Annotated in this window: 47 protein-coding genes, 1 pseudogene and 1 riboswitch (2 of these 49 only partly in view); of the genes and pseudogenes, 32 read left to right on the top strand and 16 right to left on the bottom strand. The window is 69.5% G+C overall.

Translation table 11 applies throughout. The features are described from left to right. Positions 1-327, bottom strand: the 5' portion of a protein-coding gene (locus ACFVXE_RS04385) for a TetR/AcrR family transcriptional regulator C-terminal domain-containing protein (RefSeq protein WP_389669070.1). The gene continues 222 nt to the left of window position 1, outside the view; 327 of the gene's 549 nt are visible here — the first part of the coding sequence; its start codon is at positions 325-327; its stop codon lies beyond the left edge, outside the window. A gap of 519 nt (positions 328-846) precedes the next feature. Between ACFVXE_RS04385 and ACFVXE_RS04380 the strand changes: the two genes are divergently transcribed. Beyond that, positions 847-1656: an alpha/beta fold hydrolase gene (locus ACFVXE_RS04380; protein ID WP_389669068.1), complete on the top strand. Its 810-nt coding sequence runs from the start codon at positions 847-849 to the stop codon at positions 1654-1656. 252 nt (positions 1657-1908) lie between these two features. On the opposite strand, the gene ACFVXE_RS04375 is transcribed toward ACFVXE_RS04380, so the two are convergent. After that, positions 1909-2325: a hypothetical protein gene (locus ACFVXE_RS04375; RefSeq protein ID WP_389669067.1), complete on the bottom strand. Its 417-nt coding sequence runs from the start codon at positions 2323-2325 to the stop codon at positions 1909-1911. 169 nt (positions 2326-2494) lie between these two features. On the opposite strand from ACFVXE_RS04375, the gene ACFVXE_RS04370 reads away from it, so the two are divergent. Continuing rightward, a complete protein-coding gene (locus ACFVXE_RS04370) occupies positions 2495-3076 on the top strand; it encodes an AAA family ATPase (protein WP_389669066.1) in 582 nt (193 codons plus the stop codon). Between the two features lie 290 nt (positions 3077-3366). On the opposite strand, the gene ACFVXE_RS04365 is transcribed toward ACFVXE_RS04370, so the two are convergent. Continuing rightward, a complete protein-coding gene (locus tag ACFVXE_RS04365; protein WP_389669065.1) occupies positions 3367-4017 on the bottom strand; it encodes an HAD family hydrolase in 651 nt (216 codons plus the stop codon). Between the two features lie 147 nt (positions 4018-4164). After that, on the bottom strand, positions 4165-5103 hold the full coding sequence (sigJ, locus tag ACFVXE_RS04360; RefSeq protein WP_389669064.1) for an RNA polymerase sigma factor SigJ: 939 nt from the start codon (positions 5101-5103) through the stop codon (positions 4165-4167). 156 nt (positions 5104-5259) lie between these two features. Between sigJ and ACFVXE_RS04355 the strand changes: the two genes are divergently transcribed. The 3 genes from ACFVXE_RS04355 to ACFVXE_RS04345 all read left to right on the top strand — a co-directional run bounded on the left by ACFVXE_RS04355 (position 5260) and on the right by ACFVXE_RS04345 (position 7293). Then, positions 5260-5889 (top strand): LUD domain-containing protein, encoded by a 630-nt coding sequence (locus tag ACFVXE_RS04355; RefSeq protein ID WP_389669063.1) that lies wholly within the window; start codon positions 5260-5262, stop codon positions 5887-5889. Between the two features lie 149 nt (positions 5890-6038). Next, positions 6039-6491 (top strand): nitroreductase family deazaflavin-dependent oxidoreductase, encoded by a 453-nt coding sequence (locus ACFVXE_RS04350; protein ID WP_389669061.1) that lies wholly within the window; start codon positions 6039-6041, stop codon positions 6489-6491. Between the two features lie 385 nt (positions 6492-6876). Beyond that, positions 6877-7293 carry a GFA family protein gene (locus ACFVXE_RS04345; protein ID WP_389669059.1) on the top strand — a complete coding sequence of 139 codons (417 nt, stop codon included), beginning with the start codon at positions 6877-6879 and terminating at the stop codon, positions 7291-7293. Positions 7294-7422: 129 nt separating this feature from the next. Here ACFVXE_RS04345 and ACFVXE_RS04340 read toward each other — a convergent pair whose 3' ends face one another. The 3 genes from ACFVXE_RS04340 to ACFVXE_RS04330 all read right to left on the bottom strand — a co-directional run bounded on the left by ACFVXE_RS04340 (position 7423) and on the right by ACFVXE_RS04330 (position 9147). Beyond that, positions 7423-8004: a YbhB/YbcL family Raf kinase inhibitor-like protein gene (locus tag ACFVXE_RS04340; protein ID WP_389669058.1), complete on the bottom strand. Its 582-nt coding sequence runs from the start codon at positions 8002-8004 to the stop codon at positions 7423-7425. Beyond that, a complete protein-coding gene (locus tag ACFVXE_RS04335) occupies positions 8001-8564 on the bottom strand; it encodes an isochorismatase family protein (protein WP_389669056.1) in 564 nt (187 codons plus the stop codon). The genes ACFVXE_RS04340 and ACFVXE_RS04335 overlap by 4 nt, the downstream gene beginning before the upstream one ends. Positions 8565-8643: 79 nt before the next feature. Continuing rightward, complete coding sequence (locus ACFVXE_RS04330) at positions 8644-9147, bottom strand: MarR family winged helix-turn-helix transcriptional regulator (protein ID WP_389669054.1); 504 nt, start codon at positions 9145-9147, stop codon at positions 8644-8646. A gap of 829 nt (positions 9148-9976) precedes the next feature. Between ACFVXE_RS04330 and ACFVXE_RS04325 the strand changes: the two genes are divergently transcribed. Both ACFVXE_RS04325 and ACFVXE_RS04320 read left to right on the top strand, forming a co-directional pair. Continuing rightward, on the top strand, positions 9977-11041 hold the full coding sequence (locus ACFVXE_RS04325; protein ID WP_389669052.1) for a glycoside hydrolase family 43 protein: 1065 nt from the start codon (positions 9977-9979) through the stop codon (positions 11039-11041). A gap of 191 nt (positions 11042-11232) precedes the next feature. After that, positions 11233-11574 (top strand): TetR/AcrR family transcriptional regulator C-terminal domain-containing protein, encoded by a 342-nt coding sequence (locus ACFVXE_RS04320; RefSeq protein ID WP_389669050.1) that lies wholly within the window; start codon positions 11233-11235, stop codon positions 11572-11574. Here the strand turns inward: ACFVXE_RS04320 and ACFVXE_RS04315 are convergent. Then, positions 11498-12004 (bottom strand): cupin domain-containing protein, encoded by a 507-nt coding sequence (locus ACFVXE_RS04315; RefSeq protein WP_389669048.1) that lies wholly within the window; start codon positions 12002-12004, stop codon positions 11498-11500. The genes ACFVXE_RS04320 and ACFVXE_RS04315 overlap by 77 nt on opposite strands. 137 nt (positions 12005-12141) lie before the next feature. On the opposite strand from ACFVXE_RS04315, the gene ACFVXE_RS04310 reads away from it, so the two are divergent. The 13 genes from ACFVXE_RS04310 (at position 12142) to metE (ending at position 26919) form a co-directional block, all read left to right on the top strand. After that, a complete protein-coding gene (locus ACFVXE_RS04310) occupies positions 12142-12576 on the top strand; it encodes an RrF2 family transcriptional regulator (RefSeq protein ID WP_389669047.1) in 435 nt (144 codons plus the stop codon). Further along, positions 12573-13490 carry a DsbA family protein gene (locus tag ACFVXE_RS04305; protein ID WP_389669045.1) on the top strand — a complete coding sequence of 306 codons (918 nt, stop codon included), beginning with the start codon at positions 12573-12575 and terminating at the stop codon, positions 13488-13490. The genes ACFVXE_RS04310 and ACFVXE_RS04305 overlap by 4 nt, the downstream gene beginning before the upstream one ends. Before the next feature lie 521 nt (positions 13491-14011). After that, complete coding sequence (locus tag ACFVXE_RS04300) at positions 14012-15589, top strand: ABC transporter substrate-binding protein (RefSeq protein WP_389669043.1); 1578 nt, start codon at positions 14012-14014, stop codon at positions 15587-15589. Positions 15590-15637: 48 nt separating this feature from the next. Then, on the top strand, positions 15638-16666 hold the full coding sequence (locus tag ACFVXE_RS04295; protein WP_389669041.1) for an ABC transporter permease: 1029 nt from the start codon (positions 15638-15640) through the stop codon (positions 16664-16666). Between the two features lie 3 nt (positions 16667-16669). Next, positions 16670-17560: an ABC transporter permease gene (locus tag ACFVXE_RS04290; protein WP_389669039.1), complete on the top strand. Its 891-nt coding sequence runs from the start codon at positions 16670-16672 to the stop codon at positions 17558-17560. Beyond that, the gene (locus tag ACFVXE_RS04285) at positions 17557-18435 is read left to right on the top strand and encodes an ABC transporter ATP-binding protein (protein ID WP_389669037.1); all 879 of its coding nucleotides are present in this window, start codon (positions 17557-17559) and stop codon (positions 18433-18435) included. The genes ACFVXE_RS04290 and ACFVXE_RS04285 overlap by 4 nt, the downstream gene beginning before the upstream one ends. Beyond that, a complete protein-coding gene (locus tag ACFVXE_RS04280) occupies positions 18432-19301 on the top strand; it encodes an ABC transporter ATP-binding protein (RefSeq protein WP_389669035.1) in 870 nt (289 codons plus the stop codon). The genes ACFVXE_RS04285 and ACFVXE_RS04280 overlap by 4 nt, the downstream gene beginning before the upstream one ends. A gap of 28 nt (positions 19302-19329) precedes the next feature. After that, a complete protein-coding gene (locus ACFVXE_RS04275; RefSeq protein ID WP_389669033.1) occupies positions 19330-20670 on the top strand; it encodes an NtaA/DmoA family FMN-dependent monooxygenase in 1341 nt (446 codons plus the stop codon). 10 nt (positions 20671-20680) lie between these two features. Further along, complete coding sequence (locus ACFVXE_RS04270; RefSeq protein WP_389669032.1) at positions 20681-21019, top strand: hypothetical protein; 339 nt, start codon at positions 20681-20683, stop codon at positions 21017-21019. Continuing rightward, complete coding sequence (locus ACFVXE_RS04265) at positions 21016-22068, top strand: LLM class flavin-dependent oxidoreductase (RefSeq protein ID WP_389669030.1); 1053 nt, start codon at positions 21016-21018, stop codon at positions 22066-22068. The genes ACFVXE_RS04270 and ACFVXE_RS04265 overlap by 4 nt, the downstream gene beginning before the upstream one ends. 1 nt (position 22069) lies before the next feature. Next, positions 22070-22837, top strand: a complete 768-nt coding sequence (locus ACFVXE_RS04260; protein ID WP_389669028.1) for an alpha/beta hydrolase — start codon at positions 22070-22072, stop codon at positions 22835-22837. Between the two features lie 164 nt (positions 22838-23001). Further along, positions 23002-23559 carry an NADPH-dependent FMN reductase gene (gene ssuE / locus ACFVXE_RS04255; protein WP_389669026.1) on the top strand — a complete coding sequence of 186 codons (558 nt, stop codon included), beginning with the start codon at positions 23002-23004 and terminating at the stop codon, positions 23557-23559. Positions 23560-24220: 661 nt separating this feature from the next. Next, positions 24221-24438, top strand: a riboswitch (cobalamin riboswitch). Positions 24439-24552: 114 nt separating this feature from the next. Continuing rightward, complete coding sequence (gene metE / locus ACFVXE_RS04250; protein ID WP_389669024.1) at positions 24553-26919, top strand: 5-methyltetrahydropteroyltriglutamate--homocysteine S-methyltransferase; 2367 nt, start codon at positions 24553-24555, stop codon at positions 26917-26919. Between the two features lie 1002 nt (positions 26920-27921). Here the strand turns inward: metE and ACFVXE_RS04245 are convergent. Both ACFVXE_RS04245 and ACFVXE_RS04240 read right to left on the bottom strand, forming a co-directional pair. After that, positions 27922-28173: a hypothetical protein gene (locus ACFVXE_RS04245; protein ID WP_389669022.1), complete on the bottom strand. Its 252-nt coding sequence runs from the start codon at positions 28171-28173 to the stop codon at positions 27922-27924. Positions 28174-28383: 210 nt separating this feature from the next. After that, complete coding sequence (locus tag ACFVXE_RS04240; protein ID WP_389669021.1) at positions 28384-29280, bottom strand: aminoglycoside phosphotransferase family protein; 897 nt, start codon at positions 29278-29280, stop codon at positions 28384-28386. A 515-nt stretch (positions 29281-29795) separates the two neighbouring features. On the opposite strand from ACFVXE_RS04240, the gene ACFVXE_RS04235 reads away from it, so the two are divergent. After that, entirely contained in the window at positions 29796-30461 is a 666-nt protein-coding gene (locus tag ACFVXE_RS04235) for a class I SAM-dependent methyltransferase family protein (RefSeq protein ID WP_389669019.1), read from the top strand. A gap of 420 nt (positions 30462-30881) precedes the next feature. Then, positions 30882-31763, top strand: coding sequence for an aminoglycoside phosphotransferase family protein (locus ACFVXE_RS04230; protein WP_389669017.1), 882 nt, complete (start codon positions 30882-30884; stop codon positions 31761-31763). A 483-nt stretch (positions 31764-32246) separates the two neighbouring features. On the opposite strand, the gene ACFVXE_RS04225 is transcribed toward ACFVXE_RS04230, so the two are convergent. The 3 genes from ACFVXE_RS04225 to ACFVXE_RS04215 all read right to left on the bottom strand — a co-directional run bounded on the left by ACFVXE_RS04225 (position 32247) and on the right by ACFVXE_RS04215 (position 34705). Further along, entirely contained in the window at positions 32247-32807 is a 561-nt protein-coding gene (locus tag ACFVXE_RS04225) for a hypothetical protein (RefSeq protein WP_389669015.1), read from the bottom strand. A gap of 556 nt (positions 32808-33363) precedes the next feature. Continuing rightward, positions 33364-33795, bottom strand: coding sequence for a hypothetical protein (locus ACFVXE_RS04220; protein ID WP_389669014.1), 432 nt, complete (start codon positions 33793-33795; stop codon positions 33364-33366). Between the two features lie 514 nt (positions 33796-34309). Continuing rightward, on the bottom strand, positions 34310-34705 hold the full coding sequence (locus ACFVXE_RS04215; RefSeq protein ID WP_389669012.1) for a hypothetical protein: 396 nt from the start codon (positions 34703-34705) through the stop codon (positions 34310-34312). Positions 34706-35270: 565 nt separating this feature from the next. Here ACFVXE_RS04215 and ACFVXE_RS04210 point away from each other — a divergent pair. The 8 genes and pseudogenes from ACFVXE_RS04210 to ACFVXE_RS04175 all read left to right on the top strand — a co-directional run. Then, a pseudogene (locus tag ACFVXE_RS04210) lies at positions 35271-35929 on the top strand (zinc-binding dehydrogenase); the annotation flags it as partial. 173 nt (positions 35930-36102) lie between these two features. Next, positions 36103-37218: a methyltransferase domain-containing protein gene (locus ACFVXE_RS04205; protein ID WP_389669011.1), complete on the top strand. Its 1116-nt coding sequence runs from the start codon at positions 36103-36105 to the stop codon at positions 37216-37218. A gap of 223 nt (positions 37219-37441) precedes the next feature. Next, positions 37442-38194, top strand: a complete 753-nt coding sequence (locus ACFVXE_RS04200; RefSeq protein ID WP_389669009.1) for an NAD-dependent epimerase/dehydratase family protein — start codon at positions 37442-37444, stop codon at positions 38192-38194. Further along, entirely contained in the window at positions 38191-39228 is a 1038-nt protein-coding gene (locus tag ACFVXE_RS04195; protein ID WP_389669007.1) for a glycosyltransferase family 2 protein, read from the top strand. Before ACFVXE_RS04200 ends, ACFVXE_RS04195 begins: the two co-directional genes overlap by 4 nt. Next, the gene (locus ACFVXE_RS04190; RefSeq protein ID WP_389669005.1) at positions 39225-40046 is read left to right on the top strand and encodes a hypothetical protein; all 822 of its coding nucleotides are present in this window, start codon (positions 39225-39227) and stop codon (positions 40044-40046) included. The genes ACFVXE_RS04195 and ACFVXE_RS04190 overlap by 4 nt, the downstream gene beginning before the upstream one ends. Continuing rightward, positions 40043-41323, top strand: coding sequence for a hypothetical protein (locus ACFVXE_RS04185; protein ID WP_389669004.1), 1281 nt, complete (start codon positions 40043-40045; stop codon positions 41321-41323). The genes ACFVXE_RS04190 and ACFVXE_RS04185 overlap by 4 nt, the downstream gene beginning before the upstream one ends. After that, on the top strand, positions 41320-42600 hold the full coding sequence (locus ACFVXE_RS04180; RefSeq protein ID WP_389669002.1) for an NDP-hexose 2,3-dehydratase family protein: 1281 nt from the start codon (positions 41320-41322) through the stop codon (positions 42598-42600). The genes ACFVXE_RS04185 and ACFVXE_RS04180 overlap by 4 nt, the downstream gene beginning before the upstream one ends. Further along, positions 42597-43562, top strand: a complete 966-nt coding sequence (locus tag ACFVXE_RS04175) for a Gfo/Idh/MocA family protein (protein WP_389669000.1) — start codon at positions 42597-42599, stop codon at positions 43560-43562. Before ACFVXE_RS04180 ends, ACFVXE_RS04175 begins: the two co-directional genes overlap by 4 nt. Here the strand turns inward: ACFVXE_RS04175 and ACFVXE_RS04170 are convergent. Genes ACFVXE_RS04170 through ACFVXE_RS04160 form a run of 3 tightly spaced genes read right to left on the bottom strand, consistent with a single transcriptional unit; the run spans position 43534 to position 56278 of the window. Next, entirely contained in the window at positions 43534-51669 is an 8136-nt protein-coding gene (locus ACFVXE_RS04170; RefSeq protein ID WP_389668998.1) for an amino acid adenylation domain-containing protein, read from the bottom strand. The two genes, ACFVXE_RS04175 and ACFVXE_RS04170, sit on opposite strands and share 29 nt — an antisense overlap. After that, the gene (locus ACFVXE_RS04165) at positions 51663-54572 is read right to left on the bottom strand and encodes an amino acid adenylation domain-containing protein (protein WP_389668996.1); all 2910 of its coding nucleotides are present in this window, start codon (positions 54570-54572) and stop codon (positions 51663-51665) included. The genes ACFVXE_RS04170 and ACFVXE_RS04165 overlap by 7 nt, the downstream gene beginning before the upstream one ends. Continuing rightward, on the bottom strand, positions 54572-56278 hold the full coding sequence (locus tag ACFVXE_RS04160; protein WP_389668994.1) for an AMP-binding protein: 1707 nt from the start codon (positions 56276-56278) through the stop codon (positions 54572-54574). The genes ACFVXE_RS04165 and ACFVXE_RS04160 overlap by 1 nt, the downstream gene beginning before the upstream one ends. A gap of 228 nt (positions 56279-56506) precedes the next feature. Here ACFVXE_RS04160 and ACFVXE_RS04155 point away from each other — a divergent pair, with 228 nt between their 5' ends. Both ACFVXE_RS04155 and ACFVXE_RS04150 read left to right on the top strand, forming a co-directional pair. Next, the gene (locus tag ACFVXE_RS04155) at positions 56507-56668 is read left to right on the top strand and encodes a hypothetical protein (RefSeq protein WP_389668992.1); all 162 of its coding nucleotides are present in this window, start codon (positions 56507-56509) and stop codon (positions 56666-56668) included. 306 nt (positions 56669-56974) lie between these two features. Continuing rightward, positions 56975-57671, top strand: partial view of a CocE/NonD family hydrolase gene (locus tag ACFVXE_RS04150; protein WP_389668990.1) — the 5' portion only. Its footprint extends 1178 nt past the window's final position; the window shows 697 of its 1875 coding nt (coding positions 1-697); it begins with the start codon at positions 56975-56977; its stop codon lies beyond the right edge, outside the window.

Genomic DNA, 57671 nt, shown 5'->3' with positions numbered 1-57671 from the left:
GGCCGCCTCGGGTCCGGGGGTGTGGAAGGTGGACATGAGGCGGGCGCCGTCGCGGTGTGCCAGCATCACCTCACGCAGGCTGCTCGCGGTGTGCCGCAACTGCTCGTCCCAAGGTGCACCGGCCGGTGCTTGCGCATCGGCGAGGGGCAGGGCCAGATGTGCGACCATCGCGTCGAGCATGGCCTGCTTGCTCGGGTAGTGCCGATAGAGCGCGCTCGCCCTCACCCCGATGCGGGCTGCCAGGAGCCGCATGGTGAGGCCGTCCATGCCAACCTCGTCCAGCAGGTCGATCGCGGCCTGCAGGACCTCGGTGCGCCGCTGCCCCATTCCATCCTCCAGTCGCGCTTGACAACTCCGCCTCGCGCGAGTGAACAATGTACACGTGAACGATGTTCACCTCGATGCGGGGGTGTGAAGGTGCGGCAGGACGCAGGTAGTTCCTGGTGCCCGCAGAGTCTCCTGCCCGGCCTCAGCCGCCTGGGATCCGACAGCAAGGCGCGGGGGTCGAGATGGTGACGCCGAGTCAGGGGACTCGTGTGGACCGCCGGGAGGGCGTTGGGAACGCAAGGGGGAACGAGCCCTCGCTGAGCGTTCCGGATGGCCTGGAACTGTGGTGCGGCGGCGTGGCCGACGGCGCCGAGGGATCGTGCTTCAGCGGCGCGAGTGATCACCGAGCCGACCGGCCGAACGGGACCGAAAGTGCCCATGTCCGAGTCCCGGTAAGCAGTTCGGTGGACAGGGTGCTGGTGGCTGCTCTGCCGAGCCCATGATCACACCCGGAGGGGGAATGCGGTGAGACGTACAGAGCCATACACGAAAGCGAGCGTCGTCTCCAGGGACGGAACGGTGATCGGCTACCGGAAAATGGGTCGTGGTCCGGGTCTTGTCCTGTTGCACGGCGGCATGAAGTCGTCGCAGGATTTCATGAGACTTGGGCGGCTCATGTCGGATGCCTTCACGGTCTATATTCCTGACCGGCGCGGTCGCGGGTTGAGCGGTCCGTTCGGAGATCGGTTCAGCGTGATGCGCGAAGTCGAGGACATGCAGGCGGTCATTTCCGGTACTCGAGCTCGGTACATGTTCGGACTGAGCGCAGGAGCGTTGGTCACGCTGAGGACGGCGCTCGAAGTGCCTGCTATAGAAATGGCAGCCCTCTACGAGGCGCCCTTTTCCATCGATGATTCCGTGCCGACGGAGTGGGTGCCTTCCTACGAGAGGAGGCTTTCGGAGGGGCGCATCGCCGCTGCGGTCATCAGCATCATGAAGGGCCTTGGCACCGAGCCTCTCTTCCAGCGGATGCCACGCCGGCTGCTCGTTCCGACGATGGCGCTCATCATGCGGCTCCAGGGCGACGGAAGCGACAGCGACGTCACAATCCGTGACCTTGCGCCGACGATGCGCTACGACATGAAAATAATCGGCGAGATGAGCGATACGCTTTCCGACTACGCGAACCTCGGCACATCCGTCCTCCTCATGCGCGGGACGAAAGGGCCATCCTATTTCGAGGTCGCAGTCGAAGGTCTCGCCGATGCCTTGCCGCAGCGCCGGGTCACGGTGCTGGCCGGCCTCGGGCACGACGGTCCGGAGAACGACGGCGGGCCCGACCGGGTGGCCAAGGAGTTGCACGATTTCTTTCGCCGCAGCGGCTCCTGATTCTTCTTTGAGCGAGACCTGGACGGTTGCGCACCGGGACTGTCCCTGCCCAGCCGGCCGGGCCCGTGTTGCCGGACGGCACCCGTGGCGCCGAAGACTTCGGCGAGAGGCCTGGTCCGCCACCACGGGAGGATCGCCTGCTTCCCTCCTCGAAGGGAGGAAGTTCCTGGCTCAACTGACCGCCGGAAGGGCGCCCCTGGTTCGGGTGGGGCACCGCTCCGGAGTCAGGAGACGAGCGGGGGCGAGGGACGGTCAGGCCGTCGCGGTCACCGAAAGGCAGTTGTACAGTCCGCCGTTGTCTGTCTGGCATACCTTGAGGGTGATCTTGGCGCCCTCGGGGAACGACAGGTTCACCGACTTGGTGCCGCCCGAACCGCCGGTGGCCCGCACCTCTCCGGACTGTCCGCCGGCGGCCCAGGTCGCCTGGGCGTAGACGCCGAACCCGTCCGCGTGCGAGTCCTTGGCGGTCAACTGCTCACCGTAGGCGGTGAAATACCCGATTCCGGCTTCCTCGAGGTAGCTGTTGTCGGTGTAGAACCGGACGTGACAGTCCACACCGCCCGCGTCGTCCGCCGAACCGTCGCAGAGCGACAGCGGCTGGGTCCAGGCGTACGACACCCCGGACATGGCACCGAACAGTGCTACTGCACTGGCCGTCACAACGCTCAAACGCGCAAGCTGGCGCATGTGACCTCCCCTTGTTCCACTCAAGCAATCCTATGAAACGGAAAGTGAGTTGAGGAGCGCGATGGTTGTCACAAGGGCTGCCTTGATGTCGACGCGGGCCCGTCTCGGGTCGCCCTTGACCTCGAGAGCGCTGCTGAAGAGTATTTCTTCGATGAAACGAGTCCTGGTCGCCGGGAGCACGGGTGCAGGCAAGACCACCCTGGCCCGCGCGATCGCCGAGCGCGTCGCGATCCCCTTTCACGAGATGGACGCGCTGGCCATCGCCGGCCCCCAGTGGGAGGAGAACCCACGCCTGCTCGAGGACGTGTCGCAGATCAGCTCCGGCCCCTCCTGGATCTTCGACTCCTTCGGCTACCCGCAGGTCCGAGACCTGTTGTGGTCCCGAGCCGACACCATCGTCTGGCTTGACTACTCCCGCCCGGTGGTCATGCGTCGCGTATTGCGCCGGTCGGCGGCCCGTACCCTGCTCCGCCGCCGGATCTTCGGCGGGAACGTCGAAACCGCGGGCGACTGGTTCAAGGCCGACCACCCCGCTTGGTGGGCCTGGTCGCAACACGCGAAGCGCAGGGTTGACATCGCCACTCGCTGCGTTGACCCTCGGTTCGCGCCCCTCGATGTCATCCACCTCGCCACCCCGCGGGCAGCGCGGGCGTGGCTCGACGGCACCACGACGACTGGTGACAGGACGATGGATGATTCCGCGACTGTGACTGAGCGGTTGCCACGTCGGTGACAGTCAGAATTCTTCAGGGGAGGTGAACATGTACGCGAACGCGCCGTCGCCCCGGGGCCCACCGCGGCCCAGGCGACTGCGCTGGGTTCGGTCGCCAGGACCGGCAGGCGACTTGCGGTGCGGTCGCGAGGCGCCCGGCCTGGCCGGCGGACTGCCGACGTCTTCACCGTCGATACGAACGCAACGTCGACCACATCTGGCCTTCATCGGCATGGCCGCATCCCTCATCGCTACCGTCGATTGACAGCCCTGAACACGATCAGTGGTGTCCGATGATCAACAACTGAGGATCATGCCTTGGCGAGGAGAGTCGGTAGCTCACGCATGTCGTCAAAGACCACTGTGCCCGGTCCGTGCAGCCACTCTGCGGGCGTGAGCCCGCCGCAGTAGCCGAACGCACGCATGCCGGCGGCACGGGCAGCCTGTACACCGTAGCGGCTGTCCTCGACCACGGCGCAGACCTCAGGGGTGAAACCCATTTGCCGTGCAGCGTGGAGGAAGAGGTCCGGTGCAGGCTTGCCGTTGACCACTTCCGACGCGCTGTAGATGCGTCCTTCGAAACGCGAGTACAGCCCGGTCAGACCCAGGGTGTGGCGAAGGCCGTTGTGGCCGCTGCTGGAGGCTACACAGGCCGGCAGCTGGATCTGGTCGAGGGCCTCCACCACGCCGTCGACGGCGCTGAGTTCGGCCTCCATGGCCTTGTGGTACAGCTGGTGCTGCTCCGCCTCCCACCCGTCCGGAAGCCTGTGGCCGAGATGCTTCTCGACGTCGGTGATCATGTCGGCGTGCGAACGACCTACAAAGCGTTCGACGATTTCGGCCTCGCTGAGTGGCCAGCCGAGCGATGCCAGACTCATCGCATCCACGCGTACCGCGATCCGCTCGCTGTCCACCAGAACGCCGTCACAGTCGAATATCACGAGTTCAATGGGCTTGATCACACCTGCATGCTACGGGAATCGACGAGTTGGTTCGTGACTGCGGGTGAAGTCGTGGTGGCTTGCTCGGGGCCTGCGGTCGAAGAACCATCAGGGTGTCCCGGTGCCGGGTGGCGGCTGTGAGCGGACCGGTGGCAGGGGAAGGGCGCGTCAGCCCGTCGTCCAGTGACGGAGTTTCTCAGGGTTGCGCACTACCCAGATGCGCTTGATCCGGTCGCCCGCGATGTCGAACGCGAACACCGTGACGGTGAGGCCGTCCTGCTGAGCCGTCAGGCCGGGATGACCGTTGACCGTACGCTCCAGGAACGTCATGTTGCCGGGCCTCCGGCGGGCGATTTCGATCCAGGCGTGCGCGATCTGCTCGCCGCCTTCGATGGGGTGCAGGAAGGTCGTTGCGAGGCCGCCGCCGTCGGCGATCGCCGTGGCGTCGGGATCGAGCAGGCCGATGAGGGCGTCGATGTCCTTGGCTTCCCATGCCAGCTTGAAGTCCCTGACGATGTCGGCGCGCTGGGCTGCCGGAGTCGCGGAAGGCTGCGAGGCCCGGATGCGGCGGCGGGCCGAGGCGGCCAACTGGCGGCATGCCGCCGGGGTACGGCCGACGATCCCGGCCACTTCGGCGAAGGAGTGGCAGAAGACATCGTGGAGGATGAACGCGACGCGTTCGGCCGGGGTCATCGATTCGAGGACGACCAGGAAGGCCAGGTTGACCGACTCATCCAGGGTGACCCGGTCGGCCGGGTCGACGGTGGTGCCGCCGAGCCGCCCGGTGCTCCACTCCGTACGTTCGGGTAGCGGCTCGGGGATCCATTCGCCCACGTAAGTCTCCCGCCGGGCCCGGGCGGAGCCGAGCACGTTGAGGCAGATGCGGCTGGTGACCGTCGTCAGCCAGGCGCCGGGGAGTTCGATGGCGTCCTGCTCCTGCGGGGACATGGCGTACCAGCGGGCGTAGGTCTCCTGGACGGCATCTTCGGCCTCGGCCAGTGAGCCCAGGAGGCGGTAGGCGATATTGATCAGCTGACGCCGCTCGCTCATGATCGCGTCCTGGCCTGGATCGGGCCGGTCGTGTCCCGGCATGGATCGGGTGGTCATGGTTCCAACGGCTCCCTTGGTCGCTAGCCCTCACCAGTTCGACAAGACAGCGCACCGGAATGTGAGGCTGCGCACCGGCCTCACATTCCGGAGGGCTGTCTTGTCGAACTGCTGAGACGAACACATCATCCGGCGAACAGGAAGCTCAGGGACATCATGACCACCCCGATACCGGCAACACCCTTCGCCGACCCGGCGCCCGCACAGCGCCTGGAGCGGGCGGCCACTGCACTGACCGCACACGGTTTCACCGTGGAGATCCTCGACGACGCCGCCGCCGCGCGTGCCCGGATCGAAGATCTGATACCGGAGGGCGCCAGCGTGTTCACCGGGGCCAGCGAGACCCTCCGCCTGTCCGGGATCGATGAGGACATCAACGCCGGTGGACGGTACCAGGCCATCAAGCCACTCGTCCTGGCCATGGACCGAGTCACCGGCGCCGACGACATCCGGCGGCTGCTCGCCAGCCCCGACGTCATCGTGGGCAGCGTCGCCGCGCTCACCGAAACCGGCTCCCTCGTGCTCGCCTCGGGCAGCGGAAGCCAGTTGCCCGGCTACGCCGGTGGCGCCGCCCGCGCGATCTGGATCGTCGGGGCGCAGAAGGTGGTACCCGACCTCGACACCGCGCTGCGGCGCGTCGAAGACCACTGCCTCCCGCTGGAAAGCGCCCGCACCCAGGAAGCCTACGGGTGGCCCAGCGCCATCAACCGCCTTCTCGTCCTCAACGCAGAACACCACCCTGGACGCGGCACCGTCCTGCTGCTCCGTGAAGCCATCGGATTCTGAACCATCAGGAGTCATCTGGCCTAGGCTGATCCAGAACGGCAGCAGGATGAACCACCATGGCCACTCATCGGACCTCGGTCGGTCGCAGTGCCTTGACGACTGACGGTCCGTCCCGCTGGACCTTGATCGAGCCCGAGCGGGAGGGTGACATGACCGCAGACCCTCAGGAGGGATCGACGTCGATGTCGGAGCGTTTACAGCAGAACCAATTGGTGATCAACGAGTTCCGGTACGCCGACGGAATCGTCGGCGGTGACTTCGAGGGGGTGCCCCTCCTCCTGCTCACCACCATCGGTGCCCGCAGCGGGCAACCACGCACGATGCCCGTGACCTATCTACGGGACGGAGCCCGACTCGTGGTCTTCGCCGCCAACGGCGGCAGAGAGAATCACCCCGGCTGGTATCACAATCTGTTGGCCGAACCGACTGCCAGCATCGAGGTAGGCAGCGAGACGTACGGTGTGACGGCGACCGAGATCGAAGGCGTGGAGCGTGAGCGGCTCTGGGCCCAGCAACTGGAGCACACGCCCTACTTCGCCGGTTTTCAGGAGCGGTCCGGACGTCGCGTACCCGTTGTCGCTTTGGCGCGTACGGCCGACTGATCCGCCCCGTGTCAGGAGCCCCCGCCAAGCGGGGGGTGTCCGGACTCACCCAACCTGTGCTGCTGCGACCGCGTTCTTCCAAGGACAGACAGGGCGTTCCCCCGGGGAACGCCCCGTCGCGCCGAATCGAGTTGACGCAGACGGGCGGCCGGGAGCCGATGGGCCACGTGGTGCGACTTGACGAACTTTGCCCTTGCCGGTCAGCGCCTCGCGGTCGACCTGCTTCGTCGCGGACAGACAAGTTCGCCACGTTCTGGGCTGCTGTTCACCGCCAGGGGTGATTTACCTGTCCACGTGGGGCGCGGAATCCCGAACGCCGGCGTGGGTTGCTTCGGGGCAGCAGACTGGCACTGCATCTGCACGTTGCGTCGAAGGAGATGTCGCAGTGACCGAATCGACCACAGCTCCCTGCCTGCGCACAGGCCGCTGCCAGTGCGCTCACATCGCGTACGAGGTGACAGGCGTTCCGGACGATCCGCACCTGTGTTCCTGTGACCACTGCACTCTGCTGTCCGGCTCACCGGCGATGTCGTGGGCCGGGTTCCGCCGGGAGACGCTGATCTGGACCGGCCCCGGCGGGGAGCCGACGTGGTACTCGACCTGGCCGACCCTGCACCGAGGATTCTGCCCGCGCTGCGGCACCCACCTCGTCTCCGTGGCGGACGACTCGGACATGGTCATGGTGACGACGTTCAGCCTCGCCGAGCAGGGCAGCGGCTTGGCGCCCGTGGGGCACAGCTTCCGTCAGCGTGCCGTCCCGTGGATGACCATCGCCCTTGCTCCCGACCCGCTCCACCTGTAGCAACAACCGGAGTGGGCGCCGTGGAGCATCGCAGGGACCACATGCGTCGACGCCCTCGACCGCGACGGTGGGATCGCCGGTGTTCCATGTGGCTGGATGCCGGCGGCCTGCTGTGGCCTGGGTTCGGGGTCAGCGTTCGAAGACACCGGTCAGCCGGCCGCGGTCGAGGACAGGCCCGGTGATGGTGGGCAGGAGGGTGCGGGGTCGTGCCCGGTCCACGGGCGTTGTGCCGGGTGTGCCGGGGGTGCTGTCCACGGGGGTTGAGAGAGCGAACAACTGGAAGACGTAGCGGTGTGGTCCGTGGCCTCTGACGGGTGCGGGACCGTGGTAGCCGCGTCCGATGGTGGACCGCAGCACCTGCACCCCGGGGCCGGGCCGTTTCGCGGCCAGGGCGCCGGGCTCCAGGTGTCCGGCTGCCGGGTCGATCAGGGCGAGGCAGTGCACGGCGGGCTTGGCCATGGGGACGTCGATGTCCTCCACGACCAGGAGGAGCTGTGCGGTGTCGGGTGGGAGCGGGGTCCAGGCCAGGTGGGGAGACAGGTCGTCGCCGCCGATGGTCTTCGCGCAGTGCTCCCTCGGCATGGAGCCGCCGTTGCCGAAGTTTCGACTGGTGAGGGTCAGCAGCTCGGGGCCATGCAGATTGGGCAGGTTCCAGGCCGTGTGGGTATCGCCTGCCCTGCGGTTGTTCAGGAGTCGGCCGAGCAGAGTCATCGTGTGACCTCGATCCTGCCGAGGATCTCGTCGGTGGCGGCGGTCTCGCCGAGGCGCGGGAAGATCCGTGTGAGGCTGTTGTTGTGGGACTCTGCGTTGGAGTCGGTCATGGCGTCTGTCGCGAGCACCACGTGCAGCCCGTGCTCATGGGCGGAGCGGGCCGTGGATTCGACGCCGATGCTGGTGGCGATCCCGGTGATGACCACCTGGGTGACGCCGCGCCCGGCGAGCTCCTCCGCCAGGCCGGTGCCGTGGAAGGCGCCCCAGGTGCGCTTGGTGATGCGGATGTCGCTGTCCTGCGGGTCGAGCTCGTCGAGCAGTTCGGTCCAGCCGTCCGGCCGGGCGGTTCGCGCCCGGTTTCGGCAGGTGTCGGTGCGGCCGGGCGCACCGCCGGCGACGTTGACGAGGACGACCGGGAAGCCATGGGCGCGGAACCCGTCTGCCAGGCGTCGGGAGTTGTCCACGACCGTGCCGAAGGAGGGGACATGCGGGCCGCCGATTCCCTTCTGCAGGTCGACGACGATCAGCGCGGGTGTCCGGTCGAGAGTGGTCAGTGGCATGTCGCGGCCTTCGTGTTTCGGGGGGTCGAGTCCGTCGGTGGATGCGTCGGGCCGGTGGCCCCGCTGTGGTGAGGTCGAGTCACTGCTTGCCCTCGGCCGCCGTGCGCGAGTCGTCGACCGGTGCGATGCGGGCCGGTGTGACGTCGGGTGGTCCCTCGGGGGCGAAGTGGGACAGCCGCTCCATCAGGTCCCCTGCGCGCGCGAGGCAGGCGGACTCCTCGGCAGTCAGCTGCGTGGTGATCGCCCGCCCGAGCCAGGTGTCGCGTTCGCTGCGGAAGGCGGCGACAAGCCCGGCGCCCCGCTGGGTCAGCGAGAGCTTCACTCGACGACCGTCCTGGGGATCGCGCTCCCGCGTCACCAGCCCATCGGCCTCCAGCTCCCGCAACGCGGCGGCTACGTTCGAGCTGGTCATCCGCAGTTCGTCGGCCACACTGCGCGGCGTGACGGCATCGGTACGGACGATCACAGCCAGCACCTGCACCTCGCTGTGCGAGAGGCCGCCCACCGGCAGCACTTCTCGGCGCAGACGCCGCTGCAGCAGCTTCATCTGGCGGCGAAATCGCCGTACGTCCTCGTCCTCCATGATTTCCTATGCTAGATAGCTATGTGAAATAGGGCAAGCGGGTGTCGGGCCCTCACGGGGCTGCGCCAGGGTGTGCGATCCGGTGCTCTGTCCGGGCATCGCCTGCGGGCACGGCTTCGGGCTGCAAAGCGGGGAGACGCTCGCACCATCGATGGCTGCGTGTGCGTGGCCGCGTGGCTCCGGTCGACGCCGAGCGGGGTGGGTAAGGGTTGGTTCCGCCTTACGCGGCAGGACGTCGCCCACCACGGTGGGCGAGTAACCGTCTCCGACGGTGAGGCCGGGCGTCCCAGCCATGACGCCACGACCGCCGATGACACCGCCAAGGTAGGCGTGGCAGTCTGGCCGGGCCCCTCCTGGGCCCCTCCTGGGTCCCTCCTGGGCCACTCCCGGCCACTACGTGGCGGCGGCGATCGTCCTCGCGATACTCGTCCTCGCCGCGGCCCTGGGCGCGTGGCGCTGGAAGCGCTCGCGCTGAGACGGCAGCTGCACTTCGTGATCCGTGGCGCGTCGTTGCCGGTCAGCGGGGGAGGGGGTGCGGATTCGAACCGAGCGCCGCCGGGAGGTCCTGCTGAGAATCACTGTGCCGACCACGCCGTGGGACAGCAGCTTGTTGTGTTGTGTGTGTTTTGGACGACTCCTCGACGTGATGCCAGAGCAGGAAACCCTGGTGGGTCTGTGTATCGATCGGATCATGACCGAATTCGCGCAAGCCCGTGCAACATATTGACATGTCCAGGACTGGTCAGGATGCTGTGAGAGCGCGCTTCCATCGATGTAAATCCCCCCGCCGGCTCGGCGTCGCAGCGGAGGCCAACCTTGGAGCGGGACCATGAAGCTCTCTCGCCTTCTTTCCGGCGCCGCCGTTGCGTTGTCCGGTGTCCTCGTTGCCGTCATGTCCCTGTCGTCCGCCGAGCCCGCTCAGGCGGAACAGACCATCAGGGCCGCGGACCCGAGCGTGATCCGGGTCGGCGGCACCTACATATCTGTTCAGTCGACCGGTGGGGGCATCGCCGTGCGGCAGGCGTCGTCGCCCGCCGCACTGGCGTCGTCGCCCGCCCGGCAGGTGTGGTCGGACACCGCCGGCCGCGGTGAGGTCTGGGCTCCGGAGATCGTGACGGACGGCGGTCGTTACTACATCTACTTCTCGGCCGGCCGTGGGTCGGCCCACCGGATGTACGTCATCAGCTCGGCCGGCCCGGACAGCGGATACACCGGCGAGACCCAGTTGGCTCTGCCGGACGACAAGTGGGCCATCGACGGGACCCTGTTCACCTTCAACGGGCAGCGCTGGTTCGTCTGGTCCGGCTGGGCCGGCGACACCAACGTCGAGCAGAACCTCTACATCGTGCGAATGAGCAGTCCCACCACGCCGACCGGCGCGCGGTACGTCATCTCGCAGCCGCGGGAGAGTTGGGAACGGGTGGTCGGCGACCCGTTCATCAACGAGGGTCCCGAAGCCATCAAGGACCCGAACGGGCAGTTGCACGTCGTGTACTCCGCCAACGGCAGCTGGAGCGACCAGTACTGCCTGGCAGACCTGCGGCTGCGGGCCGGCGGCGACCCGACGTACGTCTGGGACTGGTACAAGTCGAACGGCTGCCTGTTCGGCTCCAACCGCGCGACGATGATGTCCGGCTGGGACCCGACGCTCTACGTCAACGGTCCAGGCCACCACAGCTTCGTCCTGCTCAACGGCGACATCGGCACCAGCCCGCCCGCCGGCTCGAATTTTCCCCTGATGTTCCACGCGGTTCCGAAGGGAACGCCGTACGCGTGGGAGAACCGGTACTGGTACACCGGCACGTTCACCTGGTGGGGTAACACCACCTACAGCCGTGCCAACGTCCCCGGCCCGACCGCCGACACCGGGTGGAGCCTCAAGTTCTTCGAGTAGGGCGGCAGGCGCGGCGGAGGCCCTTTGGGATCGGGGCAGGTCGGAGGAGGTGTGGGGATCCCATCCCGTCTCCGGTCCTCGAACAGGGGGCCGTTGACATGTCTTGCTGAGCAGACAGAGCACGGCGGCCTCCCGGACGGCACGTCGCGCCGAAGCTCGTCGACTGCTACTGCGACGAGCAGTCCGAGTCCGTGCACCGGCTGGCCCGCCTCGCGAACGCGGGGCACCTGCGGGTCGAGGATCCGGTCCGGGCGGCCGACCAGTTCATCGTGCTGGTCCACGAAGAGTCTGCCCGGGATGAGCACGCTGGGTACGCGGGACCTCGACCCGACGGACGTGGCGAAGGTCGTCACCGACGGCGTCGGCCCGGACCCCGTACCGGCCATGCGGCGATTTCGCCTCCACGGCATCGACACGCAACCGGCTTCGGCAACGCCTATGGGGCCGGTCGGTACGTCAGGCCCCTGCCGGTGGCAGCGCGTACAGCTCGGCGAGGTTCACCACGATCGCCTCCTGCGTGCTACGGGCGATGACGACCACCGCTTCGTCGGTGGGGTCGGGGTTCTCCTCCCGGTGCGGTACGAACGGCGGGACGAAGACGTAGTCACCGGGTCCGGTACGCAGCCGTACCTCCTCCGGCTCCTGGCCCGAATCGTCGAGGAAGACGAACTCGGGGTGTCCGCTCACCACGTAGATGGCGGTCTCGGACTCGCCGTGATGATGGTCGGAGGAGGAGGTCGCGGGGGCGACGTGGGTCTGGCCCATCCAGAGCTTCTCGGAACCGACTGTCGTCCCGCTGATGGCAGCGAATCGGCGCATGCCGTCGGTCTGCGCCGTGCCACAGTCCAGGGAGTTCGCACGGATGTGGTGCAACCGGGTGCGCAGCGGTGCCGCCGCGTTGTCCGATGCATCGTGGAGGTGTGGGTGGAAACCCTCGCCGGGGGTCGTCAACGGCTTGCTCATGGCGGGCACGCTAGGGCCTGCCCAAAAAGACGTCAAGTGGTGTCCTTTGTTCTTCACCTGCGGCAATGCTCCTGCAATGAAAGAAGCGGACTTGATGAAGAGCCTTGTTCGCGAGTGCTCTCGGGCATGATGGGCGCATGCATATCTCCGCGAAGGCGGACTACGCCACGCGGGCCCTCCTGGAGCTCGCCCGCGAACCAGCCCGCCCCCTTACCTGCGAGGCCATCGCCTCCTCGCAGGAGATTCCGTTCCGTTTCCTGAAGTCCGTGGTCGGCGAGCTGCGGAAGGCCGGCCTGGTGCGCAGCCAGCGCGGTTGCGAGGGCGGGTACTGGCTCGGACGGCCCGCCGAGGAGGTCACTCTGCTGGACGTTGTGCGCGCCGTCGACGGTGAGTTGATCACGTTGCGCGGAGCGCCGCTGGCCGGGCTCGCGTATCCCGGACCTGCGGTGGGTCTGCCCGGGGTGTGGCGTCGGATCGAGTCCGATGCGGCGGCGGTCCTGGAGGGGATGACTCTCTTCTCGCTGCTGTCCGCGGAAGCGGTCGAGCCGTTGGCCCGGACGGGAGCCGCGTGACAGGCGAGTTGCATCCGCCGTGGGCGGAAGTGGTCGAGTACACCGACCCGTTGTGTCCGTGGGCCTGGGGGGCGGAGCCCGTATTCCGCCGGCTGCGTGCGGCCCTGGACGGCCGGGTGCGCTGGCGCCGGGTGTTCTGCATTCTCTTCGACGACGACGATGACGTTCCGCCAGATCCGGCGGCGGAGACCGCGTGGTATGCGCGCTACGTCGAGGAGATCAGCACGCACACCAAGGCCCCTCGGGCGGTACGTCTGAGCAGGGTCGCGGCGAGTTCCTGGCCGTCCTCGCTCGTCGCCGGTGCGGCAGAGGTGCAGGGGAGTGAGGTGGCCGACCGGGCATTGCGGCGGCTGCGGGAGACCGTCTTCGTCCGCGGGGAGCCGGCGGACACCTTCGAGCTGGCGTTGGCCGCAGTCCGGGGGATACCTGGCCTGGATGTCGGAAAGCTGGCTGCTGACGCGGCGTCCGATGCCCTACGGGAGCGAGTGCGCGCCGACCGCGCCGAGGCGCGCCGCCCGGTCCGCGAGGTGCTCACCGTGCGGGACGGGTCGCCACATCCGGGCGCCGCCAAGGAGACCATGGACGGTGGGTACCGGTACGCGCTGCCGACCCTGCTGATCCGCACCCCTGAGGGGTACCGCGTGGTGCCCGGCTGGCGGTCCTTCGAGGAGTACGCCTCAGTCGTGGAGGAGCTGTGCCCGGGGCTGATGTCTTCCTCGGACGGGCCGTCGCCGGAGGTTGCGCTGCGGCGTCATCGGAGTCTGACCGATCCCGAACGGGTGCTGCTGGCGAACGGTCCGTGGCCCCCGCCGCAGGCGGTCCGGATGGACACCGGGAACGGCCCCCTGTGGCTCCACCCGGAGGAGGCGGCGGTGCATCCGGCCGTCGCCGACGGCTGCCCGCTCGCCCCGTAACGCGCCGCTGGGAGGCTCTTGTTGGTCCCTCGGTGAATCCTTGACGGGCCCTTGAACAGGGAAGATGCCGTCCCGCCAGATGAGACACCAAAAGGTGTCCATTGACAGTCCGTAGCGGCTGCCAGCAGGATGTGCACCATGCTTACGACGCACCCCGGTGTGGTGTGCCGCTACGTGGACCTGCGGCGCACGTCCAGCGCTCTCTGTCGCTGACCACCCGCAACGCACGGCGTACAGGCCCTGGCGGCCTCCGTCGATCCGTCCGCTCGCCGTTCGGCTGAGCCCGCGTCCATCGACCCGCTGTTCTCAGCACATTTCGCAGTTCCCCTCTCCGTGATCCGGTCGGCCCCGTGGCCTGCTCGGCGTCCGCCGCCCTGCACACAACGTGGTCCACACGTACGGAAGTCCCTTCGGCCTGCCCGCCCGGGCCTGAGCCGGCTTTCTGACGAGGAGTGCGAGCCCGCCCGTCGCTCCCCGATTCCGCCTGCCTGTACGGGCAGGTGCCTCAAAGAAAGATTGAGATGTCCGGACGACTCACGCCCAACCCCGGTCCCAGACCAGACCTCCGATCCACCCGGCGCGCCGGCCGTCTGCGCGCCACTGCCTTCGGAACCTCTCTTGTCGCCGTTCTCGTCCCCGCACTCAGCGCCTGCGGCGGCGAGGCCTCCACCTCCGGTGGCACGACCGCTCTTAAGTGGGCCTCTTCCTACTTCCCGACCCACTGGGACCCGGTGGTCGGGGGGAGCGGCGCCCAGTTCCGTGAACTCTCCCTGGCCTACGCCTCGTTGACGCGTACTGACGAGAAGGGCGATGCGGTTCCTGACCTCGCCAAGAGCTGGGAGTACAACAAGAAGGGCGACGAGATCACCTTCCACCTGCGCTCCGGGCTGAAGTTCAGCGACGGCGTGCCGGTCGATGCCGCCGCGGTCAAGGCCGCTGTCGAACGTGCGCAGAAGCAGAAGAACTCGGCTCTCTTCGGCGACCTCACCTCGATCAAGTCCGTGGAGGCCAAGGGGCTGGACGCGATCGTCCATCTCACCCAGGTCGACTACCAGATACCGCAGTTGCTCGGTCAGCGGGTCCTGCAGATCGCCAGCCCCAAGGCGGCGAAGTCGCCCGAGAAGCTGGACCAGAACCCGGTCGGTGCCGGGCCGTTCGTCGTCACCCAGCTGATACCGGGCACCAAGGTGGTCCTGAAGAAGAATCCTGACTACTGGGACGCGAAGAACATCCACATCGACAGCGTCGAGCTCACCTCGGCTCCAGACGCTTCCACCGTGGTCTCCGGACTGCGAACCGGCGTGTACAACTTCGCGGACATCGAGCCGAGTCAGGCGGCAGCGGCCAAGAAGGCGGGCCTGGACGTCTTTGTCCAGCCCGGCTTCAACGCCTCGAACATCAGCCTCAACATAAACAAGGCCCCGTTCAACAACGACAAGGTCGTCGACGCCGTCCGCTACGCGGTCGACCGCCAGGAGTTCGTCGACAAACTGACTTTCGGATACGGCGAGGTGACGAACCAGCCCTTCCCGAAGGGATATGTGGCCTACGACCCGAAGTCCGGGAACACCTACCCGTACGACCCGGCGAAGTCGAAGAAGCTCCTTGCCGAGGCGGGCTACAAGGCCGGCGACATCAAGCTCAACCTGGTCATTCCCGCTGAAGACCCCCAGGCCGAGATCGTCCAGTCGCAGTTGGCCAAGGTCGGTATCGCGGTCACCATCAAGATCGACAAGAACTGGGCCACCCCCTTCTTCGCCAAGGACCTGACGTTCTCGCTGTACAGCACCACGGGCCGTGACTCGGCGGCGCAGACCCTCACCGCCCACTTCGGTCCCCACGGGCCGCTGAACCTCAGCTCGCCGTACGAGCCGGATGCCTTCGAGGCCGCCGTCGCCAAGCTCCGCCGGACACCGCTGGACGCGCCGGACTATCCGGATGTCCTGCGCGCGGCGACGAGGGCCGGCCTGGAGAGCAAGGCGCTGGTCTTCACGTACTCCGCGCCGAACCTCATGGCCAGGAGCAAGTCCATCTCCGACCTGCCGAAGAACCCGGCCCACATCGACTGGACCGGCGTGACCCTCTCCGGCGGCAACTGACATCCGCCCGCCGCAGAGCATCCGTCCACCACAGAAAGGGGGTATCCCATGACGACGACCGAGGCACAGGCCGTGCCCGACCGCTGCCGCGGGATCGCAGGGATCAGGACGCGACAGACGCTGGGCCGCACACCGGTCGTCCTCGCCCGGACGATCGCGATCTTCGTGCCTGTCTTCCTGGTCGCGACATTCGTGACGTTCGCACTGCGGTCGCTGAGCGGGCTCAGTCCCGCGCGGATCCAGCTGGGCGAGGAGGCGACCCCCGAGGCGATCGCCAGAGTCGAGGCGCAGTGGGGGCTGAACAGGCCCTTCCTGGTCCAGTACTGGGACTGGATCAGCGGCGTCGTGCACGGACAACTCGGCACCAGCTGGACCAACGGCGCCGACATCTCGACCCTCATCGGACTCGGCCTGGGCGTGAGCCTTTCGGTCGCGGTCTTCGCCCTGATCATCGGCACGGTGTTCGGTTTCGTACTCGGCACGGTGGCCGGGCTGCGGCGTACCACCTGGATCGACCGCGCCGTCACGGGCTTCGTCACGGTGATCTCGGTGATGCCCGCATTCGTCGTCGGCATCGTCCTGGTCGCGGTCTTCGCGGTCGGACTGCACCTGTTCCCCTCCGCCGGCTACGTCCCCGCGCAACAGGGCCTGGGCCCCTGGCTCGCGCACATCACCCTCCCCGCGATCGCGCTGAGCTTCGATGTCATCGCCGACGTCGCACGCCAGTTGCGCTCCAGCCTCGTCGCCGCCTACCGCGAGAACTACGTGACGGGCGCAGCGGTAAGGGGGCTGAGTTCCCGTCGGATCTTCTTCCGGCACGTGCTGCGCAACGGCCTCGGCCCGACGCTCGCCACACTCGGGCTCAAGTTCCCCGCGCTGGTCGGTGCCTCTGTCGTGACGGAGTGGATCTTCGGACTTCAGGGGTTCGGCAGGTTCGCCAATGACGCCGCACAGGCCGGTGACGTGCCTGCCGTGCAGGGCGTCCTCGTGGTGTCGATCGTCCTGGTCGTCGCCTTCAACCTGATCATCAACCTGGTGCTGGCACGCGTGACGCCCGCATCCCGGCGGGGGGTGTGAGCCATGGTGCGCCGCGTTCTCACTCTCACATCCGGCCGGATCGCCGTCGTCATCCTCACCGTGATCGCACTGCTGGCGATCCTGGGTCCGTTGCTCGCCCCCCAGGATCCGCTGACCACCGGCACCGACGCACTCGCCCATGCCTCGGGCGCGCACTGGCTGGGGACGGACTACCTCGGGCGTGACGTGCTGAGCCGCCTTCTCTACGGCTCCCGGGTCAGCGTGCTCGGCTCGCTCGAAGTCGCGCTCACGGCACTGGTCGTCGGAGCGCTCCCCGGTATCCTCTCGGTCTACCTCGGCCGCGCCTTCGAGTGGGTCACCCTCCGGCTGACCGACACGTTGGTGGCCCTGCCGTTCCTGCTGTTCGCCGTCGCCGTCATCGCGCTCCTCGGCAACGGCATCACGCAGGCCATGCTCGTCACGGGCGTACTGGTGTCCCCGCTGTTCTACCGGGTGGCCCGCGCCGCCGCGCTGTCCGTGGCCCGCTCACCGTACGTGGAAGCCGCCCTCATCTCGGGGGCCTCCATCGGCTGGGTGGTGCGGCGCCACGTCTGGGCCAAGGTGCTCCCGCCGCTCGCGGTCGCCTTCGCCCAGACGATCGGCGTGGGTTTTGTCATCGTTTCGAGCCTGACGTTCCTCGGGATCGGCGTGCAGCCACCCGCTCCCACGTGGGGCGGCCTCCTCGCATCCGACCTCGGCTACCTCGACCAGCAGCCGTGGGCGCCGTTCGCCCCCGCATTGCTGATCATGATCACCGTCTGGGCCAGCAACCTGCTCGCCGACGCTGTCCGCGACGTCTCCGGCGAGGCGGGCCGTGCATTGGCCAACAACCGCAAGGCCCGTGCCAACCGCCTCGACGAGGCCGACCCTGCTCCCGTTGGAGGTGTGTCATGACGACGCTCGCCCAGAGCATCGCTCCACCGGATGCCTCGCTCGGCCGCACGGCCGACCGGACATCCCCCGTACTGTCCGTCCGCGACGTACGCATCAGTGACATCGCCAACGGCCGCGAGATCGTCCACGGCGTGAGTTTCGAACTCACGCCTGGTAAAACGGTCGGCATCGTCGGTGAGTCGGGCAGTGGCAAGACCCTCACCTGCCGCGCCACGCTGGGCATCCTGCCCCCGCACTTCGAGGTCACCGGCGGCACGGTCGAGCTCGACGGCGCAGACATCACCACGCTGTCGCCACAGCAGTGGACGGCCCTGCGGGGCATCACGATCAGTGCCGTCTTCCAGGACCCGGCGTCCTACCTCAATCCCTCGATCCGCGTGGGTGCGCAGATCGCCGAGGTCGTCCGCGTCAAGAAGGGACTGAAACGCCGCGAGGCACGGCAGCGGGCCGTCGAACTGCTGCGCGCGGTCCACCTGCGGGACCCGGAACTGGTGTACAGCCAATACACCCATGAGCTGTCCGGAGGCATGCTCCAGCGGGTACTGATCGCCGCGGCGATCGCCGCCGACCCACAGATCCTCATCGCCGACGAGGCCACGACCGCACTCGATGTCACCGTCCAGGCCGAGATCCTCGACCTGCTCGCCGACCTCCGTGAGCGCACCGGGCTCGCCCTCGTCGTCGTCTCGCACGACCTGGCCGTCGTCGCCCAGCTGTGCGACGAGGTCCTCGTCATGCGGCAGGGCGACGTAGTGGAGCACGGCCCGACAAGCTCCGTACTCCACGACCCCCAGCACGAGTACACCCGGCTGCTCATCGCCGAGCACGAGCTGTACGGCCTGGAGCAGTTCCTCGCACCGAAGGAGGATGCGTGACCACCGAGCTGTCGCAGGAGAAGCCTGCCGGCACCGCGGCGCCCGCTCGACCGGTCCTGGAGGTCGGCGGACTCGACGTCGGGTACGGCCTGCGTCGCCGGAACCGTCTTGCTCTGCACGGGGTTTCGCTGAGTGTCGCGTCCGGCGAGACGCTCGGCCTCATCGGTGAGACCGGCTCGGGCAAGTCCACCCTGGCCCGTGCCGTGCTCGGCCTGGTACGCGCCTCGTCGGGCTCGATCGTCATCGGCGGGGAGGACGTCAGCGCGTACGGCCACAGGCAGTGGCGGAACCTGCGCCGCCGTGGTGTCGTCCAGTACGTCTTCCAGGACCCGCTGCGCAGCCTCGACCCGGACCTCACCGTCGAGGACTCCCTGACCGAGCCGCTGCTCGTCCAGGGCGTCCCCCGCAAGGAGGCGAGCGAGCGGGCCCGGTCCTTCCTCTCCCGGGTACGCCTGGACGAGGATCTGCTCGACCGGCTCCCCGGGGAGCTGTCCGGTGGTCAGCGCCAGCGGGTCGCGGTGGCCCGTGCCCTGGTGACCGAACCCGAACTGGTCATCCTCGACGAGCCGGTCAGCGCCCTGGACTCCGCCAACCGTGTCCAGATCCTGGAAATCCTCAAGGAACTGCGCGCCGACGGCACGGCCCTCGTCTTCATCTCCCACGACCTCGGCTCGGTCGCCGGGATCGCCGACCGCATCGCCGTGCTGTACCGCGGCGAGCTGGCCGAGGCAGGCACCGCTCGCGAGGTCATCACCCACCCGCGACACCCCTACACGCGGCTGCTCGTCAGCTCCGCACCCACCTTGAAGGGTGCTTCGGCCAAACGTGCCGAGCGCGAAACGCTGCGCGCCGCACTGCACGCCTGAGCCCACCACCGACAGGAAGAGAACCGACATGCCCCGCACGATTCACCTTGCCCTGCACCCGTACGGCGTCGGCGGCCCCGGCCAGCACGGCCTGTGGAAGGACTCACGCGTCGCGAAGAACTCCAGCATCGACATCAACTACTACATCCAGCAGGCCCAGGCCGCCGAACACGCCCTCTTCGACGCGCTGATCATCGTGGACAGCCAATTCATCAACGCCACCTACCCGTCGCACTATCTCAACCGGCTGGAGCCGCTCACCCTGTTGTCCGCGGTCGCCACCCACACCAGGCACATAGGTCTGGTCGGCACCGCCAGCTCGACGTACAACTCGCCCTTCAACCTCGCCCGCCGGTTCGCCTCGCTCGATCACATCAGCGGCGGCCGTGCCGGCTGGAACGTCGTCACCAGTTTCGACACCGGCACCTCCCGGAACTACGGGCTCGACGAGCACCTCGACTACGCCACCCGCTACGGCCGCGCCCTGGAGTCCGTCCAGGTCGCCCGTGGCCTGTGGGACTCCTACGAGGACGACGCCTTCCCGGCGGACGTCGAACGCAACATCTTCCTCGACCCCGCCAAACTGCACGCCCTCGACCACGAGGGCGAGCACTTCAAGGTCGCCGGACCTCTCAACATCTCCCGCTCGCCACAGGGCCAGCCGGTGATCTTCCAGGCGGGGGTCTCCGCGGAGGGCCGTGACCTCGCGGCGCAGGTCGCCGAAGGCATCTACGCGCCGGGCGGCTCACTGGAACAGGCACAGGAGTACTACGCCGACATCAAGACGCGCACGGCGTCGTACGGGCGTAACCCGGATCACATCAAGATCTTCATCCACGGCGGTCCGATCGTCGCCCCGACCGACGAGAAGGCCAGGCGTCGCGAGCGGGAGATCTTCGAGGAGGACAACGACCTCGACCGCAACCTCGGTCTGCTGGGCCGTTCGTTCGGCGCCTACGACTTCAGTGCGCACGATCTGGACGCGCCGTTCCCGGACGTCGCCCACCTCGCCGAAAAGGGCGGCCGGACAGCAGCGGCAAAGATCATCGAACGGGCCCGGACCGAAGACTTGACGCTTCGTCAGGTAGCGGAGTCGGCGAACCAGTTCCGCCGGTCGCCGTTCGTGGGCGACCCGGTGACCGTCGCGGACACGATCGAGAAGTGGTTCGAGGCGGGCACGTTCGACGGCATCAACCTCGCCTTCCGCACCGACGACGAGCTGGAGCTCTTCGTCGACGGTGTGGTCCCGCTCCTGCAGAAGCGCGGACTGTTCCGTACCGAGTACGAGGCCGACACCCTGCGGGGCAATCTCGGCCTGCCGGTCCCCGTCAACCGCCACACCAGCGAGCGCCGGCTCGCGAACGGCTGAGGGCCCGGACATGACCGGACTGACGGCAACGGGTGGACGCGATGTCCGTACCGACCGGTTTTCCGTCGCGGTCCCGCCCACAGCGGCGGACGCACCGATCGCCGGCTCGGGTCCGGTCGGCCTCGCGGCGACGATCGAGCCGGCCGCCCGTATCCGCGAGACCCACGGCACCGACAACGTCCTGATACGTCCCGACCAGCACGTCGACCGGCGCGGTGCGCGGCGCCCTGAGCCGGGCGCCGCCACAGTCCTCGACCGAGTCCAGGGGCGCATCCCCGGCAGGGCGCCGGCGGACCGGCCCCGCATCGCCGGCGTGACGGCCCGACCTCGAAAGGCGACCGCCCCATGACCACCGGGACACCACGCTTCCGGCTCGGCTTCCTCACCCACGTCCAGGGCCGCGACGACGACCCGGCCCGGACCTACCACAACGCCCAGGAACTCTTCGTCGCCGCCGACGAACTCGGCTTCGACATCGGATGGGTCGCCCAGCACCACGTCCCGTTGGGCGGGGGCGGGCTGTCCTCACCGTGGACCTTCCTCGCCCACGCCGCGGCACGGACCACCCGGATCCGTCTCGGCACCGCAGTCACGGTCCTGCCCCTGGAGGACCCCGTTCGCCTGGCAGAGGACGTCGCCACCGTCGACACGCTCAGCGGCGGCCGTGTCGAGATCGGCGTGGGCAGCGGCTCCAGCGAGCTGGAGTACGCCGCGTTCGGCCTGGACGCCACCCGTAGACGCGAACTGACCAGCGCCCATCTCGACGTCCTGCGCGAGGCGCTGGCCGGTGAGGAGGTGCGTACGCCCGGCTTCCGCATACAGCCGGCGACCGGCGACTTCACCGGCCGGATCTGGCAGGGAGCGTTCAGCGGGCGGGGAGCGGCCTACGCCGCCGGAGGCGGCTCGAACCTGCTGCTCAACCGGGCCGCGTACGGATTCGACGCCCCGACCGACGAGGTCCAACGCCCATGGGCGGACGCGTACCTCGCCGCCTGGGAGCAGCCGCGACGCCCGCGTATCGGGCTGTCCCGGTTCGTGTTCCCGGCGAAGGACAGGCGCACGGCGCTCCGCCAGATCGGCGGCGACGTCCACCGGGCGGCACTGCGCATGGCGCAGAGCGGCGCATTCCCCGAAGGCGTGGACGCCGACGAGGCGCTACGACGTTTCCACAGTTTCTACGGCTCCCCCGAGGAGATCGTCGAGGCGCTTCGGCAGGAGAAGGTCCTGCCCGTCGCGACGGACCTGATCACCCAGTTCAACCCCGCCATCCCCGACCACGACGCCGCGATCCGCGCTCTCGAGCTCATCGCGACCGAGGTGGCGCCCGCCCTGGGCTGGAAGCCCACGCTCAAGCCCGGGTCCGCATTCGTGCCCGAGTCCGATTCCGCAGGAGTCTGAGATGACCGACTACACCGACCACCACGGCCCCGAGGGCCTGCGCACCCGGGGCACGATCATCGTGGTGCCCGGACGGGGGGAGACCCGGGCGACATATACCCGGCTCGGCAGACGGCTCGCCGCCGACGCCTATCGTGTCCGTGTCACCGACGCCCCGGACATCGACGCCGACGACGTCACCGCTTCCCTGATCCGCTTCGGCGCAGAACTCGCCGACGCCGTCGACGGCGCCGCGGCCGACGACGGTGTGGTCCGCCCCGTCGTCCTGGTCGGAGCGGACATTGGAGCCGTCGCGATCGCCGCGCTCCTCGGCCGAGCGCAGATCCCGGCGGCCCGGCAGCCGGATGCCGTCGTCCTCGCGGGGCTCCCCGGCCGAACCGCCACCGTGTCCGGCCCATGGGACCACGAACTCGACGTCCGCACCTCCTGTCCCGCCCACCGAGTGACGCTCGCCGACGACCCCCAGGTGCGGAGAGGGTCGCTCGACAACGCGGTTCCGGACGGGATCCTCGCGGCGGCGTACGAGAGTGACATCCGGGTACCAGCACTACTCCTGACCGGCGGCGCCGATCCGCTGGCGGACCGCGACGCGCTTGCCCGGGTGGCGAAGTCGTTGGCCTGTGCCCGGCTGTCGGTGGTCCGCGACGCTCATCACGATGTCCTGAACGACCTGCAGCACCGCTCGGTGGCCGCTGAGATCGTCACGTTCCTGGAGGCGCTGCGGACGGATCTGGTACCGGCGGTCTCGGTGGCAGCGAGCGCCTGGTGACCCCCGCGCGCTGCACGGCTCCCGCGCCCTTGCGTCGGTTGCCACGGTCCGTCGCGTCAGGTCGCCCACCGGCGCTGTGAGGCCCGAAGGAGGCACCGCCCAACTCCCCCTGTCCATCAGGCACTTATGAATCCGCTTGAAACCCGATCCCGGAAGGTCCACGCATGGCCACCATCCTGTCCGTCTCCGGAAGCCCCTCCGCCACCTCCCGTACAGCGCGACTCCTGTGCCACCTGGACGACCGGCTCCGGCAGCAGGGTCACGAGGTGACCTCGTTGGCGGTCCGCACCCTGCCCGCCGATGCGCTGCTCGGCGCCGACGTCCGGAACCCGGCCATCGCCCGTGCCGCGGCCCTGTTCGAGGAGGCGGAGGGCGTGGTGATCGGTACACCCGTCTACAAGGCCGCCTACTCGGGTCTGCTGAAGTCGCTGCTCGACCTGCTCCCGCAGTACGCCCTGGCCGGCAAGACGGTGCTGCCGCTGGCCACCGGCGGGAGCACGGCGCACGTCCTGGCCATCGACTACGCACTGCGCCCGGTGCTCAGCTCCATGGGTGCCGCGCACATCGTGCAAGGCTGGTTCACGCTCGACAAGGACATCACCGTCGGCGATGACGGCGCACCGACCTTCGCACCGGCGTCCGCCCACGCCCTGGCCCAGGTCACGGACGCCTTCTCCGCTGCACTGGGCGGCCGGCCGACGCTGATATCGGCCACCGCTTGAGCCCGCCGCCTGCGGGTCACGGCATCCCGGCCGCACTCCTTGGCCGTGTGGCACCTGAGGCCGGCAACTTCCTGTGCCGGAACAGTTTCGGCACAGGAGCTGTTGGCGCCGCCTTCGCATGTGATCACGATCTACGGCTGGAGTACTGGTACTCCAGCCGTAGATCGGCATTTGGGAGCGCGCGTGGCGGTGGTCGACCGCCCCTGCTGTCGCGCAGCGCCTTGAGGGCGGCGCGGACCGACCGTTGGGCCGCGTCCAGCAGGGAAGCGATCTACGGCTGGAGCAGCCCCACGTCGATGAGGGGGCACCTTCATCTCGGAAGGCCGGAGGCTCAGAAGGGCGGTTCGGTGCGGCCGCTGCGGACTCAGGGGCCTGCCTCCTGCAACGACTCCGCATCGCGCCCTCAGCCATTCGGACCACGAGTGGCGACGAACCGGTAAGACCTGTCGGCGCTGGTGGACAACGCATCTGTCTGCGCCTCCGAGGTGCACGCCGCTCCGGCCCGCTCCACTGAGCAGGACGCACCCGAGGAAACCACCTCCCAGGAAAGCCGTGCTCAGGTCGGCGTCACGCAGGTCCGCCACTCCCGGAAAGGCCTGGCGCATCTCACCTCGTCATCCGAATGATGGACGTGACCCGATGCTTCCCTGCTCGGCCCCGTAGGCTGCCGCGTGCAACTGGTTCGCCCCGTCCGCCAGACGGGATGCTTCGTAAGAGGGAACCCGGTGGGAATCCGGGACTGCCCCGCAGCGGTGAGTGGGAACGACCGCCGTCATACGCACTGGATCCGGTCGGATCTGGGAAGCGACGGTCAGTAGGAATCTGCCTCGGCAGATGTGCCCGCGAGTCCGAAGACCTGCCCGTTGCCCGTACGCGACCGATCGCGTACGGACATCCCGGTGACCTCGTGGGCGGGTCGGCGTACGTACCAGACGGAGAGACCGCACCGAACACGTGCGCGGGATCCGTCCGGTTCGTCATCCCTTCGCGTCCGTGTCCCGTCTCCGGGATCTCAAGGAGTCATCTCGCGAAGGAGATTTCCGTGACAACAAGACCGTGGCCGCGGCAGCACGCGCCACCGTGTACGGATACCCCCGCCAAGGCCCGAACCGGGAACTGAAGAAGGCCATCGAGGGTTACTGGAAGGGCCGTGTCACGGCCGACGCCCTGCGGGAAACGGCGGCCGACCTACGCCGGTCGAACTGGAAGCAACTGGCGGATGCCGGTGTCCACGAGGTACCCACCGGCGACTTCTCGTACTACGACCACGTTCTGGACACCAGCGTCATGGTCGGCGCAATCCCGCAGAGGCACCGCAAGGCCGTCGAATCCGACACGCTCGACGGGTACTTCGCGATGGCCCGCGGCACCCAGGACGTAGCTCCCCTTGAGATGACCAAGTGGTTCGACACCAATTACCACTACCTTGTCCCCGAGCTCGGTCCGGACACTGTCTTCGCCGCCGACTCCGCCAAGCAGGCCACCGAGCTGAAGGAAGCGCTGGCGCTCGGACACACGGCCCGGCCGGTGCTCGTCGGCCCTGTCACGTATCTCCTGCTGGCCAAGCCCGCCCCCGGGGTGGCGGCCGGCTTCGAACCACTCACCCTGCTCGACCGGTTGCTGCCGGTGTACGCAGAGGTACTCGCCGATCTGAGTGCCGCCGGCGCGGAGTGGGTGCAGCTCGACGAGCCCGCGTTGGTCCAGGACCGCTCCCCGGCCGAGCTGAACGCCGTCGCCCGCGCCTACCGTGAACTCGGCAGCCTGGCCGACCGCCCCAAGCTGCTCGTCGCCTCCTACTTCGACCGGCTCGGCGAGGCGCTCCCCGTCCTGGCGAAGGCCCCGGTCGAGGGCCTGGCAAGGGACTTCACCGGTGCCGGCGCCGCGAACCTCGAAGACCTCGCCGCCGTCGGCGGTCTGCCCGGCAAGCGGCTCGTCGCGGGGGTCGTCAGCGGCCGCAACATCTGGATCAACGACTACGAGCAGTCGCTGGCCACTCTTGCCACTCTCCTGGGGCTCGCCGACCGGGTCGATGTGGCCGCCTCCTGCTCCCTGCTGCACATCCCCCTGGACACGGCGCCGGAGCGGGACATCGACCCTCAGATCCTTCGCTGGCTCGCCTTCGCCAAGCAGAAGACCACCGAGGTCGTCACGCTGGCGAAGGGCCTGTCTCAGGGCACCGGCGCGGTCATCGCCGAGATCGCCGCCAACCGCGCCGACCTCGCCTCCCGCACGAATTCCCCGATCACCCACGTACCCGCGGTTCGGGCCAGGACCGCCACTGTCACCGACACCGACAGCCGCCGCTCCCAGCCGTACACCGAGCGGGCCGCCGCCCAGCGTGCCCACCTCAAACTGCCGTTGCTGCCGACCACCACCATCGGCTCCTTCCCGCAGACCAGTGCACTGCGCACGGCCCGCGCCGACCTGCGCGCGGGCCGGATCGACACGGCCGGATACGAAGAGCGGATCAAGGCCGAAATCGGCGAGGTCATCTCCTTCCAGGAGAAGACCGGCATCGACGTCCTGGTGCACGGTGAGCCCGAACGCAACGACATGGTCCAGTACTTCGCCGAGCAGCTCACGGGCTACCTCGCCACCCAGCACGGCTGGGTCCAGTCCTACGGCACCCGCTATGTCCGCCCGCCTGTCCTGGCCGGCGACATCTCGCGCACCGAACCGATGACGGTCCGCTGGACCTCATACGCCCAGTCGCTCACCGACCGTCCGGTCAAGGGCATGCTGACCGGACCCGTCACCATGCTCGCCTGGTCCTTCGTCCGCGACGACCAGCCACTCGGCGACACCGCCCGGCAGGTCGCCCTCGCCCTGCGCGACGAGGCCAACGACCTGGAATCAGCGGGCACTTCGGTCATCCAGGTCGACGAACCGGCCCTGCGCGAAACCCTGCCCCTGCGCACGGCGGACCACGCCGCGTACCTGGCCTGGGCCACCGAGTCCTTCCGTCTCACCACCAGCGGCGTGCGGCCGGACACCCAGGTCCACACCCACATGTGCTATGCCGAGTTCGGCGACATCGTCCAGGCCATCGACAACCTCGACGCCGATGTCATCAGCCTGGAAGCGGCCCGCTCCCACATGCAGGTCGCCCGCGAACTCGCCGCGCACGGGTACCCGCGCGAAGCGGGCCCCGGCGTGTACGACATTCACTCCCCACGCGTGCCCGATGCCGACGAGGCCGCCGCCCTGCTCCGCAAGGGACTGAAGGCCATTCCCGCCGAACGACTGTGGGTCAACCCCGACTGCGGCCTGAAGACCCGCGGCTGGCCCGAGACCAAGGCGTCTCTGCAGAACCTGGTCACCGCAGCCCGCACGGTCCGCAGCGAGCTGCCCACGCTCTGACCGAGAAGTGACCGAAGGGCCGGGGCGCATACCAGCGCCTCGGCCCCGGCTGACGAACAGTGCACGGCAGCAGACACGACGAAGGGGCCCACCGGTGGAACACGGTCCGCCGGACATCGTGGTGGACGGCATGCGCACGGGTGTCGACGCACGGGTGATGATTGCGAGGGCCCCTCGCCGTACACAGACAGCTCGGCAGTCAAGGCGATCGTTGTGCCGCGTCAGGGTGCACCGGTGCTCACCGGTCGGGGTCGGGCCAAGTCGCCATAAGGGTTCGCCGATCTGGAAAGCGGGGACCGGATACCAACTCTGAGCTCGAGCGACGGCTTGCCACGGGGCGGTGGCGCCAGCTCGGCCAGATTGGTCAGCGCCCTGGCGACGTTCCGGGGAGGCAGGTAGATGTCGTAGCCGTAGGTCAGCCCCATTCTCCCCCTCTGCTGGTCCGAACCACACCGTCTCATGACCCGCCCCGGGGGTGCCTGCCGGTTTCCGCGAAGCGCGCCGAACCCGCGCCTCCTCCTCGACCAGCCTCTCCGGGACCACGGCCTTCTCCGTGTTCAGCACCGACGTCAAGGATGTTGGCCGCCCGGTCCAGCAGGGCAAGGGCATCGCGGGTCGGAACCGCGGTGCGGACGAGCCGTGAGACGCCGACCGGCCAGGACCAGAGGTCCATCCGGACGGTTACTGTCTGGGCAAGGGGCGGGGGAGGGACGTGTGGGGGAGAGGGCCGCATACGAGGTCTGGGTCGGCGACTTGTTGGTCGGCGCACTCTGGAACTGGCCGCCGGGAAAGCGCCGTCTACGGTTCGCTCCTACGGGATGGATCTGTTGCGGTGGTGGCGGTTCCTGCAGGCTGTGGACGTCTCCTGGGACCGAGCGACCCGTCTGGAGGCCCGGCCGACACCGAGCGGTTCCTGCTGGTCAGCCCAGAACTCGCCGACGTCCTCAGCGCCATCATCAGCCGGCTGCGTGGCCTCAGTGGTTCGGTTCCGCTGGTGGCCGCCTATGACGTCCGTGAGAAGGTCTGGAACCCGCCGATGCGCTGCTGTTCCAGCGCGGCATCGGCTCGGAGCGCCGCGCTTTCACGCCGACCGCGATCCGCGAACTGCTGATCAATGCGCTGGCCGCCACCGGGCCGGCCGACGCTGACGGTGAAGCGCTGTCCTTTTCTCCTCACGACTTCCGAAGAGTCTTCGTCACCGACGCCATCATGAACGGACTTCCCCCGCACATTGTCCAGGTGATCTGCGGTCACAGAACATTGACACCACGATCGGGTACACGGCGGTCTACCCTGCCGAGACAATCGAGGCCCACCGGGCGTTCATGGGTCGTCGGCGGGCCTTCCGTCCCAGCGAGGAGTACCGGATCCCGACGGAGGAGGAGTGGGACGCCTTCCTGGCCCACCTCGAGAAGCGGAAGGTGTCCATCGGCACTTGTGCACGCGCCTTCGGATCTCCCTGCATCAAAGGCCCTTCAGAACACGATCAAGTGCCGCCCGGCCTGCAGGTCCCCAGTTCGACTTGCCGCCGGGAAGGCCCCGATCTCCGTTCTGCCCCATGAGCATCAGGAAGAGGCTCTTCATGGCGGCCAGCCCGCGGGCGCGCCGGATCGCCGCCTCGTCTGCATGCGCGTACACGTCGAAGAACCGTGCGGCCATGCCCGCGGGCAGCAGCACCCATGCGGCGGCGAGGTCCCAGGCCGGATCGCCGGCGAACATGCCACCGAAGTCGACGATGCCCGAGAGCGTTCCGTCCGAGACGACGACGTTCGCGGGATGGAGGTCGCCGTGTACCCACATCGGCGGGCCCTCCCACGCGTGGGCCGCAACGGCGTCGTCCCAGACGGCCCGGACGTCGGCAGCGATGTCGTTGGGGGCAACGGCCTGGAAGAAGTTCTCGAAGCCGTCCGTGCAGTTCCTGGGATGGTCACCGCGGTCCGTAGTGATCGGCGCCTCGGCGGGCGCCTCCACATGGAGCGCCTGGAGGAAGCATGCCAGCGTGTCGGCCGCGTGGGCGCCGCGGCTGATCGAGCCGTGGTCCAGCGGCTCGCCGGGAACCCACGTCATCACGGTCCAGTGTTTGGGGAAGCGCTCGGACGGTTCGCCGAACCGCACCGGGGTCGGCACCGGGAGAGGCAGGCGCGGGGCCAGCACGGGTAGCCACCGCCGCTCCTTGAGCTGGAGCTCCGGGGTGGGGTCCATGCGCTGCATGCGCACGGCCAGCTCGTCCCCGAGGCGCCACATCTGGTTGCCCCAGCCGCCCGCCACCTCGCGGATGGCCAGCTCCGCAAGGTCTGGATGTTGCTCCTGCAGCAGGTCGCGGACCAGGTCTGCGGTGATCTCGATCTCGGTGTCGGTCATGCGAAGCCACAGTACTGAGGCGGCAGGCGGAGCGGCTCTCGCTCTCCGGAACATCTCGCTGTGATTCCCCTGGCATCACCAATTCGGTTTCAGAGAGCTGCAGATCAGAGGCTTTGGGACGGCACGGCCCCAAAGTTCGGAGAAGCAGGCGTGTTCGTGTTGGCAGGGGTGCCGTAGAGGCGTCCGCAGGAGCCGAGCTCGACGTCGCGGCGGTCAGAGTGCTCTTCGAACTCGCTTCACATCCTGAGACGGCGGCGTAGCCGCGGGTGGTCTGGATGCGAGGTGGCCCAGCAGGCCGGCGCCGATGTGCACGGGCAGGTCGCTGCTGACCGGTTTGGTGGCGAAGAAGTTGCTTATGTCCGCACTCGCTGTGCGCGTAGGTGTTCGTGTGGCGAATGACGTGGTGGTTCGGCGAGGGCCCCCTTCGCGACCCTGGTGGACACGCGTGTGGCGATCTCCGCAAAGTGATCCGAATTGAGTCGCCCGGCGAGTGCCGTCACCCTAGGGTTCCCACTATGGACTGGCGGACCTGGCATGACCAATACGATCACCCCAGCTCGTGGATGGCACGGCGATTGGAGGCGGTTCAGACGCAGATCCGTGCCGCCCTGGCGGGTTTCCCGTCCGGCCCTCTGCGGGTGATCAGCCTGTGTGCCGGCCAGGGGCGTGATCTGCTGGAGGTGCTGGCCGACCATCCCCGCCGCGATGATGTACGCGCGCGTCTGGTCGAGTTGGACCAGCGGAACACCGCGTTCGCTGAGGAGATGGCCCGATCGGCCGGCCTGGACCACGTGGAAGTGGTGACGGCGGATGCCTCGCTCACGGATCAGTACCGCGGCATGGTGCCGGCTGACCTCGTGCTGGTCTGCGGAGTGTTCGGCAACATCGCCGACGAGGACATCGAGCGCACGATCGACTCGTGCGCCCAACTGTGCCGGACCGGCGGCACCGTCATCTGGACCCGTCATCGTGCCGCTCCCGACCGGGTGCCGCTGATCTGTGAGTGGTTCAAGGTACGGGGGTTCGAGCTGCAGTGGCTGTCGGATCGGGATGCGGGCCTCGGCGTCGGTGTGCACCGCTTCACCGGCGAACCACAGCCGCTCGTCCCGGGCATGAACATGTTCACCTTTATCGGATACGACGTGCTCAGACAAGCGAAAGCGCAGGCAGGAGGCGCCTGACGGAAGTCGTCGTGCAGGGTCCAGTTCGTGCCCAGCCGCTCGTTCGCCTGATGCATGATCCGGCGGGTCGCCCGGTGTGACAGGGGCCGATCACTCCCGCGCCGGGTCCGTCAGGCTGTCTCGCCCCGCGACGGCGTGCCCGCTTCGTCCACCTGACCGTGTCCGTTGACGCTGCGGATTCGAGGCCGTCCGCAGCGATCCTGCCGGCATTGCGACTTCGGCCTTGGCCGCCTACTCCCAGGCCCCCAGCAGCCACAGCAGCCGGAACCACCGGAGCAGAGCCGTACCCGTAGCTGCATACGGTCGACGGACCGCAGCCGCTGAGTGCCAGGTACCGCAGGTAGGGGGCAGCCGCCTCCATCTCGTCGTCGTACGCGTTCACGAAGGCCGTTCCGGCGAGGCGGGGCCTAGGATTGCGCGGTGAGTGTCAAAGGCATGCCGGCTGCCGAGGTGCCGGTCTCCCCGGAATTGGTCCGCCAGTTGCTGAGCGACCAGCACCACGACCTCGCGGGACTCGCCATCAAGGTTCTGGCCAACGGGTGGGACAACATGGTCTGCCGGCTCGGCGACGACTATCTGGTGCGCCTCCCTCGGCGTAGCCTGGCCGCCGGACTCGTGGTGAATGAACAGCGCTGGCTGCCCGGTCTTGCCGGCCACCTGCCGCTGCCCGTTCCGGCGCCGGTGCGCACCGGTCTACCAGGCCGCGGATATCCGTGGACCTGGAGCGTGGTGCCGTTCCTGCCCGGGGAGACCGCGGCCCGCACACCGCCGGCCGATCCGGGGGAGGCGGCGCTCGCCCTCGGCGGATTCCTCAGGGCCCTGCACGTGCCGGCGCCGGCAGACGCCCCGGTCAATCACCTGCGTGGCATCCCGCTCGCCGGCCGGGCCGCCGGTGTGATGGCCCAACTGCCTCATCTCGACGATCCGGCCGCACGGGCCGCCGCGATGCGGGTATGGGAGAGCGCCACCGCCGCACCCGAGTGGAACGGCCCGCCGGTGTGGCTGCACGGCGACCTGCACCCTGCGAACATCCTGGTCGACCATGGCCGGGTCGCAGCCGTGATTGACTTCGGCGACATCACCGCCGGAGACCCCGCCACTGACCTGGCCGTGGCTTGGATGGCTCTGCCCGCTTCGCAGCGCGAGGGGTTTCGGCGGGCGTACGGCCGCGCCGACTACAGCACTTGGACGCGGGCACGGGGATGGGCCCTGGCCCTGGCCCTGGTCTTCCTGACGCACTCTGCCGACAACCCGCTGATGGCCGGAATCGGTCACCGCACCTTGAATGCGGTACTGGACTAGGGCCGGGGCCGCCGCAAGCGGGTAAGGGCCCTGCCGTCTTTCCATTCCGAACGATACGGCCCCGGCAGGCCCCTTCACCTTCGATGAGAGGAGCCGGCCCTCACCAACCTTCGACGGGGCCAATCTTCACCGCGACAGGTCGCATAGGAAGCGGACGCAAGGGTGGGGCGGCGCTATCGGCCCTGTTCGAGTGAGGACTTGAGGAATGCCTTTGCGGCGTTGGCACAGCGGATCGCGGCGCATTGGCTGGTGCCGAGGACGGCGGCCAGGTGGAGGGGTCGGTCCTGTCCATCATCACGAGGTGCTCGTACTCCGCGATGGCATGGGCCCACGCCTTGTGCGCGGCCGGTCTCCCGGTGCGACGTCGGGCCAAGCTGAAGGAGATCCAGCACCGGCCTCACTAGGTCGACGTGAGTGTCGGGTAGGCAGCGCGCCCACCCCAGCCGTAGAAGTTGCCTGCTGGCAGCCCTTTCCGGACGCCCTCTACGGACAGTCCACCGCCACCCGCACCCGCACCTCGTCCGACGCGTCGAACGCCGTTCCCGCCTGTGGTTCCTGCGCGCACACCTGCCACTTGGCTGTCGGCTCCGGATCAATCACCTTGGTGGGGTCAGCCACGTTGACCACCTTGACATGTTTTGGGTTGTATCCAGCCACCAATGCGGCCAAGAGGGATTTCTCGACCTGCTTTCCGCTGAGGCGGGGGACCTTGGGCGCAGGGACTCGGGCGCCGATCCTGGCCGGACATCTCTCCCCGACCGGGACGGCGTAGAGATCCACGGCCTTCATGCGCGGAACGTCTTTCTTGAAGCACAGGACATACCGGTCGGCTGCGGCGAAGTAAATGTACCGTCCGAGGCTCGTGGCATCCTTGAGGGAGAACCCCTTCCCGGCGTCAGCCGTGTCCTTCATGACGGACTTCAGATTCGTCCCCGCGGATACCCGCACCGCTTTCTGGGTGCCGCCGGCGTTCCGGGCATCACCGGCTTCGCCATGGCTTTCACCGCCCCCGCAGGCGGTGGCCAGCACCGCAAATCCCGCCACCAGGACGGTACCGACCGCACCCCGTACTCTCGTCATGCCCTCATCTAAACACCGGAGAAACAGAACAACAACTCTCGATAAGTATCCGCAATGCACCGAGAGGCGCGCGAAACAGGCACAGGGAAAATCACGGAAAATCACCCGAACGAAACGGAAACTTTGCCTCCGCAACGCATCCTGTGGATGTCCTTCACGGCGCCGTGAACCAGCTGGCGGAGTGTGAACCTCAACCCGGACTTGTTCATCGCCGTCCGGTCGGTGACTTCGTCGTAGCGCACGTCGTCCTCGATCGGCAGGGCGAAGGCGGCGCCACTGCCCTCGACGGCCGCTTGCTGGTGTCGTCGTCGATCGCCTCGCAGTCCTGGTCTCGCGCGCCTTCCCGGACGCGCAGAGCCGAGGGGCGTCCTGCACCTGCCGGACGCCCCTCGGCTCGTCGTTGCCTTCGCCGGTCTTCAGGCCGGGGCACGTGCGGCGCGGACCTCGGATTGATGCACCGCAGGGCCACACATGTGCCGACAAGGACTACGTAAATCAGTCCTGAATGATGCGGATCCACTCAGGCCGTGGCAAATGTGACCGAGCCGCAGGTGTCCCTGGCGAGCCCCCCGGTGGGCGTGCCCTCCCAGTCGCCGAGGCAGCCTTGAATCGCAACGTACAGATTCTCGTCGAACGAGAGGTCTACCGACCGGGTGGTGCCGGCGCCGCCATGGTTCCAGTAATAGTAGAAAGAGCTCCCGACGTTCACGACGCCGACGGTCGACTTTCCGTCCTTGCACGTGTCGCTGACCGATAGGTGCTCACCGTACGAGAGAAAACCTACAGCGCCCCCGGATTGGTTACCGTATTCGTTGTAGCAGCTGTAGTTGGCGAAGCCTTCGGCATAGGCAATATACGTATCGTGGCCAGCAGCGCCGGCGGGCGTGGAGGTGAGCCCCACCAACGACAGTAAGGATGCGGTTGCTACAGCAACACGTGACAGAATGCGCATTCTGGACAATCCTCTTCGCGGTCACATTGTCTCGGCATCGATTATTTTCGGACGAGGCAATGGTGGCTGATCCTTTTGGATCTCGAGTGGATGGAGCGTACAGCGGGCAACCCTTGTGAGCAAGGCTTGTATTGCGCGCGCTGCACTCGCAGGTCCGAATGAATACCAATCCCGCGAAACGGGAGGCAGCCACTGAAATGGGTATCAAGTTGGACGATGCCTCATGCGGCGATGGCGTATATACGACAGCGTCACCTCTTACGGCCGAGGAGGTTGTCGATAAATAACCCCCGTTATAATGCCGGCGTCCAATCAGTTGTTCACCCGATGCTCGGGTGAACTTGTGATGTCCGGATATCTCATTGCGTTGAGGCCGGTGGGCGGGCGGCGGCTGTCGACCGAGTGAGGCCGGTACTGGATCTTCTTTCTCTTGATGAGGCGGGTGAGGTGGCCGAGGTCGGCGGCCACTTCGACAAGCAAGACGCCGCCGTGACCTGAGTTCCAGCGCCCTTGCCTAGGTCAGCAGGCCGGGCCCGCCTTTGACGGCGCAACAGGGGCGGCCCCGTCGTGCGGCTGGTGCTCGTGCACAGACGTGCGATGGGCCTCCCGGCGTCATCGCACGACCACGGCGCGCCGGCCGCCCCTCGTGTCCGGGCTCCGTCGGCGCCGCTTTCAGGACGCGATTGAGGAAGCCCGCGATCACGGTCACTGTCGCGACCATGATCAGCTCGCTGACGGCGATCGCACTCCGGCGATAGCCGGAATACCGGAACATCATCCAGTCGATGAGGAGCGCGAACACCCCGGTGAGAACGGTGCCCCGCAGAGACAGCAGTGGAGCGGCCGACAAGATCGCGGCCGCGTAGAGGGCGGCAGCGCTGACGGTGCGGGGCGTGCTGAAGTCAATCAATACGGCAATGAGAAGTAGGACGGCCGGCAGCAGGCGGCCCCGCTTCCCCACCCACTTCCACGCTCCCAGCCTTGCCACGTGTAACCCCTGACGTTGCTGGGCTCCTGGTCAGCTCAGGCTAACCGTCCCCTCTCCGCCCCGCTCTCCACGTCACCTGGCTCGGCTACGCCGTGTTCCCACTCCCGCGGGGGCTACCACTCCAGCGGAGTACGCCATTGCGACTCATGCCGCTCGCTCGCGGCCGGCCAGGAACAGCGCCGGGCTCTGGAAGCCCCGGATGCCGGATGCTTTCGAGGCTGTGGAAGCCGTGCGCGTTGTGCAGCGCATCCGTCGGTGTCATCGCGCAGGGTCGTCGGAGGTGACGGCGACGGCCAAGTTCTCGTACCGAGCAGCCGTGACGGCCCTGCGGTCGAGGACGCAAGAGGCGTTTCCGGAGAAGGCTTGAGGACGACGGTACAGCCGGCGAGGAGGGCGCCAGACTCCTCACCGGCGGAGGCATCCCCGAGGGCCTGAGCACCGGCTGCAGCCGGTGTCCTTCGGCCCCGGCAGGGTCCGGGTGAAGATGGCTTACGCGGCGATCCCGATCCCCGACGACGTGCCGTTCGACATAGCCGCCCTCATCGGCTGCGGTGTCACCACCGGTGTCGGCGCGGCCCTCAACACCGCCAAGGTGAAGCCGGGTTCGTCGGTCGTCGTGATCGGTCTCGGTGGCGTCGGCATCAGTATCCTGCAGGGCGCCAAGGTGGCGGGCGCGGCGCAGATCATCGCCGTGGACCCGACGCCCAACCGCCGTGAGTGGGCGCTGAAGTTCGGCGCCACGGAGGCTGTCGCCCCGACGAGTTGACCGAGGTGACCAAGCGCGTCACCGGAGGCTTCGGCTTCGACTACGCCTTCGAGGCCGTCGGCAAGGCCGGCACGCTGCGCGCCGCGTACGACGCCACCCGCCTCGGCGGCACGGTCTGCCTCGTCGGGGCCGGCTCGCGCACGGACACGGCCGACATCAGCATGGCCGAGCTGGTCCTCAACGAGAAGGCCATCCTGCCCTCCTTCCACGGCGGCGACGACATCCGCCGCACGTACGCCACGATCATCGACCTGTGGCGCGCCGGCCGCATCGACCTGGAGTCGATGATCACGCACCACGTCCCGCTGACGGACATCAACGAGGCGATCCGCCAGATGCACACCGGTGAGGCCCTGCGCACCGTTGTCGACATCGCCTGACCCGCTCGGCTGCCCCCGGGCCCACAGAGGCGCAAGGCCGGCCGGCCTCGGCCCTCCTGACCACTCGACAGCCTGGAGCCGGCGGCCCGGCCCGGCGCGGTGGTGGAACCACGCGCGGTACCAGGAGCGCAGCGCTTGACCCTCACGTGGCGTCATGCCGCATTGTCGGGGGTGTGGAAGAGCACCTGACCGTGGGACGTGTGGCCGAGCTGGCCGGCGTGAGCGTCCGCACGCTGCATCACTATGACGGGATCGGCCTCGTGCAGCCGTCCGCGCGGACCCCGGCCGGGTACCGGGCCTACTCGGCGGGCGACGTGGAGCGACTGCGGGAGGTGCTCGCCTACCGGCGACTGGGCTTCGGATTGCGCGAGATCGCGGATCTCGTCGACGACCGGTCCACCGACGCGGTCGCACACCTGTACCGGCTGCGCGGGCTGCTGCTGGAACAGCGTGACCGCGCAGCCGCCATGGTGACGGCGATCGACAGGGAAATGGAGGCACGGGCAATGGGGATCAGGACGACGCCGGAGGAACAACTCAAGGTGTTCGGTGCACAGTTGTACGAAGTCATCGGGTCCGCTTACCCGGCGACGCGGCGCACCGAGCCGCGGATCGCCGCGAGGATCTGGGATGCGCTCGGGGACGCACGGACGGTACTGAACGTCGGGGCCGGCACCGGCTCCTACGAGCCCCCCGACCGCGACGTCACGGCGGTGGAACCGTCGGCGGTCATGCGGGCACAGCGTCCCGCGGGCGCGGCGCCGTGCGTGGCCGCCAGTGCGGGGAGCCTCCCCTTCGAGGACCAGTCCTTCGACGCCGCGATGGCGGTCAGCACCGTTCATCACTGGCCGGACCCGATCGCCGGGCTGCGCGAGATGCGGCGCGTGGCCCGCCGTGTGGTGGTGTTCACGTACGACGCCAGTGCCACCGGCTGGCGTGAGCGGTTCTGGCTCACCCGTGACTACCTGCCTGAATTCGCTGACCTTCTCACCGACTGGCCTTCACTGGCCGATCTGACCCGCGCGATCGGGGGCCACGCGCAGCTGGTGCTCATCCCGTGGGACTGCGCCGACGGCTTCTTCGAGGCCCACTGGCGCCGGCCCGAGGCGTATCTGGACGAACAGGTGCGCCGCGCGGTATCGGTATGGACCAGAGTCGGGCCGGAGGCCGAGGAGAGGGCGGTGAACAGACTCCGCGACGACCTTTCCTCAGGCCGGTGGGCCGAGCGCAACCGCGACCTCGTCGCCCTCGACGCGGCAGAGCTCGGCCTCCGCCTGCTCGTAGCCTGAACCATTGCGGCGAGAACGCCGCGAAGGCGCTGACCCGCCGGAATCGGCAGACGTCGCCGCGGCGACACTTGGCCTCGATCCAGCCCCCGGGAGAGCCCCCTGTTCGGCGGCATGCTCAAGTCGCTCGAACTCGGGCGGGCGTGCCCGGTGGACGTCCGTCAAGTTCACCTCAGGGGGTGGGCGGACACTTGTTCGCACTCTTGCCGGTAGATATCTTTCCGGGATGAGGATCATTGGTTCAGGGTTCCTTGCCCGGAACTTGGGCGGCCGGCTGGGTCGGCATCCGGGGGTCACGATCTACGCTGCCGGGCCGTCCGGTGGCGGCGTCAGTGACGCCGATGCCTTCGCGCGCGACGCGGAGCGGTTGTACGCCACTGTGGCGGAGTGCCGTGCCGACGGCAGCCGGTTGGTCTACCTGTCGACGTCGTCGGTCGGGCTCTACGGGCGTCCGGGGCCGTTCCTCCTCGAGTCGGGTCCGGTGTTCCCGTGCTCCGCGTACGGGCGGCACAAAGTCGCCATGGAGGCGGTTGTCCGGGCAAGCGGCGTGGATCACCTGATCCTGCGGCTCGCGTACCCGGTGGGGCCGGACCAGCCATCGCATCAAGTTGTGCCCGCGTTGGTCTCCCAGATCCGCACCGGTCGGGTCGGGGTCTGGCGGGGTGCCCGTCGAGATCTGGTGGACGTCGCACACGTCGCCGCGATCGTCGATGCCCTGCTGGCGAAGGGCGTGGTGAGCGAGGTGGTGAATGTGGCCTCCGGGACGGCCGTTCCGGTCGAGTGCCTGGTTGCGCACATCGCCGAACGGCTCGGTCTGCAGCCGGCCACGACGGTCGTGGACGTGCCGGACGAGGCCGAGATCAGCATCGACCGGCTGCACGTGCTGGTACCCGAGGTGGCCGGCTACGGCTTCGGCCCCGAGTACTACCGGGACGTGCTGGACCGCTACCTGCCCGTGGCCGAGGTGCTGGGCCGGTGACCGTCCGCGTGGGTGTCGTCGTCCCCGCAATGAACTCCGTCGAGTTTCTCGACCAGGCACTCGGGTCGATCGCCACGCAGACCGTGCCGCTCGACGAGGTCGTGGTGGTCGACGACTACTCCGACGACAACACCGCGGCACACGCCTGCCGTTGGGAGTCGGTCCTGCCGCTGCGGGTGATCCGAACCGAGCGGCGGACGGGGATCTGGGGCGGTCGGCGGGCCGGGATCGCGGAGCTCACCACGGATCTCGTCATGCAGCTCGACGCGGACGACATGTTCGCGCCGCACCACGTCGAGGTGATGCGTGACGCGTACATCCGCTGCCCGGGGCTGGTCAGCCCCCGCCCGCTGACGTGGACCGGGCAGGGACCATGGCAGCAGGCCGACTACTCCAAGGCGCGATTCCCGCTGCCCGGCGACCAGCTCGCCCAACTCCTGTGCACCAACTACGTGCTCGTCGGCGCGATGTACCCGAGGAAGCTGTACGAGGAGATCAGCGGCTACCGACGGACCCGCTTCGGCGAGGACTGGGATCTGTGGCTGCGGCTGGTGGCGGCCGGTGCGACGGTGTCCAAGCCGGCCGAGGCGAGCTACGTCTACCGGGTGCGGGCGACCAGCTACTCGTCACTGTTCGACAAGGACGTCGCGCAGACCGAGGTGCTCACCCGATTCCTCGACGAATGCGACTCCCCGGTGCACCGCCGCGTCGCGAAGCTCGCGATCCTGCAACGTACCGGCCCCGCGTTCACCGAAGGATTGCCGGCCCGGCCGGTCACTGCGGCCCACGAGCGGCTCCTCGCCGACGCGGGACTGCGACCGGACCGGGTGCGGGCCGCGTACGCGGATCCCGAACTCGGTCTCGTCGTACGGGTCGGCGCGGACGACGGTGAGCACATCGCTGTGCTCGGCGGTGAGCCGGAGCGGATCGTGCTCGCCGGTCCGGTCCTTGCCGGCGGCCGGATCGAGGTCGACCTCATCGAGGACGAGACGCTGCGCCGGGACCGTTCGTCACTGCGGGACATCCTCCCGTGATCGTCGAGGCGGCTCTTGCCTGCGTACCGGCGCCCGGCCGTGCTGGCAAGGGCTGCGAAGATCACGGCGCGCTCGGCCCTTCGACGGTGGTCGTCGTGGACGGCGTCGGCCTGCCGGCCGGGGGGTGCCGGCACGGTGTCGCCTGGTACGCGCGGCAGTTGGCGTCCGCGACGCTGGCGGCGGTCGCCGGCGGCGACGTCCCGCTGGCTGACGGGCTGGCCTCGGCCATCGCCGCGGTGGCGGCCTGCCACCGCGACTGCGACCTCGCCCATCCGGACACACCGTCGGCTGCGGTCGGCGTGCTGCGCATAGGCGCGGACAGCGTGGAGATGTTGTCGCTGGCAGACGTCGCGATCGTGGTCGACCTGGGCGCGGACGGTCTGCACGCGGTCGTCGACCGGCATGCCGAGGCACGGGCCGGCCTGGTGGGGGTGGGCCTGGCCGGGCATCGTATCGGCACCGCCGCGCACGCGGCCGCCGTGGCCGGGCTGCTTGCCGAGCGGGAGACCGCGTGCAACCGGCCCGGTGGCTTCTGGGTGGCCGCCGCCGATCCGGACGTCGCCCATCGCGCCACGGCGGCGACGTTTCCCAGCGCCGGGTTGCGCCGGGCGGTGGTGTGCAGCGACGGTGCGTCGTGGCCGGTGGACAGCGGAGAGTGGACCTGGCCGGACGCCTTCGCTCGGCTCGCCTCGCGCGGCCCGGGCGGTCTCGTCGCGGCGGTCCGCGAGCTGGAGGCCGCGGACCCGGACGGCCTGCGTCACCCCCGCGTGAAGCGGCACGACGACGCCACGGTGGCCTACCTCCGGGTGCTGCCATGACTCTGCTGACCTTCGACGGCCTGCGCACCGCACGGGGCCCGCTCACCCTCGGGCAGCGGATCGTCCTCGAGAGCCTGTCCCAGCGCAGCGCCGACACCGACTACACCTACAACATCGACCGCTTGGTGCCGGTGCCGCCCGGCACGGACCTCGACGTCGTGTGCGACGCCGTGCATGCCCTGGTGTGCCGGCACGAGACGCTGCGGACGCGTTTTCCCGGCGGCGCCCGGGAGCAGGTGGTGGACGGTGCGGGCACGCTCGCGGTGCGGGAGTGCGGCAGCATCGCGGAGGCGCGTTCCGTACTGGCCACCGAACCGTTCGACGTCGCGACCGAGTGGGGGATCCGGGTCGCCGTGGTGTCCCGGCGTGACCGGCCGCGCTCCGTGGTCCTGTGCCTGTCCCACCTGGCCGTGGACGCGTGGGCGGCCAACCTGCTCGTCGACGACCTGAGCGCGTTGCTGCGCGCTCCCGAGCGGACCCGGGCGACGACGGCCAGGCAGCCGGTGGACCAGGCCGGGACGGAGACGGCGCCGGACAGCCTCGCGCGGCAGGCGGATGCGCTGGCGCACGTGCGGGAGGTGCTGCTGGCGGCGCCGGCCGAGCCACCCGGCGCGACCTCGGACCCGGATGCTTGGCAGCTCGGTGAGCTCCGCTCGGGCGTCGTCGACCCGGCCGCGCGGGCGGTGGCGGCACGCTGCCGGACCACGGCGGCGGTCGTGTACCTGGCGGCGGTCGCGGTGACACTGGGCGCCGGGCGGCACGTGCTCAAGGCGATCAGCCACAACCGGATGACACCGGCCGAGACGGCCTGCGTGGCACCGTTCGCAATGGACATGTTCGTGCCGGTCGAGGTGTCGGGTGAGACGTTCGAGGCGGTGGTGGCGCGAACGTGGGAGAACTACCGCCGAGCGGCCCGCCACAGCCGCTACGACCCGGCGGCGGTGCGGCCGCTCGTCGCCGAGGTCACCGCGGACCGCGGCACCCGCCCCGACCTTTCCGTACTGGTCAACGACCTCCGGGCGAGCGCACGGCCGCGAGCGGCCACAGCCACGAGCCCGGTGGCGAGCACCTTCCGCTGGGGTGAGCCGTTCCGGCTGCCCGGGCTGACGCGCTACCTCGCCCTCACCGATGACGGGGACGCCGTGACCCTTTCCCTGTTGGCGAACGGCGTGGCCCTGCCCCGCGAGCGGCTTCCGGCGTTCCTGCACCGAATGGAAGGGCTGATCGTGGCTGCGGCGGACGGCGACACCACCGTCGGGGCCGGGAGCGGGTGGTGAGCCCGGTGCCCATGGCGGCGAACACGTCGGCCGTGCTCGACGGGGGATTCGCCGAATGGTGGGCCAGGCGGTGCCGGGCCCACCGGTTCACCGTGCGGCGCGTCCCGTTCGCGGAGCTCGACGACTGGCGGTTCGATGCGGGCACCGGTGACCTCGGCCACCGCAGCGGCCGCTTCTTCACCGTGTGCGGCGCCCGCGCGGGCGCGGACGCGCAGCCTGTCCTGCACCAACCCGAGATAGGAGTGCTCGGCCTTCTGGCCAAGCGGATCGACGGGGTGACCCACTGCTTGCTGCAGGCGAAGATGGAGCCGGGCAACGTCAACACCGTGCAGCTCTCGCCGACCGTGCAGGCCACCCGCAGCAACTACACCCGTGTGCATCGCGGCGCGCCGGTGCGTTACCTCGAGTACTTCGCAGACCCGGGCCGAGGACGGGTGCTCGTCGACACGCTTCAGTCCGAGCACGGCACGTGGTTCCACCGCAAGCGCAACCGCAACGTGATCGTGGAGACGGATGAGGACGTGCCGGTGCACGACGACTTCCGCTGGGTTCCGCTGTCCGAGGTCGGAGCCCTGCTCACCGTTCCGAACCTGGTGAACATGGACACGCGCACCGTGCTCGCGTGCCTGCTGGGCCGGCACGCGCCCGAAGCCGACCTCACGCTGCTGAGTTGGTTCACCGGGGTGAAGGCACGGCACGACCGGACCACGGCGCTCGTCGGGCTGGACACCGTGCCGGGCTGGCTGCGCACCCCGACGGAGTTGCGCAGCAGGGACGGAACAGGGTTCACGGTGCTCGCGGTGTCGGTGACGGCGCCCAACCGGGAGGCGACCGCGTGGACCCAGCCGTTGCTCGCACCCGGAGCTCCGGGCGTGGTCGCGTTCCTCGCACGCACCACCTCGGCCGGCCGCACCCAACTGCTCGTACGGGCCAGGCCGGAGATCGGTTGCCGTGACGTGGCGGAGCTGGGGCCGACCGTACAGACCGGCACCGGCCACGACGAGCCCCTGCTGGAACCCGCGCTGGCGCTCGCCGCCGAGCCGGGGCGGGTCTGGTACGACACGGTCCTCTCCGAGGAGGGCGGCCGACTCTGGCACGCCGAGAACCGTTATCTCGTGGTGGACGCCGGTGACACCGTGCCGTCGGACGTCGGGGCCGACTTCCACTGGACCGACCTGGCCGCGCTGACCGGGCTGCTGCGGCACAGCTACTACCTCAACGTGCAGGCACGCAGCCTGCTCGCGGGCCTTGCTCTGGCGAGCGGAAGACGGTCATGAAGCGACTGCGGTTCGGTGTGCTCGGTACGGCCTCGATCGCTCGGAGGCGGATGTTGCCCGCGTTGCTGGCGGCACCCAGCATCGAGCCGGTCGCGGTGGCCAGCAGGGATGCGGTCACGGCTGTACGTACGGCCGAGGAGTTCGGCCTCGTGCCCGTGACAGGTTATGAGCGACTCCTCGCCCGCGACGACATCGACGCCGTGTACATTCCCCTGCCTACCGGGCTGCACGCCCAGTGGATCGGGGCGGCGCTCACCGCGGGCAAGCACGTGCTGTCGGAGAAAGCACTCGTCCCCGATCACGCAACGGCGGCGTCCCTGGTCGAGCAGGCGCGGAACGCCGGGCTGCTGCTGATGGAGAGCTTCATGTTCCTCCACCACAGCCAGCACGCGGCCGTCGGTGCCATGGTCGCGGACGGCGTGATCGGCGAACCGAGGGCGTTCAGCAGTGCGTTCGGCATGCCGCCCCGGCCCGACCGGGACGTGCGGTACCGCTCCGAGCTCGGCGGCGGCGCGCTGCTGGACGTCGGGGTGTACCCGATCAGGGCGGCACAGCTGTTCCTCGGGCCCGAGCTGACCGTCGCCGGCTCGGTGCTGCGGCACGATCCCCGCCACGGTGTCGACGTTGCCGGCAGCGCGCTGCTGTCCACTCCGGGAGGTGTGACCGCCGAGCTGTCGTTCGGCTTCGAGCACGCCTACCGCAACACCTACTCGTTGTGGGGCAGCCGAGGCCGGCTCAGCCTGGGCCGGGCGTTCACCCCTCCCGACGATCTGGCCCCGGTGGTACGCATCGAGAGCGAGGACGGCGTGCGGGAGGTGGTGCTGCCACCGGACCGTCCGTTCGTCAAGATCGCCGAGCAGTTCGCCAGGACAGTCCTCGACGGCGCGGACTTCGCACCGGCCGGCGAGGCCATCCTGCGGCAGGCCGCGCTGGTCACCGCGGTGCGTCAGTACGCGATCTGAGTAGCTCGAGGCCGACCAGATCGTCCGGCGCGGCGTCCGCCACCTCCTCGTCGAACCGCGCCAGTCGGCCACGCAGGGCGACAGCCGCGACCACGGCGATGGCGGCTCCGAGCAACAGGTACAGCAAGCCGATCCCGCGGCCGGGCCCGGTTCCGACGATCGCGCCGACCGTCGACGCGAGCGCACCGCCGTCGGCGAGCAGCGGCTCCAGCAGCCGACCGCCGTACGGCGCGACCAGCCCGAAGCCGATCGGCAGCGTGGACCACGCGATCAGCGTGTTCAGCGCGAGCACCCGGCCGTGGAACCGCTGCGGAACCTTGACCTGAACGATGGTGTTGTAGATCCCGTTGAGCAGCGTGAGCCACAGCGCCATGCCGAACGCCCCCACGGCGATCACTGCGAGGTCCGGCCGCACCCCGGTCACAGCAGCGCAGACGGCCAGCGCGAACGTGCACAGCAACACCGCTCGCATGCGCAGGTGCCGGGGCCCTCCCCACACGGTCATCACGACGCCGCCCAGCGCCACGCCGAGCCCGCCGGCGAACGACACCGTCCCGACGTCGGACAGCGTGCCGAACGACAACACCAGCGGTGACGTCATCAGGAACAGCGGGGACAGGAACACGTTGAGGCAGGCGAAGAACAGCAACATCCGACGGAACCCGGAATGCCGCCACGAGTGAGTGAATCCGGCCGCGATCTCCGTGAGGACCGGTTCCCTCCGCTGCCAGGGCATCGTGTCGGGAAAGCGCACCGCCAGCGTCACGAGGACGGCGAACGCGTACGTCGCGACGTCGATCACGAGCACACCTTGGAGTCCGATCGCTGCCATGAGGCCGGCGGCCCCGAGCGGAACGACCAACTGTGCCGTACCGCCTGCGAGTTGCACGATTCCATTGGCATGCCCCAGGTATCGCTTCGGCACGAGCTGTGGCACCGCCGAGGTGTACGCGACCCGTTGGAACGCGAGTGCGACGGACAGCAGTGCCAGCAGCGGATAGACATGCCAGACCGCCAAGTTGTGCGTCCACAGCAGCACACCGAGCAGGAGCTGCACGCTGCCCGCCGCGCCATCGCCCCACAACATCACCGAGCGCCGGGACGTCCGGTCCACGACGGCACCCGCGAGCGGCGCCGCGAGCATGCCCGGCACCAGGCCGACCACTGCGAACAGCGCGAACCGGGCCAGGGAGCCGGTGGTCTGGTAGATCCACAGCGGCAGCGCGAACTGGGTCAGCGCGGAGCCGGTGATCGAGAAGAGCTGGCCGGCGGCGACTGCCAGGAACCGACGCATGCTCGGCCGGGGGCCCGGCGGCGTCACCGGTGTCGCCGACCGGGAGGTGGCGTGCAGCCGCCAGTGCTCGCCGGCCGGTGCCGGTTCGTCTGCTGTCACGGCCGCGTGGGTGCGCGTCACGATTTCGGCGAGCTCGCCGGCCCGGAAACGCGGGAAGAAGTGCCCGGCCTCGTCGAGGACGACGACGGCGGCGACGTCGGTCAGGAGGTGCCACTCGCGGAAGCGCTCCTGGTAGTACTCGGTCGCGGGGTCGCGGTCACCGGCCACGGCGATGATCGGCGCGGACAACCGTGTCACCGGCTCTGCGAACAGGCCGGTGAAGTACTCCTCGGCGGCTTCGGTGTCCCGCCGCATGTTCCGGACGATCCGTTCGGCCTGCGCCGGTTCGAGGTCGTGCATGTCCACGCCCATCGACGTGAGCCAGTTGGCATACGTGCGGTCGCCGCGCAATGCGTCCAGGCGGGTCACGCGCGCGAAGCGCTTCGTGCCCGGTCGTCCGAACGGGAACACCGCACCGATGTAGACGGCGTCGACGGTCCTCCCGGCAGCTTCAAGCCGACGGGCGATCTCCACGGCGAGCGCTGCCCCGACGCCGGAGTGGCCGTACAGCACGAGCGGGCCGCCGATCCTGTCGAGGATCTCCCTCGTGCACCGGCCCGCCACTTCGTCGAACGGCAGGCGGTCCTCGGCGAGGCCGATGTCGTGGCCCGGTGTCGCGACCGACCACAGCCCACAGTGCTCGGGCAGGGCGTCCGCGAGCGGCTGGTACACGATGGCGCTGCCGCCGCCGTAGGGCACGCAGACGTAGGTCGTCGTCGGCGAGGTGCGGTCCGGGGTCAGGGTGTGGAGAACACCGCGGTCGTCCTCGCCGGGGCGGTCCACCATCGCGGCGAGCCGCCGTACGGTCGGGTGCCGGAACAGGTCCATCACCGCGACCGGGCGGCCGACCACGCGGCCGATGCGGGTCACCGCCCGGACGGCGAGCAGGGAATGGCCACCGAGGTCGAAGAAGTCGTCATCGACGCCTGGCTGTTCGATGTCGAGCAACTCGGCCCAGACAGCGGCGATCGCACGCTCGGTGCCGGTATCCGGCCGTGCGCTCCGCCCGGCGCGGACCGGTCGCGGGGCAGGCAGGCGGGACCGGTCCACCTTCCCGCTCGCGGTCAGCGGCAGCCTCGGCAGGTTCACGAACGCGGACGGGACCAGATACGCGGGCAGGAAGTCGGAGACGTAGCTGCGCAGCGCGGCCTGTTCGAGTGTGTCGTCATCCGTCACCACGTACGCGACCAGTGCCTCGCCGACCACGGTGACGGTCGCCTCGCGTACGGCGGGATGGGTCAGCAGCGCGGTCTCGACCTCACCGGGCTCGACGCGGAATCCGCGCACCTTCAGCTGGCCGTCGAGCCGTCCGAGGAACTCCAGCTGACCGTCCGGCCGCCACCGCACGCGATCTCCGGTCCGGTACAGGCGTCCTCCCGGTGGCCCCCACGGGTCCGGGACGAAGCGCTCGGCGGTCAGTGCCGGCCGGCCGAGATAGCCGCGCGCCACCCCGGCGCCGCCGATGGCCAGTTCGCCGGGCGCGCCGGGCGGCGCCGACCGGCCGTGCGCGTCGAGCACTCGCGCGGTCGTGCCTGCGATCGGCCGCCCGATGTGGACGTCGTCGCGGAGCTCGCCGGCTGTGGCCACGATCGTGGTCTCCGTCGGCCCGTAGGTGTTCAGCAGACGGACCCGGTCGCCGTACCGTTGCCGCCACCGTGCCACGGCGCCCGCGCGCACCTGCTCGCCGCCGATGACCACGAGCCGCAGCCCGTCCGGCAACGACACGTCGTCCACCATGTCGACCAACTGGTGGAAGTAGGCCGTCGGCAGATCGAGGAGTGTGATGTCGCGCCGCTGCGCCAGCAGCTCCGGCAGCCGAGTACCGCCCCCGGGCAGGAGCACCACGGCCGCGCCGGCCACCAGTGCCGGGTAGATCTCCTCGGCATGTGTGTCGAAGCTCAGTGACGCGAACTGGACGACCCGGTCGGCGCAGGAGAGTCCGTAGGCGTCGCGCATCCACCGGATCCGGGCGGCGAGGCCGCCGTGCTCGACCACCACCCCCTTCGGTGTGCCGGTGGAGCCGGAGGTGTAGATGACGTAGGCGGCGTCACGCGGCCCGAGCTCGACGGGCTCGCACGGACGGTCCGAGTCGGCCGGTCGGTACTTCTCGTCCACCACCAGCACCGCGCCGCTGTCCATGACGAGCCGCATCATGCGTGCGGGCGGGAGCTCGGGGTCGAGCGGCAGGTATGCGCCGCCCGCCCGCCATACGGCGAGCAGCGCCACGATCGCGTCGACGGATCTGGGCAGGGACACGGCGACGACGGAGCCCTGGACCACGCCGTCCCGCTGCAGCGCCGCGGCGAGCCGTTCGACGCGCCTGTCGAGCTCGGCGTAAGAGATCTCCGTGTCGCCGCACACCACGGCCGTCGCGCCCATGTGCGCCCGCGCTGACACTTCGAGGAGGCCCGGGACCGTACCCGTCGGCACGGCGGCGTCGGTGCCGGCGAGACCGGTCAGGCGCTCGTGATCGGCGATGGTCAGCACCGGCAGGTCCGTCAGCGGGGCCGCCGGTGTCGCGACGACGCCCTCCAGCAGCGTGACGAACCGGTCGGCCAACGCGGCCACCGTCTCCTCGGCGAGCTTCCCGGTGTCGTAGCCGAATGCCAGCAACAAGCCGTCGGGGCGCCGCCACGCCTCCAGCATGAGATCGAACTTCGCCTGCCGGTAGCCGGAGTCGAACGGTTCGAGCTGCAGGTCACCGAACGCGTCCTGGTCGGTCTCCTGGCTGTGCAGGACGGCCATGGTCTGAAAGAGCGGTGTCCGGTCGAGATCCCGCCGGACCCTGAGTGTCGTCAGCAGCTCCTCGAACGGCACCTCCTGGTGAGCCATGGCCTCCAGCACGGTGTCGCGCGTCCGATGCAACAAGTCGGCGAAGGAGTCGCCGTCGCGCAGCGTTCCACGCAGCACCACCGTGTTGCTCAGATAGCCGATGAGCGGCTCGAGTTCGACCCGCTCACGGCCGGCGGTCGGCGACCCGACCAGCACCTCACGCTGCCCGGTGTGCCGCGCGAGGAACAGCTGGTAAGCGGCGAGGAGCGTCATGAACAGCGTGACGCCCCGCTCCCGTGACATGCGCTCCAGAGCCTCGGTCACCTCCAGCGGCACGCGTCGGGACCGGAACCCGCCTGGCAAGGGCGTGTCGTTCGGCCGCCGGTCGACCGGAAGGTCGAGCACCGGGGGCTCGGCGAGCTGCGCCTGCCAGTACGCGAGTTCCGCACCGTTGTCCCGTTCCCGCTGCCACTGCGCGACGTCGCCGTGCTGCACGGGTAGCGGCGGCAGCTGCCCGCCGGAGTACAGGGTGGACAGTTCGGCCAGCATGGTGGTGAGCGACCAGCCGTCGGCGACGATGTGGTGCAGCACTATGCACAACACGTGCTCGTGCGCGTCGACGCGTATCAACGTGAATCGCACGAGTGGAGCCGCGGCCAGGTCCAGTGCGGCGTTCACCCGCTCTGCCACGAACCGCTGGGCCCCCTCCTCGTCGGCCGCTTCGAGGTGCTCGACCCGCACCGGTACCGGTGGCTCCACGACGGCGACAGGGCGTCCGTCGTCGTCGGGGAAGCGCGTCCGCAGAACCTCGTGCCGGGCCACGAGTCGGGTGCAGGCGCGCTCGAACGCGGCGACGTCGAGCGGGCCGCGCAACCGCCTGACGAGGTACATGGTGTACGAGGCGTCGGCGGGATCGAGCTGGTGCAGGAACCACAGACGTTCCTGCGCGGGAGAGAGCGGCGGCGGCCGGTCGCCGCGTGGCAGTGGCCCCTCGGTAGCGGCGTGGTCCGTGAGCGTGGCCGCGAGCGCGGCCACAGTCGGATGTGTGAACAGGGTGCGCACCGGGATCGCGCCGAGCCGGGCGGCGACCCTGGTCGCGAGCAGTGAGTGGCCTCCGAGTGCGAAGAAGTCGTCGTCGACGCCCACGGTCTCGACCGCCAGCACTTCGGCGAACACCGCCGCCACCCGTCGCTCGGCCGCGGTACGCGGTGGGCCGCCGCGGGACGCCACTCGGCCGGGGGCGGGCAGAGCCTTGCGGTCCACCTTGCCGTTGAGGGTCAGCGGCAGCTCGTCGAGCTCCACCACGGTGTCCGGCACAAGGTGCGCGGGCAGCACCTCGGCGACGCGCGTGAGCACTCCGGTCGCGGACCCGGTGACGTAGGCGACGAGGCGGTCGCCGCGCACCACCACCACGGCCCGGTGGACCGAGGACTGCGCCTCCAGCGCGGCCTCGATCTCGCCCGGCTCGACGCGGTGGCCGCGCACCTTGACCTGGTCGTCGAGCCGGCCGAGGAACTCCAGCTCTCCCTCCGGCCGCCGCCGGACCCGGTCGCCCGTGCGGTACCACCGCGCGCCGTCCGCATCGGACACGAACCGTTCCGCGGTCAGCTCCGGCCGGGCGTGGTAGCCGACCGCGAGGCCGGCACCGCCGATCAGCAACTCGCCGTCCACGACGCGTACCCGCGTGTTGAGGAGGGGCAGGCCGATCGACACGCGCGTGGGGTCCTGCGGCACGTCCCATGCCGTGGACCAGATCGTGGTCTCGGTGGGCCCGTACACGTTGAGCAGCCGGGTGACCCGGGCCCGCAGCTCGCCGGCGAGCGCCGGCGGCAACGCCTCGCCGCCGACGAGCGCGGTGACGCCCGTCGCGTCGACGCCCCCGTCGAGCATGGTGCGCCAGCCGGACGGGGTCGCCTGGACGTGGGTGACGCCGTGGGCGCGGACCAGCCGGGCGAGCGCGCCGCCGTCGCGGGCCGTACCGCGGTCGACCACCAGGACCCGGCCGCCGCTCACCAGGGGGAGGAACAGCTCCAGTGCCGAGATGTCGAACGACAGCGACGTGGCGGCGAGCCACACGTCGTTCGGACCGGTGCGCAGCAGCTGCCCCATGCCGACCAGCAGGTTGGTCAGCGCACGATGAGGGATCACCACTCCCTTGGGCTGCCCGGTCGATCCGGACGTGTAGATGAGGTACGCGGTATCGCCGGACTCTCCGGACCGTCCGGACCGTTCGGGTAGCCGCCGCTCGCCGAGCTGCCGAAGCCAGTCATCGGTGAGCACCACGCGTGCGCCGGAGTCGGCCAGCACGTAGTCGATGCGTGCGGCTGGGTAGCCGGGGTCGACCGGCAGGTACGCCGCACCAGCCAGCATGATCCCGAGCAGCACCCCCACGGTCTCCGCCGACCGGGTCAGCTGGACCGCCACCACGTCGCCCCTGGCGACCCCCTCGTCCGCCAGCCCGGTCGCCACCCGCTCGGCGAGCCCGAGGAGTCCCGCGTAGCCGATCCGGGTGTCGCCGCACTGCACAGCGGTCGCGTCGGGCCGCCGCCGTGCCTGTTCCCGCACGAGGTCGACGACGGTCGTGCCCGTAACCCCGTCCTCGGTGTCCGGCTCGGTATTCGCGTGGGACGGCCACAGCGCCGACAACCGGGCGTCCGGGGCGGCGACCACCGCGGACACCATCGCCACGAACCTGTCGGCCATGCACTCGGCGGTGCCCTGGTCGAACAGGGAAGTGCGGTAGGTCAGTTCGGCGTGGAGCCCGTCCGGGTGCGGCCACATCTCGATAGCCAGGTCCACCTTGGCGCGGTGGCATCCGTGGGGGAACGGCGTGGTGGTGACACCGGGCAGCCCGGTGTCGTCACCGTAGCCACTGCCGGTGGTGTGCAGCGCCAACACGGCCTGGTAGAGCGGGTTCCGGCTGAGGTCGCGCGGCAGGCCCAGTGCGTCGACCAGCTGTTCCAGCGGCGCCTGGCCGTGGTTGAACGCGCCGAGCGACACCTTCCGCACCCGGACGACCAGTTCGGCGAAGGTCGGGTCCCCGGACAGGTCCGGCCGAAGGGGAAGCATCCCGGCGAAGGGCCCGATCATCGGCTCGAGCTCCACCCGGTCGCGGGCGGCGACCGGAACGCCGACGCAGAAGTCCTGCTGCCCGCTGAGGTGCGCGAGCAGGGTGTGGCATGCGGCGAAGAGCACCATGAACGGTGTCGCGCGGCACCGGCGTGCCAGCGTGGACACCCCGGCCGCCACCTGCTCGTCCATGTGGAACGTGACGACGCCGGCCGAACTGTCGACCATGGACGGGCGCGGACGGTCGGTCGGCAGGTCCAGCGGCGACACACCGGCGAGCCGCTGGGCCCAGTGGGCCAGGGACTCGGCGTCGTCCTGCTCGTGCGGGACGTCGGCGTACCGGAGGGAGAGCTCGGGTACGTCAGGCGTCGTGCTGTCCCGGTGGGCCGCGTAGTGCGCGGTCAGCTCGCGCCGCCACACGTACAGGGACCAGCCGTCGGCGATCATGTGGTGCAGCACCAGGCACAGCACGTGGTCCTCGTCGCCCAGCCGCAACAACGTGACCCGCAGTGGCGGTGCGGCGGCGAGGTCGAACGGAGCGTTCGTACGCTCGGCGACCAGTTCCTTCGCCCGGTCCTCCCGGTCTGCCGACGGCAGCCCGGTCAGGTCGACATGTTCGATCGGTACCGGCGCCGCGGGCAGGACCTCCTGGCGTGGGTGCCCGTCCGGTGCGGGGAAACGGGTGCGGAGGGTCTCGTGTCGCGCCGCCACGGCGTCGACGGCGTGGTGCAGGGCGGTGACGTCGAGCGGTCCGTGCAGCCGGTCGGCCAGGAACATGTGGTAAGCGGGGTCGCCGGGGGTCAACTGGTCGAGGAACCACATGCGGCGCTGGGCAGGAGATGCGGGCGCCGACATGTCGGTTCGGCTCAGCATTCCCCCTCCCCGCGCAGCTCGGCCACGACGGCGGTGATCTCCGCGAGGGTCGGCGCGTCGTAGTACTGGTCGAGCGGCACGTCGACGCCGAGCCGGTCGCGGACGCGGGACGCGATCTGCGTGATCGTGAGGGAGTGACCACCGAGGTCGAACACGTCGTCGTCGGGTCCGACGACGTCCACCCGGAGCACCTCCCGCCAGATGGACCCGATCTGTGCGAGCAGCCCGTCATCGGTGGTGACCAGGGCCGGTTCGGCCGGTGACGGCTCGGGGAGTGCGGCCCGGTCGAGCTTGCCGTTGGCGGTCATCGGCCACTTGGACACGGGTATGAACCGTGCCGGGAGCATGTGGTCGGGCAGCGTCTGCGCGAGGTGCGTACGGAGCACCGCAGGGTCCACCACGCCCTCGACATAGCCGACGAGGTCGTCACCACGCAGCACTACGGCAGCCGCACGCATGGTCGGGAACTCGTTCAGCCGGGCTTCGACCTCGCCCAGCTCGACGCGGTGGCCACGCACCTTCACCTGCGTGTCGGCCCGGCCGACGAACTCCAACTCGTCGTCGCGCCGACGGACCAGGTCGCCGGTCCGGTAGTGACGCCCGTCGGGGCCATCAGGGAAGCCTTCCGCCGTGAGGTCGTCGCGGCCCGGATAACCGGCGGCCACGCCGGGACCACCGATCCACAGCTCACCCACCACGCCGTCGGGCACGGGCACACCGCCGTCGTCGCGTACGGAGACCCTGGTGTTGGCGAGCGGCAGCCCGAGGGAGACGGTCGCGGGCTCGGCCGGCACGTCCCAGCAGGTGGACCAGATCGTGGTCTCGGTCGGCCCGTACATGTTGAGCAGCCGCCGTAGCCTCGGGCGAAGCTCGCGGGCGAGTGTCAGCGGCAGCGCCTCGCCGCCGACCAGGCCCGTCACCCCAGGCCACCGAACGCCCGCGTCCAGCAGCACCCGCCACCCGGTAGGGGTGGCCTGCACATGGGTCACGCCCTCGTGGTCGACCAACTCGGCCACCCGCGCACCGTCACGACCGGCGCCGTCACCGGCCAGCACCACCCGGCCGCCGGTGACGAGCGGAAGGAACAGCTCGAGACCGCTGATGTCGAACGACAGCGACGTCTGCGCCAACCACCGGTGATCGGGCGCGGCTCCGAGCATGTCGCCGACGGCGAGCAGCACGTTGACGAGCGCACGGTGGGGCACCGCGACACCCTTGGGACGCCCGGTGGAGCCGGACGTGTAGATGACGTAGGCGAGCCCGTCCGCGGTGGCCTGCGGCACCGGTTCGGTCGCGTCGGCGGGTGCGTCCTCGACGCACCACACGGGTACTTCCGCGACGGGGTCGGACCCGCGCTCGGTGAGCAGCAGCACCGCGCCGCTGTCCCGCAACATGAACGACCGCCGCTCGACGGGGTGGTCCGGGTCGAGCGGCACGTACGCGGCGCCCGCCCGCCACACGCCGAGCACTGCGGCGACCATCGCAGGGCTTCGCCGCAGGCTCAACCCGACCGGCGTGCCCGGCCGCACGCCGGCGTCGCGGAGGCCGGCGGCGATCCGCCCGGCCCACGCGTCCAGCTCGGCGTACGTCAGGCGTGCGCCGTCCGGTCCCACCACCGCGACCGCGTCCGGGCTGGCGGCCGCACAGGCCGTGACCAGGTCGCAGACGGCGGCGTCCGGCACCGGCAGGACCGGCCCCTCGGTGGCCGTCACCGTTGCGTCCACGGCGCACAGCTGGCCGTCCGGCCGCTCCACGACATCGGCGAGCAGCGTGCCGAGATCCGCAGCGAGCCGGGCGGCCGCGACGTCGTCGATACGGTCGGTGCGGTACTGCAGGTTCGCGACGAGCCCGGCCGGATCGTCAACCATCTGCAGGTGCACGGTGGCGCGGACGGCGTGGGAGGGGAGTGCCCAGTCGACCGTCGTGGTGAGACCGTCGAACACCGGATCGTCCATGCGCCTGCGGTAGCTGATCGACGTGGGCGCCACGGATGGCCGCGGCCCGAGCCCCGGCACCGCGCGGCCGAGCGGCACGGTACGGAACGGGTAGGTCGACCGCAGCCGGGCCCGCACCGCGGTGGCCAGTTCGCGGAACGTGCCGTGACGTCCGATGCGGACCGGCAGCTCGTTCACGAACGGCCCGATCGCGATCCTGCTGCTCCCGGTCCGGGTGCCGAGGTCGACACCGACGACCGTGTCGTTGTTGCCGTAGCGGTGCAACAGCGCGAACCACGAGGCCAGCAGCAGTTCGAACGTGGTGACGCCGAGCGCCGCCGCGGCACGCGGGAGCCGGTCTCCTAGGTCGACCGCCACGCTGTCTGCCGCCGGGGCTTCGGCGCCGTGCCGCAAGCCCGGAAGCACCAGATCGCCATGGCCCTGCCAGTGCTCGGACCAGAATTCCCTGGCCGCCGGCAGCGCCGACGCGAGCCGATCGTTCTCATCGGCCACGAACGGCACCGGCTTGCTGTCGAGCGTGCCCCGGTAGCCGGCGGCGAGGTCGTGAAGGAGCACGTCCTTGGAGCCGCCGTCGAACACGATGTGGTGTGCGACGACGATCAGCGTCACTCCGCCCGGGCGCCGCACGAGCGTGAACCGGCACAGTGGGCCGGTCGCCACGTCGAACGGGCGCAGGGTTTCCCGCCGGAGCACGTCGGCCGGGTCGCCGTCCACCTCGGACAGCGGGGGCGGTGTCACCGCGGGAACCAGGTGCGGCAACCCGTCTCGGTCCACCACGGCGTGGCACAACAGCGGATGCCGGGCGAGCACCGCGTCCACGGCGGCACGCAACGCGGCGATGTCCACTGCGCCGTCGAGGTGCACCGCGAGCGGCATGTGGTACGCCGACCCGACCTCGCATGCCCGCTCCGTGAACCAGATCCCCTGCTGTGTCTGTGATCCCAGCATCACCTGGTCGACCTCCCACCGCGTTCGTCGGACAGCCACGCCGCTTGACCGGCCAGCTCGGGAACGTCGAAGACGAGTGTGGTCGGCACCTGCACGCCGAACGCCTCGGCGACCGCGGCGGCCAACTCGGCGGCGCGGAACGAATCACCGCCGAGCGCGAAGAAGTTCGCGTCCGCTGCGACCTCCGGCACCGACAGCACCTTCGCCCAGAGCGCACCGAGCTCCCGCTCGTCCGCGGTGCGCAAGGGAGTGGTGTCCGGCGCGGTGAACACCTCCAGAAGATCCTGCTTGCGCACCTTGCCACCGTCGTTGCGTGGCAGCTCCGACACCGTGACGATCTTGGTGGGCACCTCGGCCTCGGTCAGCCGGGCCCGGACGAGGGCTCGCAGCTCACCAGCGTCCAACCGGGCTCCCTCCCTTGCCACCACCGCCGCGACGACCGTCGCGCCGAGCACGGGATGCGGCACGCCGAGCACCGCCGCGTCGGCGACGTCCGGGTGCGCGAACAGCACCGCCTCGACGCCGATCGTGGTGACTTTGAAGCCACCCACCTGCACCACGTCGCTCTCCCGGTCGAGCAGGTGCAGGTATCCGTCGGCATCCAGACGGCCGACGTCACCCATCCGGGTCCAGCCGTCACGGAACACGGCCGCGGTACCCCCCGGGTCGTCGAGGTACGTGCGCGTCGTCGTGGGGGCGGCGAGCCACACGTCCCCCGCCACGCCGGGGGGCACCGGGCGGCCGTCCGGGTCGCGGATCTCGATCTCTCCGGCACTCGGCCGCCCGACCGAGGTGGGCCGCGCCGGGTCGTACACCATCGTGGTCTGGGCCGGCGCCGCCTCGGTCGAGGTGTAGTAGTTCACCACGGTGGCGCCGGGGAACTTCGTGGTGAGCGCCTCGGCGACCGGCGGCGGAAGCGCCGCGCCGGTGCAGCCGACCAGGAGCACGCCCGGCACGCCCGTGTGTGTGCCGGCCACCAACTCCGCGGCCATGGTGGGGACGAGGAAGACCGTCGCCGCCGCGTAACGTTCGACCAGCGCGAGAAATCCGTCCGGCCGGAAACGAGGCACCATCACCGCCGTCGGCGCTGCACCCAGTGCGTTGAACAGCATCGTCTGCGCCGCATTCGTTCCGAGTGGGAAGCTGTGCAGGAAGTGGTGGGAGTGGGCCAGCGGCCGTTGCCGCGGCCGGGCCGCCCAGCCGTGCGTGAGGTTCGCGTGGCAGGCGAGCACGGCCTTGGGCGTGCCCGTGGTGCCGGAGGTGTAGAGGATCTGAGCCGGGTCGCCCGGACGGACCGGCACCGGTTCGGCCACCGGTTCGGCTCCGACCAGCTCATCCAGGTGCGCCGCCCATGTGGCGGCCGGTGGCTCACCGCCGTGCACGACCCCGACCGCTCCGCAATGGGCCAGCACCCGTGCGGTGGCCTCGGCTGACATCCGGTTGGACAGCGGGACCGCGACCCCACCCGCGGCCAGCACGCCGAAGTAGGCGACCGCGAATCCGTCCCAGTCGGCCTCGTCGAACGACAACCCGACTCGCTCACCGGGGCGAACACCGAGCTCACCGAGTGCCGCGGCCACCCGCCACGCGCCGTTCCGCCACTGGGCGAAGCTCAGGGACGCGCGCCCTGCGACCTCGAGTGCACACCGCTGCGGCTCCTCCTCGGCGCGGGCGAGCAGGAGGTGCGCCACTGTGGATGAGTGCATACGCGCTCCGCGACTCCTTCTGCTACGCCTGGAGCCACGATGATCCACTACGGCTCGCACGGTAGACAAGACTTCGATCACAATCCGGCGAGGCGTGCCGGCGACGGGAGACGGTGGTGGGGGCGATTACCCACCGGCGCCAACTAGGCAGCACACCAGGACGAGTTGCGCGTGCATCATGCGCACTCATCGGGGTACCCGGACCGCTCGGCGGCCAGCAGAAAAGGGATGTCGAACGTCGCGGTCCTGCAGGAGAACGCGGTTCCGCCGGCCGAGGACGCGCCGGCCCACCAGGAGCTTGCCTGCCGCCGGATCGATGAGGGCGGCCGGCTGTCCGACCACTACCCGCTCACGCAGGAGGGTCCGGCGGGGGACCTGGAGGGCAAGTAGGCGCCTGCGCGGTCACGTTCGGTCCGCCCGCCGAGCAAGCGCCGTTTCGGCTCAGGCCCGGCTCCGCGGTGCGCGCCGCGGCGCCGTTCTGCGCCCGCTCGCTCGCGCATCGGTAACAAGACGTACACACAGAGGCGTTGATCCCTGAACGCGGTGATCATAGGCTCGCTCGCCGTCGGCTCATTGACGTGTCCGCGACCGATTGTGGACGTGTGCCGCGCTCCGTGACGCACCCTCGGCGGGGACGGGGGCCGACAGTGATCGGCACCACCTGCACCATCGCTCACCACCCCACCGGAGGAGCATGTGAGAGCACGTCGCGCGGCAGCCCTGGCTGCCTCGGTCCTCGTCACCACCCTCGTCCTGACCGGCGCCCTCGCCGGCCCCGTCACACCCGCCGTCGCGGCGGAGCCGGCCGCAGTCGCCGGCGCCACCGCTGCATTTGATCCCGTCACCCACGAGGAGAACGACCGCGTCCCCGAGGGCGCCGTCTGGACACAGCAGTACTTCCCCTCGTCGGACCGCTCCGGCACCGAACTGCACGCCGACGTCCTGCTGCCCGAAGGGCTGCCGAAGGGTGCGCGTGTACCCGTCATCCTGTCGGTCGGCCCCTATTTCGGGCACTCCGGGCAGACCGACCTCGAGGGCTGGAGCCACACCGGTCCCTCGTCCCGCTTCCAGGACTTCATCGAGGGCACGGACCTGTTCGCCCACGGTTACGCCTTCGTCATGGTGGACCTGCGCGGCTTCGGCGGATCCACCGGCTGCCTCGACTGGGCGGGCCCCGGTGAACAGGCGGACGTGCGGGCGGCCATCGACTGGGCGGCGGACCGGCCGTGGTCCACCGGCGCCGTCGGCATGTACGGAAAGTCCTACGACGCTGCCACCGGCCTCATCGGCAACGACCTCGACCAGCGTGCGCTGAAGGCGGTCGTCGCACAGGAACCGGTCTGGGACATGTACCAGTACATCTACTCCAACGGGGTGCCCCGCCCCAACGTCA

This window comes from Streptomyces sp. NPDC058231 (assembly GCF_042882275.1).
GTDB lineage: Bacteria > Actinomycetota > Actinomycetes > Streptomycetales > Streptomycetaceae > Streptomyces.
This window is presented reverse-complemented; position numbering and strand designations above follow the sequence as displayed.

What these genes read in the sequence shown, in the direction of transcription:
- ACFVXE_RS04370 (WP_389669066.1), top strand. Translation starts at nt 2,495, where the DNA reads ATGAAACGAGTCCTGGTCGCCGGGAGCACGGGTGCAGGCAAGACCACC.
- sigJ (WP_389669064.1), bottom strand. Translation starts at nt 5,103, where the DNA reads ATGACCACCCGATCCATGCCGGGACACGACCGGCCCGATCCAGGCCAG.
- ACFVXE_RS04355 (WP_389669063.1), top strand. Translation starts at nt 5,260, where the DNA reads ATGACCACCCCGATACCGGCAACACCCTTCGCCGACCCGGCGCCCGCA.
- ACFVXE_RS04350 (WP_389669061.1), top strand. Translation starts at nt 6,039, where the DNA reads ATGACCGCAGACCCTCAGGAGGGATCGACGTCGATGTCGGAGCGTTTA.
- ACFVXE_RS04340 (WP_389669058.1), bottom strand. Translation starts at nt 8,004, where the DNA reads ATGACTCTGCTCGGCCGACTCCTGAACAACCGCAGGGCAGGCGATACC.
- ACFVXE_RS04335 (WP_389669056.1), bottom strand. Translation starts at nt 8,564, where the DNA reads ATGCCACTGACCACTCTCGACCGGACACCCGCGCTGATCGTCGTCGAC.
- ACFVXE_RS04330 (WP_389669054.1), bottom strand. Translation starts at nt 9,147, where the DNA reads ATGGAGGACGAGGACGTACGGCGATTTCGCCGCCAGATGAAGCTGCTG.
- ACFVXE_RS04325 (WP_389669052.1), top strand. Translation starts at nt 9,977, where the DNA reads ATGAAGCTCTCTCGCCTTCTTTCCGGCGCCGCCGTTGCGTTGTCCGGT.
- ACFVXE_RS04315 (WP_389669048.1), bottom strand. Translation starts at nt 12,004, where the DNA reads ATGAGCAAGCCGTTGACGACCCCCGGCGAGGGTTTCCACCCACACCTC.
- ACFVXE_RS04310 (WP_389669047.1), top strand. Translation starts at nt 12,142, where the DNA reads ATGCATATCTCCGCGAAGGCGGACTACGCCACGCGGGCCCTCCTGGAG.
- ACFVXE_RS04300 (WP_389669043.1), top strand. Translation starts at nt 14,012, where the DNA reads ATGTCCGGACGACTCACGCCCAACCCCGGTCCCAGACCAGACCTCCGA.
- ACFVXE_RS04295 (WP_389669041.1), top strand. Translation starts at nt 15,638, where the DNA reads ATGACGACGACCGAGGCACAGGCCGTGCCCGACCGCTGCCGCGGGATC.
- ACFVXE_RS04290 (WP_389669039.1), top strand. Translation starts at nt 16,670, where the DNA reads ATGGTGCGCCGCGTTCTCACTCTCACATCCGGCCGGATCGCCGTCGTC.
- ACFVXE_RS04285 (WP_389669037.1), top strand. Translation starts at nt 17,557, where the DNA reads ATGACGACGCTCGCCCAGAGCATCGCTCCACCGGATGCCTCGCTCGGC.
- ACFVXE_RS04275 (WP_389669033.1), top strand. Translation starts at nt 19,330, where the DNA reads ATGCCCCGCACGATTCACCTTGCCCTGCACCCGTACGGCGTCGGCGGC.
- ACFVXE_RS04270 (WP_389669032.1), top strand. Translation starts at nt 20,681, where the DNA reads ATGACCGGACTGACGGCAACGGGTGGACGCGATGTCCGTACCGACCGG.
- ACFVXE_RS04265 (WP_389669030.1), top strand. Translation starts at nt 21,016, where the DNA reads ATGACCACCGGGACACCACGCTTCCGGCTCGGCTTCCTCACCCACGTC.
- ACFVXE_RS04260 (WP_389669028.1), top strand. Translation starts at nt 22,070, where the DNA reads ATGACCGACTACACCGACCACCACGGCCCCGAGGGCCTGCGCACCCGG.
- ssuE (WP_389669026.1), top strand. Translation starts at nt 23,002, where the DNA reads ATGGCCACCATCCTGTCCGTCTCCGGAAGCCCCTCCGCCACCTCCCGT.
- ACFVXE_RS04240 (WP_389669021.1), bottom strand. Translation starts at nt 29,280, where the DNA reads ATGACCGACACCGAGATCGAGATCACCGCAGACCTGGTCCGCGACCTG.
- ACFVXE_RS04235 (WP_389669019.1), top strand. Translation starts at nt 29,796, where the DNA reads ATGGACTGGCGGACCTGGCATGACCAATACGATCACCCCAGCTCGTGG.
- ACFVXE_RS04220 (WP_389669014.1), bottom strand. Translation starts at nt 33,795, where the DNA reads ATGCGCATTCTGTCACGTGTTGCTGTAGCAACCGCATCCTTACTGTCG.
- ACFVXE_RS04200 (WP_389669009.1), top strand. Translation starts at nt 37,442, where the DNA reads ATGAGGATCATTGGTTCAGGGTTCCTTGCCCGGAACTTGGGCGGCCGG.
- ACFVXE_RS04185 (WP_389669004.1), top strand. Translation starts at nt 40,043, where the DNA reads ATGACTCTGCTGACCTTCGACGGCCTGCGCACCGCACGGGGCCCGCTC.
- ACFVXE_RS04175 (WP_389669000.1), top strand. Translation starts at nt 42,597, where the DNA reads ATGAAGCGACTGCGGTTCGGTGTGCTCGGTACGGCCTCGATCGCTCGG.
- ACFVXE_RS04170 (WP_389668998.1), bottom strand. Translation starts at nt 51,669, where the DNA reads ATGCTGAGCCGAACCGACATGTCGGCGCCCGCATCTCCTGCCCAGCGC.
- ACFVXE_RS04165 (WP_389668996.1), bottom strand. Translation starts at nt 54,572, where the DNA reads ATGCTGGGATCACAGACACAGCAGGGGATCTGGTTCACGGAGCGGGCA.
- ACFVXE_RS04160 (WP_389668994.1), bottom strand. Translation starts at nt 56,278, where the DNA reads ATGCACTCATCCACAGTGGCGCACCTCCTGCTCGCCCGCGCCGAGGAG.
- ACFVXE_RS04155 (WP_389668992.1), top strand. Translation starts at nt 56,507, where the DNA reads ATGTCGAACGTCGCGGTCCTGCAGGAGAACGCGGTTCCGCCGGCCGAG.